The sequence below is a fragment of the Cupriavidus sp. FW306-1B-F12B genome (genome assembly GCF_058781795.1).
In genome coordinates, this window is record NZ_JBYSXC010000024.1 from 1 (window position 1) to 54,205 (window position 54,205).

Sequence of the window (54,205 nt, forward strand, 5' to 3'; positions counted from 1 at the left end):
ATTGCGGCTTGCGGTTTACAACTGCTTCGGCGGCTAACAATGAAAAATGCCGTTCAGTCTTAACTGAACGGCATTACACCCGAAGGTGCCTTTTGCCAGGAACTGCTGATCGGGTGTCGATCAGAAGATGTGGCGGATACCCAGTGCAGCGCCAGTCTGGTTGTTGCGGCCCGGCATTTCGGTGGTGGTGCCGCCCGAAACCTTGTTGAAGTCAACCGTGCCGTAGACCTGGGTGCGCTTGGACAGCGAGTACTCGGCCAGCAGCACGCCGGTGTAGCGGCGGCCGTTGTTGTCGTTCACGCCGTTCTTGTTCTCGACGTAGTCGCCGTAGAACACGCCGGTCAGCGCCAGGGCCGGGGTGGCCTGGTAGGTCAGGCCGATGTAGCCGATGGTGTCCTTGCGCGGGTTGCTGGCAGCGCCGGCGGTGACCACGGCCGGAGCAGGCGCGGCAGCCGAGTTGTTCAGGAAGCCGTTGTCGATCACGCCAGTGCGGTCCTTGCCGCCGACGTAGCCCACGAACAGCTTGGCCGGGCCAAAGGCGTATTTACCGGCCGCGCCCCACATTTGCTGCTTGTTGCCGTTGATGTCGCGGATTTCCTGGTACACGCCGCCGATGCCGAACGGACCGAACGAGTAAGCGGCACGGGTGCCCCAGTACTGGTTCTTGGTCATGCTGCCCGGCTGCTCGCCGAAGCCGTAGCTGGCGCCCACGTCCAGGCCGCCGAACTTGCCGGCGTAGCTGACCACGTTGTCGCTGCGGAACTGGGTCAGGAAGAACGGCCAGGCGTTGTTGGTGTAGTTGCCGATGGTCAGCGGATCGTAGTCGCCGAAGAAGTTAAAGCCTTCGGTGTACTGGCGGCCCAGCTTGATCGTGCCGAAGTCACCCGACAGGCCAACGTAAGCCTGACGACCGAACAGGCGGCCGTTCGGGTTGGTGGCGCTGGCCTGGTTGGAACGGCCGGTGTCCGGATCGAAGCCGCCTTCCAGCTGGAAGATTGCCTTCAGGTTGTTGCCGAGGGCTTCGCTGCCCTTCAGGCCCCAGCGGCTGTTGGTGACGGCGCCGTTGGTCAGTTCCCACAGATTGTCGTTGTTGGCGTTGGAGTTCGTCTGGAAGCGGATGCTCTGGTCAACGATACCGTACAGGGTAACGGACGATTGTGCGAACGCCGAACCTGCCAACAGGCTGCCGGCTGCGAGGACGATGGCCGATTTCTTCATGGTGCTCCTTTTCTGTCTTGTACTGTTCTCTCCGCCGGATCACGGCGTGGACGATTTTGTCTACGTTTCGTTGTAGACGCCGCGAAAATTTAACAAAACGTAAGCTACAAGGACACAAAACTCCGCCAAGCTGCGCTTTCAAGCAGGATTTTGGTGCAAATCCGTTGTCTCGCCGCTACAGAATTCCGAGTTGGGGCATTTTGGCAGCGCTGGCGAGCTGGCCTGCACACTGGGCTGGCGGGGAATCACGGCAGGGAGAAAGGGGGCCGGCCGATCGCGGCGCGCAAGCGGCGCCGCGGTCGGCGGAAAGACGGGAAGTGCGGGAAAACCGAAGGAGGAGGAACGAATCCGGCAGCGCCGGGATCCGTCCTCAGTTCTGCGGGATCTCGATCTTGACCTCGAGCACCTCGAGGTTGTCCTGGCGTTCCAGGCTGACGCGCAGGTCCTGGTCGCCGATCTTGACGTACTTGGAGATCACCGCCACCAGCTCGCGCTGCAGCGCGGGCAGGTAGTCGGCGGGCGCGGAATGGCCGGTGCGCTCGTGCGCCAGGATGATCTGCAGCCGCTCCTTGGCGACCGACGCGGACTTCTTCTTCTCTCCCAGCAGGAAGGAAAGGATCGACATGGGGTGAGCCCTCCTTGACCGTTACTTGTTGCCGAAGATGCGGGAGAGCAGCCCCGGCTTCTGGTAGTCGGTGAAACGCATCGGCTTGTCCTTGCCGAGGAAGCGGTCCACCACGTCGCCATAGGCGTCGGCCACGTCGCTGCCTTCCAGGTGGATGGCGGGCGTGCCCTGGTTCGAGGCGTGCAGCACGGCTTCCGACTCAGGCACCACGCCGATCAGCTTGATGCGCAGGATTTCCTGGATGTCGGTCAGCGACAGCATTTCGCCGCCATGCACGCGCTTGGGGTTGTAGCGCGTGATCAGCAGGTGTTCCTTGATCGGGTCGCCGCCTTCGCTGGCGCGCTTGGTCTTGGACGCCAGGATGCCCAGGATGCGGTCCGAATCGCGCACCGACGACACTTCCGGGTTGGTCACGATCAGCGCCTCGTCGGCGAAGTACATCGCCATCAGCGCGCCCGACTCGATGCCGGCGGGCGAGTCGCAGATGATGAATTCGAAATCCATCTCGATCAGGCCGTTGATGACCTTCTCGACGCCATCGCGCGTGAGCGCATCCTTGTCGCGCGTCTGCGAGGCCGGCAGGATGAACAGGTTCTCGCACTTCTTGTCCTTGATCAGCGCCTGGCGCAGGTTGGCTTCGCCCTGCACCACGTTGATCAGGTCGTACACCACGCGGCGCTCACAACCCATGATCAGGTCAAGGTTGCGCAGGCCGACGTCGAAGTCGATCACGGCAGTCTTGTGGCCGCGCAGGGCCAGGCCGGCGGCAAAGCTGGCGCTGGTGGTGGTCTTGCCGACGCCTCCCTTGCCGGAGGTCACAACGATGATTTTTGCCATGGCTCTTTGGTCCAGTAATAAGTTGAAGCTTGCGCTCTCTGCGATTCGGTCCCGGGGGCTGCCGCGGTTACTTGAGCCGCAGCGCTTCTAGGATCAGTTTTTCATCGGCCAGGCGCACCTGGGCGGTCTTGCCGAGCACATCGGCCGGAAGCGTCTGCTCCGCGGTCCGGTAGATGCCGGCGATGGAAATCAGTTCAGGCTCCATGCACGTGCTGAAGATGCGCGCGCCGGTGTTGCCCTTGACGCCCGCCAGCGCGCGTCCGCGCAGCGGGGCATAGACATGGATGTTGCCTTCGGCGATCACCTCGGCGCCGTAGCTGACCACGTCCAGGATGACCACGTCGCCCTGCGCGTAGACCTGCTGGCCCGAGCGCAGCGGCTTGTCGATCAGCATGGTCTGGGTCTGGCGGATGGCGGCGGCCACGGCGGCGTCGGTGCTGGCCTGCGCGGCGGCGCGGACGGATTCCTCGCGCGCGGCCTGTTCGGCGGCGGCCTGTTCCGCCGCGGCTGCGGCCTGGGCCTCGGCGGCGCGGTCGGCGCCACTGCCGCGGCGCGCCTGGCTGTCCAGCAGCGGCAGGCCGAAGCGCTCGGCCCACTCGCGCTGGGCAGGGCGGGCCACCACACCGATGGCGCGGGCCTTGAGCGTGGCCAGCGTGTCGATCACGGTGCCAAGCGCGACTTCGCTGTCATCTTCCAGCGCGCGCAGGTCCAGCGCGATCACGTCATTGGAAAAGAAGTCAGGGGTGGCTTCAAAGCGGGAGAGGAGGTCATCCCGCAGCGCAGCCATGTCGGCGGTCTGGAGGGCGAGAAGGAGGGCGTCTACGTTGCCACTGCGCAGCTCGAAGCGTGGCGATTTCTTCTGGGACATAGCCGGGTGACCGTGGAAATGCCACATTCTAACGTCGTATCTGTCGCGAACTGTAACAATTGGATCGATATGTACAGCAAGTGGCGCGTGGGTTCCATATGCGCGTGCACGGCACATCGTAGCGCCGGGCAAGTGCGGCCAGCGTGGTTTGCCGTGCGCGGCAACACGCATGGCGTCCGTCGCAGCGTAAAGGCTTGTTACGATTGCGCCATCTGATCAGCGGAGTTTCCATGGGCGCCATTGTCAATTGCGTGGCCTACCGGCAGGGCAAGCGGCTCAGCACGGTGGGCATGGAGGAGATTCCCACCGTGCTGGGCGTGCCGGGTACCTTTGTCTGGCTGGGCTTGCATGAGCCTGACCTCGCGCTGCTGCGCCAGGCCCAGCAGGCGTTCGGCCTGCACGACCTGGCGGTGGAAGATGCGCTTGATGCGCACCAGCGCCCCAAGCTCGAGGCCTACGGCGATTCGGTCTTCGTGGTGCTCAACACGGCGCAACTGGTGGAAGATGAAGTGGTGGTCGGCGAGACCCATCTCTTTGTCGGCCCCAACTACGTGGTTTCGGTGCGCCACGGTGCCAGCAGCACCTATGCGCCCGTGCGCGAGCGCTGCGAGCACGACCCGCACGGCCTGGCCAACGGCCCGGGCTATGTGTTGTACGCGCTGATGGACTTTGTCGTCGATCACTACATGCCCATCGTCACGCGCCTGGAAGACACCTTCGAGGCGCTGGAGCAGGGCATCTTCCGCGATGAGTTCGACCGCGCCGCGATCGAGCGCCTGTACCGGATCAAGCGCCAGGTGCTGCGCCTGCGCAATGCGGTCAGCCCGGTGGAGGACATGTGCGGCCAGCTGATCCGGCTGCACGAAGACCTGGTGCCGAAGGAGCTGCGCGCCTATTTCCGCGACATCGAAGACCACGCCAGCCGGCTGGTGCGCACGCTCGACGTGGTGCGCGAAATGCTGACCACCGCCGTGCAGGTCAACCTGGCGCTGGTCACCGTGGGCCAGAACGAGGTGGTCAAGCGCCTGGCCGGCTGGGGCGCGATCCTGGCGATCCCGACCGTGATCTTCAGCCTGTACGGCATGAACTTCGATTTCATGCCTGAGCTGAAAATCCCCTTCGCCTACCCGGCCGTGATCGGCGTGACCGCGGTCGCCTGCGGGGGACTGTGGCGGCGGCTGCATCGGGCCGGGTGGATCTGAAGACCTGGTATTATCTGTGCGAGGAATGATCGTGGCAGATATTATGGTCGATTGATTATTCGCATGGATATTCCGGCGATTCCGCGCCTGCCTACCGGCGCGGTGCCCTGACTCCTACACTTGAATCAGGAAGGCGCTGTGCCCGGAGTCCGCCATGTCGATTGCCCACCCCCCGATTGCCGCCTTGCTCGCCGGCGCCACCGCCGCATGGCTGTTGTGCACGCAGCCGGCGGCCTCCGCACCGCAGCCGCCTGCCCCCGCGCAGGCCCAGACCCGCGACGCGGTCACCGCATATGAAGCGGGCAACTTCGACCAGGCCCTGCGCGGCTTCGCCAATGCGGCCAGGCTGGGCAACCGCCTGGCCCAATTCAACTACGCAATGATGCTGCTGCGCGGCGAGGGCACTGCCGCCCGCCCGCAGGAGGCACTGGTCTGGCTGAAAAAAGCGGCCGACAACCAGATGACGCATGCCCAGTACACCTGGGGCGACCTCTATGAGCGCGGCGAACTGGTGCCGAAGTCACTGGAGGAAGCCAACCGCTGGTATGCGCTGGCGGCGCAGGGCGGGCATGTGCAGGCGCAGATGGCGCTGGCGACGAATTACTTCACTGGCCGGGGCGTGCCGCGCGACTACGGGCACGCGTTCACGTGGTACAGCCGCGCGGCCAGTGCCGGCGACGGCGGCGCGCAATACATCGTCGGCAGCTTCTATGAGCACGGCGAGCCCGGCGTGGTCGACCGGGATCTCGAGCAGGCCAAGATCTGGTATGCGCGCTCAGCCGCGCACGGGGATCCGGGCGCGCTGGCGAAGTTGCGGTCGTTGCTGGAGGAATCGGTGCGGGGAAGGGCGGCGAGGTAGAGCGGCGGGATGACTATGCCGGGAAGCGTCAACCATGTCTTCGCACACCTGTCACCTGTGTGCCCGGTCTGCACGGCGGGGGAGGGGCCAGACCGGCGCGGGATCATGGCTTCCCGCCGCTGCCACCTTCCTCATCATGCAGATGCTCGATGATCGCCGCCACCCGGTCCCCCAGGTATTTGTTGGCCGAGATCTCCAGCGCCCGCATCATCTCCGTCTCCGCCATCACCAGCGCCAGCGGGCGGATGCGCCACAGGATCTCCACCAGCCGCGGCACGTCCTGCGGCGGCGGCAGCTTGCCAATGCCAAAGCGGTCCAGCTCGCGCACCACGGTAGCGACGATATGGTCCGATACCGCCTGGAAATGCCCGCGCGACTGCGCGATGATCTCCAGCACGTCTTCCAGCGCAAAGCCCGCCTGGGCGATCTCCGCGCCCGCGGCCAGCGCGCGCGGGCTGCGTGCGAGATAGCCCAGCCCGTCCGGTTCCAGCAGCCCCAGCGAGATCGCCTTGGCCAGGGCCGGGCGCGAGATCGCGCGGCCGAACAGCCGCGCCAGCGCCAGGTAGGAGTAGTGCCGCGGCGTCTCGTTGGTCCACGGGCTGCTGATGGCGGTCTCCAGCCCCAGGATCGAGCGCAGGTCGTGCCCTTCGACGATGGCCTTGAGCAGCTCGGTGATATTGGCCAGCGTATAGCCGCGCGCCAGCAGGTGGTGGATCAGCTTGAGCCGCCCCAGGTGCGCCTGCGTGTAGATGCCCACGCGCCCGCGCCGCTGCGGCGGATCGATCAGGCCGCGGTCCTGGTAGGAGCGCACGTTGCGCACCGTGGTGCCGGCCACGCGCGCCAGCTCGTCGATGGTGTATTCCGGGGCGGGCGGCGTGGTGTCGGACGCCTGGCTGGTCGGGGACGAGGGAGGGCGGCGCCGGATCAGTGTCATGCGAAAAATTCTAACCGAGGAATGCGGCAGGCAAAGGTGGCGGCCGGTTTTGCCGATAATGAGGGCATTGCCGCCCCACCCTCAACGGTCCGCCTTCCATGCATATCCGCTGGCTCGAAGACTTCGTCTGCCTGGCCCAGGCCGGCAGCCTGGCGCGTGCCGCCGAGCTGCGCAACGTGACCCCGCCCGCGTTTGGCCGGCGCATGCAGGCGCTTGAGGTCTGGGCCGGCGCCCCGCTGATCGACCGCAGCGCGTTCCCGGTGCGGCTGACCGCCGAAGGGCGCCAGTTCCTGGAAGCCGCGCAGAGCGCCTTGCGCACGCTGGACGAGACCCGCGTGGCGCTGCGCGCCGCGCACCGCGCCGACGCCAGCACGGTCACCATTGCCACCGGCAAGACCCTGGCGCGCTCGATGGTGCCGGCGTGGCTGGCGGGCCTGCGCGAGGCGCTGCGGCACGACCCCGCGGCGGCCGGGTTCCGCACGCAGCTGTCGACCTTCCCGATGCATGACGCGCTGGCCATGTTTGCCGAGGGCGATGCCGATTTCCTGCTTTGCTACAGCCCGCCGGACCTGCCGGTGATGCTGGATGACGCGCGCTACCAGTTCCACCTGGCCGGCGTGGAGCGGCTGGTGTGCGTCAGCGCCGCCGACGAGCGCGGCGCGCCGCTGCACCGGTTGGCGACCGGCAAGGCTGCGGCGAAGCCGGTGCCCATGATCGCCTACGCCGAGACCCTGACACTCGGCCGCATGGTCAACCAGGAGATCGCGCGCCGCAAGCTGGCGCCGCGGCTGGACGTGATCGCGGTCAGCGACTTTGCCGAGTCGGTGCACGAGATGGTGCGCCAGCGCATGGGCCTGGCCTGGCTGCCGGCCCGCCTGATTGCCGACGACCTGCACGCCGGGCGCCTGGTGCGTGCCATCAGCGGCGCGCGCAGCGATGATGGCGGCGACCTGGCGCTCGATATCCGCCTGTACCGCCCGCGCGCGCCGATGCGCCCGCTGGCCGAGGCCTTCTGGCAGGCGGCGGTGCAGGCACCGCGCTGATGCGCCTTCGGCGACCATTGCCGAATCGGCAACCGCCCTTGCCAAAGCTGCACGCCGGGCCGCTTCCGCGCTCACTACCATCGCTCCACAACAACCATTCCGGGACCCCCAGAGCCAAGACCATGAAGACCATCCTGCGCGCGGCCGCTGCCGCACTCTGCCTTGCCGCTTCCGCCGGCGCCGTTGCCTCCGCCTGGCCCGCCAAGCCGATCACGCTGGTGGTGGGCTACACCGCCGGCGGCAGCGTCGACCTGGTGGCCCGCACCATCACCCCGGAACTGGGCAAGCGCCTGGGCCAGAGCGTGGTGATCGAGAACCTGGGTGGCGCCGGCGGCACCATCGGCGCGGCCAAGGTGGTCAAGGCCGAGGCCGACGGCTACACCCTGCTGATGGGCTCGGGCAGTGAAGTGTCGATTGCCCGTCTGACCAACCCCGCCGTGCGCTACGACGGCGAGAAGGACCTGGCGCCGGTGACCTTCGTCGGCACCCAGCCGATGGTGCTGGTCGGCAAGCCCGGGCTGGCGGCCAGGAACGCGGCCGAGCTGATCGCGCTGGCCAAGGCCCAGCCGGGCAAGCTGTCGTATGCCTCGTCGGGCGTGGGCACGCCGCTGAACCTGGCCGGCGAACTGATCAAGCAGCAGGGCAAGGTCAATATCACGCACGTGCCGTACAAGGGCGCGTCGGCCATGGCCACCGACCTGCTCGGCGGCCAGATCGACCTGGCGGTGATGGTGCTGTCGTCGGCGCTGCCGCATATCCAGGCCGGCCGCGTGCAGGCCTACGGCGTGACCAACGCCAAGCGCTCGCCGGTGGCGCCGAACGTGCCCGCGCTGGCCGAGACGCCCGCGCTCAAGGGCGTCGACATGGGCGTGTGGTTCGGCCTGATGGGCCCGGCCAAGCTGCCGCAAGCGGTGGTGGAGCGCCTGAACACCGAGATGCAGGCCGTGCTGGCCATGCCGGATGTGAAGAAGAAGCTGGCAGAAGCCGGCGTGGAAGTGGCGCCGGCCAATCCGGCGCAGTTCGGCAGCTTTATCAAGCGCGAGACGGGGCGCTATCGCACCATCGTGCAGACGGCTGGCATTCACGAGTAAGAGCTGGGGCGGGCGGCGCTGGCAAGGCCCCGCCGCCCATCCTCAACCTGATCCCAAGAACACGACCCGGCGGCACCGACCCGCCAGGCGCCCTGAACGCACCGATTCCCATGACCCAGTCCACCGCACCGATCGACGCCTACCCAGTCGATGTCGCGTTCCCCGACATCCGCGCCTACGCCGCCGGCAACACCGGCATCCCCTACCTGTACACCTTCGACAGCGGCCAGCCCGGCCCGCACGTGATGGTCAATGCGCTGACCCACGGCAACGAGGTCTGCGGCGCCATCGCCGTCAAGGCGTTGCTGGACCACGGACTGCGCCCGCGCCGCGGCCGGCTGACGCTGGCGTTTGCCAACGTCGACGCGTACCACAGCTTCGATGCCGCCAGGCCCGACGCATCGCGCTTTGTCGACCAGGATTTCAACCGCGTGTGGACCGCCAGGGTGCTCGATGATGCCAGCCTCGATTCATCCGAGCTGCGCCGCGCGCGTGCCATGCGCCCGGTGATCGACACCATCGACCTGCTGCTGGACCTGCATTCGATGCACGAGAAAAGCCGGCCGCTGATCGTCTCCGGCCCGCTCGACAAGGGCATCGCCCTGTCGCGCGCGCTGGGCGCGCCGGCCGACGTGATCGTCGACGAAGGCCACCCCGAAGGCCGCCGCATGCGCGACTACGATGGCTTTGGCGATGCCGCCAGCCCGCGCAACGCACTGCTGATCGAGTGCGGCCAGCACTGGGAGCCCGCCGCCGTGACCGTGGCGCAGGACAGCACCGCGCGCTTCCTGCTGCATGCCGGCGTGATCGATGAAAGCGATTTGCCCGCAGGCTGGCTGCAGCGGCTGCCCGCCACGCAGCGCGTGGTGCGCGTGACCGAGCCGGTGGTGGCCACCAGCATGGACTTCCGCTTTGCCGGCCCCTATACCGGGCTGGAGACCTTTACCGAGGCCGGGACCGTAATCGGCTGGCGCGACGGCGAGCCAGTGGTGACGCCGTATCCGGATTGCGTGCTGGTGATGCCGTCGCTGCGCCAGTTGCGCCCGGGCGTGACCGTGGTGCGCCTGGGGCGGCTGGAGCGCTGATCCGGGTACGCTGGGCCGGGCGCGGCTGCGCCCGGCAAGATGCTGCGCAGACAGGCATGGCCCGGCCCGCCGGTCGAGTGCGGACAGGCTAGGCCGCCGGGGCGGCCGTGCCCGCCGGCGGCTGGGGCGGCGGCAGCATGCCGGGGAACAGTTGCTCGACCAGCTCATCCAGCTTGGACGAAGGCTGCACGAAGTTGCTCAGGTTGAGCCCGCCCGCGCTGCGGTTGGCGTTATAGATGGCCTTGCCGACACGGTCGCCGTTGCGGAACACGGTGATGTCCGCGCTGTTCAGGTACGCAGTCCAGTACCAGGCGCTGCGCGCCGTGTACAGCGCCACCACCGGGCACGCCGCGATCGAGGTCTGCGCCTGCAGCACCTTCACCTCGAAATTGCGCCGCCGCAGCGATGAGAGAAAGTTCTCGACAAAGTCATTGCCCGTGACCGGGTTCACCACCACGCACAGCAGCGTGCCGTTGGCGCCGTAGTTGCCCAGCGGGCCGCCGCCAGCGGGCACCTGGAACGCGACAAGGGGATCGGTGCGGTCGGGCCGGTCGACCGGGGTCACTGCCTGGTAGGTCGAGCAACCGGTGATCAGCAGGCCAAGGCCTGCGGCCAGCAGAGCTTTGTACATGGATGTCCTGTGTGGCTGGGGCGGGCTGCCATGCAAGACACAGTGGCCACCGCATACCTTCACACTGTAGGCGCCGGCACGCAGATCCAATCGCCCAAACAGAAGCGCAAAACGGCCGCTTCTGCGCCGGCGTGGCGCCTCAGCCGCCCGCGCTGCCGCCTTGCGCCAGCCGGCCTACCAGGACCAGGCAAAGCCCGGCAAGGCAGACCCCGATGACGGCGACCTGCAGCCGCGTGACGGGTCTGCCGCCAAACAGCGTCTGGCTGAGCCAGGCGGGCGAGACCACGCCGACGATGGTGGCCACCATGATCAGGATGGCAAGGACGGACAGAACGGATTGCATGGCGGGACTCCGGAATCTTGAGACAAGCGCGATCAGTTGGCGCCGCCGCGCAGCAGGCAGTCGCGCAGCAGCGGTGCGCCATCGGCCAGCCCGGCGCCGTTGCATTCCAGCGCCACCTTCTGGCCGCGCCGCACCATGGTGGCGCGGGCCTCCACCTCGCACACCCGCCCTGCCGGGCCGCAGATCTGGCGTTGCAGCAGCAGTGCGCGCACATTCACGCCGGGATCGTTGGTGCGGATATCGACAAAGACCTGGTCGCCCTCGCGGCGAATGCCGCTGGCGACGCCTTCGACGATCAGGTACTGGCCCAGGTAGCGGGTGTCGGCTTCCTTGGGATTGCCGCGGTAGTCATTCAGCAGCGTGTCGGCCTGGAGCTGCGGCAGGCGGTCAGCGGGGCGCTCGGGGTCGATGCTGATCGGGTCGAGCGTGCCGTCGCGCGGCACCCCGCGCACGACGCTGGCCGGCACCGCGCTGGCTTCGGCCTGCGTTTCGGGCGCGGCACCGCCGACATCGTCGCGGCGGTCATTGCCGGCAAACCACAACATGCCAAGGACAGCCACGGCGACGATGGCAATAAGGATTTGCTGGGTACGGTTCAACATCGGAAGGTCCTGCGTCAGTGAATGCGAAAGGCGGAACGGGATTATGCGCCCTGCCTGCCGCAAAAGCGCTCAATCGCCGCCACGGCATGGTCGACGCCGCGTTCGGCGGCCATCGCGCGGCCCAGCCTGGCGGCCCGTTCGCGCGTGGCCGGTTGCTCGGTAAAGGCGATCATCGACGCCAGCCGCGGCGCGTCGATCTTGTGCCCGGCGACATGACGCGGCGCCACGCCCAGCGCCGCCAGCCGGCCCGCCCAGAAGAACTGGTCGCCCGCAAACGGCAGCACGATCGCCGGCACGCCCGCCGCCGCGGCCGCATGCGTGGTGCCCGCACCGCCGTGATGGATTGCCGCCGACACGCGCGGCAACAGCCAGTCATGCGGGGTGGCGCCCACCACGTGGAAGTTGGATGGCAACGCCGCCACGTCGATGCCGCTCCAGCCCGGATAGAACAGCGCGCGCCGGCCATCGGCCGCCTGCACCAGCGCCGTCACCACCTTGTGCCGGTCAAAGCCCGCCATGCTGCCAAAGCCGATATAGAGCGGCGCCTCGCCGGCCGCCAGGAAGTCGCGCAGCGGCGCGTCCGGTTGCCAGTCCGGCTGCGGCGGCATGGTCCACGCGCCGCTCACCAGCCAGTCGTCATGCCAGTCATGCGGACGCGGGACCAGTTGCGGCGAGATCGCGTACAGCGTCGGAAAGTCCGCCCACATCGCCTTGCGCGCCGACGCGCCGAACAGCCTGGAGCGCGCAGCATTGGTCGCGCTACGGAACATGCGCCACAGCACGAAGTTGATCACGTGGTGGCTGGCGCGATTGGCCCACCCCGGCATCCTGAACGGCGGCAGCAGCGCGGACGGAAAGGCCCGCGTCGGCGAGATCGGGAACATGCCTGCGCCGATCACCGGCTTGCCCAACTGCTCGCCCACCGACAGCGCCACATACGCCGTCAGCCCCGAGAACACGATGCCGTCGGCAGCGCGCGCGGCCTGCGCCAGTTGCGACATCCACGCCTCGGTGTTGTCCTCGGCAATGCGCCCGAATGCCCGCGTGGCCTCGGCGACGTTGCCGCCTTCGGTCATCAGCTTGTGCAGCGCGCCGCCCGGCGCCAGCGTCTGCTTGATGTCGCCTGCCATCGGTGCAAAGGCGAGGCCGTGCTCTGCCGCGAGCGTGGCTGCCGAGCGTTCGCCCAGCATCAGCACGTCATGGCCGGCGGCGCGCAGGCCGAGGCCCAGCGAGACGATGGGGCGGCAGTCGCCCTGGGTACCGAAGGTGATGAGGGTCAGACGCATGGCGGGAGAGGCGCCGACGGGCTGGCGCGGGCATGTCAGCGAGTGGCTTGCAGTTTACTTTCCGGTGTCTTTCCGCGCAGCGACATGGGGCTGCGCCTGCGGGTATCACTTGCCGATGCAGAACCGCGTAAAGATCGTCCCCAGCAGATCATCACTGGTGAACTCACCCGTAATGCTGTTCAGGCAATCCTGCGCCAGCCGCAGCTCTTCGGCAAACAGGTCCAGCGCCTGCGCCTGGTGCTCGGCCTGCTCGGCTGCGATATCCAGGTGCGATTGCGCATTCCGCAGCGCCGTCAGGTGCCGCTCGCGCGCCAGGAAGTTGCCTTCATTGCCTGACTGCCAGCCCACCAGCCGCAGCAGCTCGCGGCGCAGCAGTTCAATGCCGGCTCCGGTGCGCGCCGAGATCCAGATCTCGGTCGGGTTGGGGCCGTTGGCGGCGACCACGTGCGGGCGGTTGCCGCCGAAGATGACATCGCCGACCGCGGGCGCCTTGTCGATCTTGTTGACGATGCGCACGATCGGCGAGCCCGGCGGCAGCTGGCCGCTGAGCTGGTCGTCGATGGCGTCGTCAGTCTCCGACAGGCCATGGCGCAGGTAGTCGGTGGCGTCGACCAGGTGCAGCACGATGTCGGCGCGGCGGATGGCGTCCCAGGTGCGTTCGATGCCGATGCGCTCGACTTCGTCGGCGGCGTGCTCGCGCAGGCCGGCGGTGTCGATGATATGCAGCGGGATGCCGTCGATCTGGATGGTCTCGCGCACGCGGTCGCGCGTGGTGCCGGCGATGGGCGTGACGATGGCCAGCTCCGCGCCGGCCAGCGCGTTCAGCAGCGACGACTTGCCCACGTTGGGCTGGCCCGCCAGCACCACCGACAGGCCCTCGCGCAGCAGCGCGCCCTGGCGCGCCTGCGCCAGCACGCCGCCAAGTTCGGTGCGGATGGTGGCAAGCTGGCCGCGCGCGTCGGACTGCTCCAGGAAATCGATCTCTTCTTCGGGGAAGTCCAGCGTGGCTTCGACCAGCATGCGCAGGTGGATGACCTTATCCACAAGCTGGCGGATAGCGTTGGAGAATTCGCCCTCCATTGAACGCGCCGCCGAGCGCGCCGCGGCCTCGGTGCTGGCTTCGATCAGGTCGGCCACGGCCTCGGCCTGGGCCAGGTCGAGCTTGTCGTTGAGGAAGGCGCGCCGCGTGAACTCGCCGGGCTCTGCCAGGCGCAGGCCGATGCCGTCGCCCGCTTGCAGGCAGCGTGTCAGCAGCATCTGCATCACCACCGGGCCGCCGTGGCCCTGCAGCTCGAGCACTTCCTCGCCGGTATAGGAATTGGGCGCCGGGAAATACAGCGCCAGGCCGTGGTCGATGACCTTGCCATGGCCATCGAGGAACGGCAGGTAGGTGGCGTGGCGCGGCTTCAGCGCCTGGCCGCAGACGGCGCGCATCACCGGGCCGACATCGGGGCCCGACACACGCACCACGCCGATGCCGCCGCGTCCGGGCGCGGTGGCGATGGCGGCAATGGGAACCTGGGGAGCAGTCATGGCGGTATTGTCGCAGATCGGGTGCAGTTGGCGTGGCACGCGGTGGGCAGGCCGCCGTGGCGGGCGGGGTGGTCAGCCGGCGCCGGGCAGCGGCCGCGGCGCCTCGTCCGGCATTGCCTGCGCCTGCAGGCATTCGGCCAGCAGCCGGCGCGCGACGATGCCGTCGACAAAGCGGCCGAGCTTCGCCTGCCCTTTGACCAGCTTGCGATGCAGGTCCCTGGTGTAGCGGGAGGGCAGCACCGGCTCGAATGCCTCGATCACATAGCGCAGTCGCTTGCCGGCGATGCGCTGCTCATGCACCGCGCGGGGATCGCCGCGGCGTGCAGCCTTTGCCAGCGCGCGCAGGCGCTTGCGGCCGCGGCGCACGCGCTTGCGCGCAAGGGGCCCGAGGCGGCCACCGTCACTGCGGGCGCGGGCGGCCAGGTGGGCCAGGTGCGCCAGGTCGCGATGCAGCGCGGGCAGCGGCCAGTCACGGTAGCCGGCCAGGGCCGCCAGCATGGTTTGCCGCGCGGTGTCGCGGCGCTCCCGGGCGGTATCGGCGATGGCCGACAGCACGGTATCGTCAGGTTCCAGTTTGCGCGCCGGTGCAATGGTTTCGGCCAGGAATACATCCCAGTCGCGCACGTCGCTGGTGGCGCGCGCCAGCATGCGCAGGTCATGCTTCCAGCGATCGCGCTCCTGCCGCGGCAACGACGGCCCCAGCGCCCACAGCACCGCGCGCGCATGGCGCACCGCCACGCGCAGCGCGTGCAGGTCTTCGGGCTCGTCGCGGCGCAGCAACTGGGCCAGGCTCGCTTCGATGCGCGCCAGGCTTGCCTGCGTCAGCGCGGCAAAGGCCGCGGCGGGGCGCGTCTTGCGGCGCAGTGTGGGGGGATGGGTGTCGGCGATCATTGCGGGCTGCATGCGCTCAGGCGCGCACGCGGGTCGCGGATGCTTCCAGTGTAGGCGACAGCACGCCGGCCCGCTTCCGCGCGGCGTAACAGGCGCATGGATGGTTGACAGCCCCGCGCCTTCACGCTGCAATGCGCACATCCCGGTGATGCAGGGACCCGACAAGGAACAGCCATGACCACTGAACAGGAACGGCTTCTGCTGCGCGACACCATCGAGGCGGGCTTTCGCCAGGCCGCCTTTGTCAACGATGTCGGCATCACGCTGGCGGACTGCGGGCCCGGCTGGTGCGAATCCACGCTGGCCATTGCGCCGCGCCACCTGCAGCACGGCGGCATCGTCCATGCGGGCGTGCAGGCCACCATCGCGGATCACACCGCGGGCGCGGCGGCATCCACCATCCTGGAGGCAGGCCAGCACGTGGTCACCGCGGAGTTCAAGATCAACCTGCTCAGGGCCGTGCGCAGCGAACGGCTGCGCTGCCGTGCCGATGTGCTCAAGTCCGGCCGTTCGATCATCGTGGTGGAGGCGGATGTCTTTGCCGACCTCCACGGTGAATCGGTGCTGGTCAGCCGCCTGAACGCCACCATGAGCGTGCTGGACCTGGCCTGAGCCCCCTCCCACCGTTGAAAGGAAGCGACCCATGATCGACCACACCGGCGTAAGCGTCAGCGACTACGGCAAGAGCCGTGCCTTCTACCAGGCGGCGCTGGGCGCCATCGGCTATGTGCTGGACAAGGAATTCCCGGCCAGCGTCACCGGCAGCACCGATGTCGCAGGCTTCGGCCCGCCGGGGCAACCCGACTTCTGGATCCACCGCGGCACGCCCAACCAGCCGCCGCTGCACGTGGCCTTCCGCGTGGACAGCCGCGAGACCGTCGATGCCTTCCATCGCGCGGCGCTGGCCGCGGGCGGGCGCGACAACGGCGCGCCGGGCATCCGCGCGCACTACCACCCCAACTACTACGGCGCCTTCGTGCTGGACCCGGACGGGCACAACATCGAAGCGGTGTGCCACAAGCCGGCGCAGGGCCTCAGCGCGTCGCGACGATAAACAGGCGCGGGAACGGCAGCAGCACCGACCCGTCCGGCAGCGCCGGGTACGCCTTGGCAATCTCGGTCTGGTAGCGCGCCAGGTAGGCGGCGCGCTCGGCCTCGTCCAGCGGCTGCAGGAAGGGGCGCAGGCCGCTGCCCTTGAACCACTCCACCACCGCGGCCGGGCCGCCCGCCAGCGGATGGTGGTACGTGGTCAGCCATACGTCCACGCGCTGGCACAGCGGGCGCAGCAGCTCGTAGTACCACTGCGCCGGGGCGCGCTCGGCGCGGGCCTTGCTGGCGCCGGCGAGCTTTTCTGCCCACGGGCCTTCCGCCGCCACCTGGCGCATCAGCCGGTGCGCGGGTTCTTCCAGGTTGTCCGGCATCTGCACGGCCAGCGTGCCGCCGGGGGCGAGCCTGGATACCAGTGCCGGGAACAGGCTGGCGTGGTCAGGCAGCCACTGCAGCACGGCATTGGCCAGGATCACGTCATAGGGCCCGGCCTCGTCCCAGGTGCCGATGTCGGCCACGCGGAACTGCACCTCGGGCAGGCGCTTGCGCGCCGCGTCGACCATGTCCTGCGAGCTGTCCAGCCCGGTCACCGACGCCCCCGCATAGCGCGCCAGCAGCACCTCGGTGGAGTTGCCCGGCCCGCAGCCGATATCCACCGCGCTGCGCGCGATCTCATTGGGGATGGCAGCCACCAGGTCGCGGACCGGGCGGGTGCGTTCGTCTTCGAAGGCGACGTATTGATGGGCGGACCAGCTCATGGGGATCTCCTGACTTTTAGAGCAGGCCAGTAGGATACGCCTGCCGCAGCGGTTCGCTGGCCCTGTCAGCCAGCCCTTACCCCAGTTTTTTCTTCAGCAGCTCATTCACCTGCGCCGGATTGGCCTTGCCCTTGGTCGCCTTCATCGCCTGCCCGACCAGCGCATTGAACGCCTTCTCCTTGCCCGCGCGGAATTCCTCGACCGACTTGGCGTTGGCGGCCAGCACGTCGTCGATGATCTTCTCCAGCTCGCCGGTGTCGGACATCTGCTTCAGCCCCTTGGCCGCGATGATGGTGTCGGCATCGCCGCCGTGCTCGCCGGCCCACATCGCCGGGAACACGTCCTTCTTGGCGGTGTTGTTCGATACCGTGCCGTCGGCGATGCGCGCGAGCAGCCTGGCCAGTTGCGCCGGCGTGACCGGTGCGGCGTCGATGGCGATGCCTTCGCGGTTCAGCTGCGAGGCCACGTCGCCCATCAGCCAGTTGGCCGCGGGCTTGGCGTTGGCGGCGCCGGCGTCGGCCACCACGGCCTCGTAGTAGGCGGCGAAGGCCTTGGTCGCGGTCAGCGTGGTGGCGTCATAGGCCGACAGGCCGTACTGCGAGACAAAGCGCGCCTGCATCGCCGCCGGCAGTTCCGGCAGCTCGCCGCGCACGCGCTCGACCCAGCTCGCGTCGATTTCCAGCGGCATCAGGTCGGGGTCGGGGAAGTAGCGGTAATCGTGCGCGTCTTCCTTGGTGCGCATGGCGCGCGTTTCGCCCGTTTCCGGGTCGAACAGCACGGTGGCCTGCTGGATCTTGCGGCCGTCCTCGATCTCGGCGATCTGCCACTGCACTTCGTACTCGATGGCCTGCTGCAGGAAGCGGAACGAGTTCAGGTTCTTGATCTCGCGGCGGGTGCCGAATTCCTTCTGGCCGAGCGGGCGCACCGACACGTTGGCGTCGCAGCGGAAGCTGCCTTCCTGCATGTTGCCATCGCAGATGCCCAGCCACACCACCAGCGAGTGCAGCGCCTTGGCGTAGGCCACGGCTTCGGCGGCGCTGCGCATGTCGGGCTCGGTGACGATTTCCAGCAGCGGGGTGCCGGCGCGGTTCAGGTCGATGCCGGTCATGCCGGCAAAGTCTTCGTGCAGGGACTTGCCCGCGTCTTCTTCCAGGTGGGCGCGGGTCAGGTTGACGGTCTTTTCGTAGAACTCGCCCTTCTTGCCTTCGACCTGGATGGTGATGGTGCCGCCCTGTACCACCGGGATCTCATACTGGCTGATCTGGTAGCCCTTGGGCAGGTCGGGGTAGAAGTAGTTCTTGCGCGCAAAGACGCTGCGCGGCGCGATAGTGGCGCCGATCGCCAGGCCGAACTGGATGGCGCGCTCGACCGCGCCCTTGTTGAGCACCGGCAGCACGCCCGGCAGAGCCAGGTCCACCGGCGAGGCCTGCGTGTTGGCCTCGGCCCCGAAGGCGGTGGAGGTGCCGGAAAAAATCTTGGAGGCCGTCGAAAGCTGAGCGTGCGTTTCGAGGCCGATCACCACTTCCCATTGCATGGCGGTATTCCTGTTCGGTTCTTTCGGTTCTGTCTGTAGCGGTGGAGCGGCGCAGCCGCCCCGGGTTCAGTCTGGTCTTGCCCCGGCCGTCAGGGGTCGGGGCTGGCAAGCCATGAGTCGAGCTGGGCCAGCGCGGCCACGCGGGCCACCGCATCGCCGCCGACGGTGACGCCCTGGGTCTTGCGCATGCCCGCCGGCACGTCGCGGCGCATATGCAGCTCGCTGGTGCCGTCGAAGCCGTGATAGGCGCCCGGGTAGATCTCCAGCCGGAAGCGCGCGCCCGGCTGGCGCGCCAGCACCGCGCTCTGCAGCATGGCGCAGCGGGTGGCGGGGGTCCAGTCGTCGGCGCCGCCGATCATCAGCAGCATCGGCGCGCGCAGGCGGAAGTTGTGCTGCTGCACGGCGCGCTTGCAGCCCGGGTAGAACGCCACCGCGCGCTCCACCTGGGGCGTGCCGGCCGGCCACGGGCGGCTGGCATCGACGGTGGCCAGCACCGCCTGCGCGCCGTTGGACCAGCCCAGCAGCACGATGCGCGCGGTATCGACCGCCGGCTGCTGCGCCACCCAGCGCAGCGCGGCCAGCGCATCGGCGCGGCGCGTACGGTCGTCGATGCCGCGCGCGTCGATGGGTTCGGAGCAGATGCCGTGGGGCCTGCCGCGCGCGCTGAAGCTGTCGGGCATCAGCACGGCATAGCCGCGCTCGTTCAGCCAGTGCGCGTATTCGCGGTAGCGTTGCTGCAGCAGTCCGGAAACGTCCGCCTGGGCGGTTCCGGCGGCACCCGCCGCGCGCGCGGGGCGCGCGGATAGCAGGCCGCCGCAGCCGTGCAACGCCACCACCACCGGCAGCGCGCGCGGGGTGGCGCCCTCGCGCGGCAGGAACCAGTAGGCGGTGAGCGCGGGCGTGGCCGCATCGCCGCGCAGCTGGACACGCTGCGCCGGCATGGGTGCCGTGGCCGCGGATCCTGGCGCGGCCCGGCCCACCGCATTCGGCGCCAGCACGCCGGCGGGCGTCAGCGGCGCCGGCTGCGCCAGCGCGGGCGCGGGCAGTTCCGGTGTATGCGCGGATGCGCCGGCCAGCCATGCGCCCAGCCCCAGTGCCACCGCGGCGCGCAGCACCGCCACCGCCGGACGGGCGGTGCGCGGCGGGCGTTGCGGGGTGGCGGGTGCGTGGGTCATGGCCGGCTTCGGTGGCTTCAGCGCGTGCGGGCGCAGGCGCCGCTGCCTGGCTCGAACATCACGGGCCAGGCTTCTTCGTAGATGCCGGGGGTGCAGCGCTGCTGGCAGTTGGCGTGCGCCAGCGTAACGCGGCGCGGGTCCTGCCAGACCATCAGCTTGCAGCCGCTGCCGTCATTGGCGCGCAGCTCGATATGCGGCTTCTTCTGGACCTGGCGGAAGTCAGCGAGGTTGAAGCTGCACGAGCCGCGCTTGCCTACCCACAGCTTCCACGACAGCTGCTGCACGCTGTTGTCCGACACGCGCAGCTGGGCGTCTTCGCGGAAGCCGTCTTCCTCGGTGCGGCGGCAGTCGCCGGCCAGGTCGATGTCGCGGCTGGCGATTGGAGCGGGCCGGCCCAGCCCGCCCGGCAGCGGGATGCAGCCGGCCACCGCCGCGGCGAGCGCGGCCGCGGCCATCAGGCGCAGGGTCAGCGAGGAGCGCGCGGTCATGTTCATGCCTTGCCGGGACGGCGCAGGTGCCAGTCGGTCGCCTGCTGGAACGCGTGCGCGGTCTGCAGCAGGCGCGCCTCGTCGAAGTAGTTGCCGATCAGCTGCAGGCCCACCGGCATGCCGGCCTCGCCGAAGCCGCACGGCACGCTCATGCCGGGCAGGCCGGCCAGGCTGGTGGACAGCGTGAAGATGTCGGCCAGGTACATCTGCACCGGGTCCGAGGTCTTCTCGCCCAGCTTCCACGCCACCGTCGGCGCCACCGGCCCCATGATCACGTCGCACTGGGCGAAGGCGCGCTGGAAGTCGTCGGCGATGATGCGGCGGATCTTCTGCGCCTGCAGGTAGTAGGCGTCGTAGTAGCCATGCGACAGCACATAGGTGCCGACCATGATGCGGCGCTTGACCTCGGCGCCGAAGCCTTCGGCGCGGCTCTTCTTGTACATGTCGAGCAGGTCGCGGTATTCGGCCGCGCGGTGGCCATAGCGCACGCCGTCAAAGCGCGACAGGTTGGACGAGGCCTCGGCCGGCGCGATCACGTAGTACACCGGGATCGACAGCTCGGTCTTGGGCAGCGTCACCTCGACCAGCGTGGCGCCCAGCTTTTCATACTCGGCCAGCGCGGCGCGCACGGCCTGCTCGACGTCGGCCGACAGGCCCTTGCCGAAGTATTCCTTCGGCAGGCCGATGCGCAGGCCGGCGAGCGGGCGCTCGGCAGTGGCGCCGGCGCGCGGCTGGCCCAGCAGGCGGGTGTAGTCCTCGTCCACGCCGCCCTGCGCGGGTGTGATGCTGGTGGAGTCCCTGGGGTCGAAGCCGGCCATGGCGTTGAGCAGCAGCGCGCAGTCTTCGGCGCTATGGGCCATCGGGCCGGCCTGGTCCAGCGACGAGGCGAAGGCGATCATGCCGTAGCGCGACACGCGGCCATAGGTCGGCTTGATCCCGGTGATGCCGGAGAACGACGACGGCTGGCGGATCGAGCCGCCGGTGTCGGTGCCGGTGGCGGCGGGGGCCAGGCCGGCGGCCACGGCCGCGGCCGAGCCGCCCGACGAGCCGCCGGGCACGCGGCTGGTGTCCCAGGGGTTGCGCACCGGGCCGAAATGCGAGTTCTCGTTGGACGAGCCCATCGCGAACTCGTCCATATTGGTCTTGCCCAGCGTGACCATGCCGGCCGCGGCCATGCGCTCGACCACGGTGGCGTCGAACGGGCTTTCATAGTTGGCCAGCATCTTCGAGCCGGCGGTGGCACGCCAGCCGCGCGTGACGAACACATCCTTGTGCGCGATCGGCACGCCGGTCAGCGGCGCGGCCTCGCCGCGGGCGCGGCGCTCGTCGGCGGCGCGCGCCTGCGCCAGGGTCCGCTCGGCATCGACGTGGATAAACGCGTTGAGCGCGGCGGCCTGCTCGATGCGGGCCAGGTACTCGCGTGCGAGTTCCTCGGCGGAGACGGAGCGCGCGGCCAGCGCATCGGCTAGCTGGCGCAGGGAGGTCACGGAATCAGCGGAAAAGGGCATGACAGTCGGTTGGCATCAGGGGTGGCGTACTGGCGGGTGGCCGGCGCCGGACAGGATGCACGGGTGCGTCGGGTCCGGGCCGGGCGGCGGTCATTCGATGACCTTGGGCACCAGGTACAGGCCGTCTTCGGTGGCAGGCGCGGGGCGCTGGTAGTCGGCGCGGCGGTCGGATTCGGTGACCACGTCCTCGCGCAGGCGCTGGACCATGTCGCGCACGGCAGACAGCGGGTGGGCCAGCGGCTCGATGCCGGTGGTGTCGACCGCCTGCATCTGCTCGACCAGCGAGAAAAAGTTGTTCAGTTGCGCAAGCGTCTGGGCGGCCTCGTCATCGCTGGTTTCGATGCGGGCCAGGTGGGCGATGCGCTTGACGTCGGATAGAGCGAGGGCCATGGCGTGGTGGTTCGGATGCTCGGATGCGGGGGCACGGGCTGCGCCGGCGGCTGGCTCATGGGGCGGCTGCGTCGCACGGCCCATGGCCTGACCGGGGGCGCCGGAGTGGCGCCCCGGAGTCGTCGGAATTACAGGTATTTTCAGGCTGTAAACGCCCGAAGCAGCAGGAATTATAAGGTATCATTGCGAGCTACCGACCCTTGGCAACGCTTACGCCACATGGCCGCAAGCCGGCCGCTGGCAGGCGCGCCTGCGCCTGGCATCCTCAGGCGCCCGAAGGGCGGACCTGGGTCCTCTGATTAGGCCTCTGCAGCCGGCCAGCGCATGTCGCAGTGATTCGATATGGTGCGCCGGTGCCTGCACATTTCCGCGAACTTTTCCGCGGGGTCTAATCAAAGGTTCCCGTAGGGCCGGCGCGCGCGGTGCGCCGGCGATTGCCGTTCCCATTCCATCCCGGCCCGGGCAGCCCCGTGCCGGACGGCGGGCGGACCGGGAAGCCGGGAACCATTCCGTATTCAACACAACGTATTTCGTGGCCGGGCCGTTCGCGGTGCCGGCCGCTTCGCCTACCCGCGAACACCACCACAGACAGGATTCCTGATGTTCGGATTTCTCCGCAGCTACTTCTCCAACGACCTGGCGATCGACCTCGGCACCGCCAACACGCTGATCTACATGCGCGACAAGGGCATCGTGCTGGACGAGCCCTCGGTCGTCGCGATCCGCCAGGAAGGCGGCCCCAACGCCAAGAAGACCATCACGGCGGTGGGCAAGGAAGCCAAGCAGATGCTGGGCAAGGTGCCGGGCAATATCGAAGCGATCCGCCCGATGAAGGACGGCGTGATCGCCGACTTCACCGTCACCGAGCAGATGCTCAAGCAATTCATCAAGATGGTGCACGACAGCAAGCTGCTGCGCCCGAGCCCGCGCATCATCATCTGCGTGCCGTGCGGCTCGACCCAGGTCGAGCGCCGCGCCATCCGCGAATCGGCGCTGGGCGCCGGTGCCAGCCAGGTCTACCTGATCGAGGAGCCGATGTCGGCCGCGATCGGCGCCGGCCTGCCGGTGTCCGAGCCGTCGGGCTCGATGGTGGTGGATATCGGCGGCGGCACCACCGAGGTGGGGATCATCTCGCTGGGCGGCATGGTCTACAAGGGTTCGGTGCGCGTGGGCGGCGACAAGTTCGACGAGGCCATCGTCAACTACATCCGCCGCAACTACGGCATGCTGATCGGCGAACAGACCGCCGAAGCGATCAAGAAGGAAATCGGCTCGGCCTTCCCGGGCTCCGAAGTCCGCGAGATGGAAGTCAAGGGCCGCAACCTGTCCGAAGGCATCCCGCGCGCCTTCACCGTGTCGTCCAATGAAATCCTCGAAGCCCTGACCGATCCGCTGAACCAGATCGTGTCGGCGGTGAAGATCGCACTGGAACAGACCCCGCCCGAACTGGGCGCCGACATCGCCGAACGCGGCATGATGCTGACCGGCGGCGGTGCGCTGCTGCGCGACCTGGACCGCCTGCTGGCGGAAGAAACCGGCCTGCCGGTGCTGGTGGCCGAAGACCCGCTGACCTGCGTGGTGCGCGGCTCCGGCATGGCACTGGAACGCATGGACAAGCTCGGCAGCATCTTCTCCTACGAGTAAGAAGGACGCTCACGTGGCGATGCGCGGCCTGCCGGATCCAGCGATCAGGGCGGCGTCGCGGCGCCTCATCCGCCGGGGCCAGGCCCTGGCAGTTCCCGCCGCCCGGCCTTGCCGCTCCCGTCCCCGCAAGGGACCCGGGCGCGGCACGGCGGGCGGCGGGGCGTTTCCGCGTGGGCTTCGGCCTTTGTTCGGGTAAATGGATTACTCCCCTCCGCCGCTCTTCAAGCAAGGCACCTCGGCTGTCGCCAGGCTGGTCCTGTACGTGGGTATCGCGCTGGCGCTGCTGGTGGTCGATGCCCGTTTCGACGCGCTCAGCGTGGGCCGGCAGGTTGCCGCCACCGTGCTGATGCCGGTCGAACGCCTGGTGCTGACGCCGCGCGACGCGCTGCGCACGATGTTCGACTATGCGCAGTCGTCGGCGATGCTCGCCACCGAAAACCGCGAACTGCGCCAGAACGCCGTGCAGCAGGCCCAGGCCTCGGTGCGCCAGGCGCAGCTGGAGTCCGAGAACAACCAGCTGCGCAAGCTGCTCGGGCTGGCGCAGCAGTCGGCCACGCCGGTAACGGCCGCCGAGATCCTGTATGACGCGCGCGATCCCTACACCCAGCGCATCGTGATCGACAAGGGTAGCCAGCACGGCCTGCGCGCCGGCTACCCGGTGATCGACGAGCGCGGCGTGGTGGGGCAGGTCACGCGCGTGTCGCCGTTCCAGTCCGAGGTGACGCTGCTCACCGACAAGGACCAGGCCATCCCCGTGCAGGTGGTGCGCAACGGGCTGCGCAGCGTGGCCTTCGGCGGCGCGCGCGCGGGCCAGCTGGACCTGCGCTTCATGGCCGCCGCCGCCGACCTGCAGCAGGGCGACCTGCTGGTGACCTCGGGCCTGGACGGCACCTACCCGCCGGGCCTGCCGGTGGCAAAGATCGTCCATATCGAGCGCAAGGCCGATACCGCGTTCTCGCGCGTGTACTGCGAGCCGGTGGCCGGCGTGCGCGCGCACCGCCTGCTGCTGGTGGTGCGCTACGACGCGGCCATTCCCGCGCGGGAAACGGTCGAGGCCAAGCCGGAGGCGCCGGTCAAGGGCGCCAAGTCCGCTGCGGCACGCGCTGCCGCCGATAGCGCAGCGGCTGCCAAGGCCGCGCCCGCCAAGGAGGCACCACGGTGACCAATCCCCAATACCTGCTGCGGCCGGTCAATCCCGCCTTTATCGCCTTCAGCTTCGTGCTGGCGTTCCTGTTCAACCTGATGCCCTGGGGCACCACGCTGTGGGTCCCCGACATGGTGGCGCTGGTGCTGGTGTTCTGGAACATCCACCAGCCGCGCAAGGTGGGCATGGGCGTGGCCTTCCTGCTGGGCCTGCTGATGGACGTGCACGATGCCCGGCTGCTGGGCGAGCACGCGCTGGCCTACACCCTGCTGGCCTACTTCGCCATCACCATCCACCGCCGCGTGCTGTGGTTCACCGTCTATACCCAGGCGCTGCACGTGCTGCCGCTGCTGTTCATCGTGCACGCGGTGCCGGTGCTGATCCGGCTGGCCATGGGCGCGCCGCTGCCGGGCTGGCATCTGCTGCTGGCACCGGCGATCGAGGCGCTGCTGTGGCCGCTGGCCACCAGCCTGCTGCTGGCGCCGCAGCGCCGTTCGAGCGATGTCGACGAGACCCGTCCGATCTGACGCCGCACGCACCTGACCGCACCTAAACGCTCATCCCTGGCCAACGCAGTACCATGACCGAAATCCGCAACGTCGAACTGGAAATCGGCCGCTTCCGCATCCGCGTGGCGGCCGCGGCCCTGTTCACGGTGATCTGCTTTGGCCTGCTGTTCACGCGCTTCCTGTGGCTGCAGTGGTACAAGCATGACCAGTACTCGGCCAAGGCCGAGGACAACCGCATCTCGGTGGCGCCGATCGAGCCCAACCGCGGCATCATCATGGACCGCAACGGGATCGTGCTGGCGCGCAATTATTCCGCCTACACGCTGGAGATCACGCCGTCCAAGCTGGGCGATACGCTGGACAACACCATCGAAGGCCTGTCGGCGCTGGTGGATATCCAGCCGCGCGACCGGCGCCGCTTCAAGCGGCTGATGGAAGAGTCGCGCAGCTTTGAAAGCCTGCCGATCCGCAGCCAGCTGAGCGACGAGGAAGTGGCGCGCTTCTCAGCGCAGCGCTTCCGCTTCCCGGGCGTGGATGTGCGCGCGCGGCTGTTCCGGCAGTACCCGCTGGGCGAGTCGGCTTCGCACGTGATCGGCTACCTGGGCCGCATCTCGCAGCGCGACCAGGAACGCATCGAGGCCATGGACGAGGCCAACGATGCCGACGGCGCCAAATACGATCCGCGCAAGGACGCCGACAACTACAAGGGCACCAACTACATCGGCAAGATCGGCCTGGAGCAGAGCTACGAGAGCGAGCTGCACGGCCTGACCGGCTTCGAGGAAGTGGAAGTGAGCGCGGGCGGGCGCCCCATCCGCACGCTGTCGACCTCACCCGCCACGCCTGGCAACAACCTGATCCTGTCGCTGGACATCCGCCTGCAGCAGCTGGCCGAGGCGCTCTACGGCAACCGCCGCGGCGCACTGGTGGCGATCGAGCCGTCCACCGGCGACATCCTGGCCTTTGTCTCCAAGCCGACCTACGACCCCAACCTGTTCGTCGAAGGCATCGACACCAATACCTGGAACGAGCTCAACAACTCGCCCGACAAGCCACTGCTGAACCGCCCGCTGCGCGGCACCTACCCGCCGGGCTCGACCTACAAGCCGTTCATGGCGCTGGCCGCGCTGACCACCGGCAAGCGCACCGCGGCCTGGGGCATGTCCGACCCCGGCTTCTTCACGCTGGGCAACCATACCTTCCGTGACGACAAGCCGGGCGGCCATGGCTGGGTCGACATGCACAGCTCGATCGTGCACTCGTGCGACACCTACTACTACGCGCTGGCGCGCGACATGGGCGTCAACGGCATCCATGACTTCATGAAGCCGCTGGGCTTCGGCCAGATCACGGGCATCGACATCGAGGGCGAAAGCCGCGGCATCCTGCCGTCCACCGACTGGAAGCGCCGCGCCTACCGCAAGCCCGAGCAGCAGAGGTGGTACGACGGCGAGACCATCTCGCTGGGCATCGGCCAGGGCTACAACAGCTTCACCATCCTGCAGCTGGCGCAGGCCACCTCGGTCATCGTCAACGACGGCAAGGTGATGAAGCCCCACCTGGTCAAGGCCGTGGAGGACGCGGTCACGCGCAAGCGCACGCTGACCGTGCCCAAGGAAAGCTACACGATCCCGCTCAAGCAGGCCGACATCAACGTGATCAAGCGCGCCATGGTGGCGGTGACGCATTCCGGCACGGCCGCGCGCGTGTTCGCCGGCGCCGCCTATGAATCGGCGGGCAAGACCGGCACGGCGCAGACCTACAGCCTGGCCAAGGGCGAGAAGTACAACCACCATGCGCTCGAAGAGCGCAAGCGCGACCACTCGCTGTACACGGCCTTCGCGCCCGCGGACAACCCCAGGATCGCGATTGCGCTGATCGTCGAGAACGCCGGCTTCGGTGCGGCGGTGGCCGCGCCGATCGCGCGCAAGGTGATGGATTACTACCTGACCGGCAAATGGCCGGCGGAGCTGGAGGCGATCGCGCCGCCGGAAGCCGAGCGCATGGCGGGCCGCCCGCCGGTGGCTACGCCGAGCGTGTTCACCACCGGCCAGACCGCCAGCATTGCCAGCGCCACGGTGATGTCGAGCGGCAGCGCACCGGCCAGCGGCGCGGCCGCCAGCGCGGTCGCCGCGGCGTCGGGCGCGCGTGCCGGGGCGTCTGACGCGATCGCGGCGGCGCTGGACCCGGCCGCGATCGCACCGGCCTCGGCCGTGCAGACGCTGGATGAACGCATGCTGCAGGCGCTGGGCCACAGCAAGCCGAAGGTGCCGCCGCCGGCTTCCGCGCCGGTCGTGCCGGCCAAGGCGCCCGCGCCCAAACCACGCGTCAAGCCCGTGGCTGCCAAGGCAGCCAGCGGTGCCGACGCCACTCGCTGAAGGAGACGCGCATGGATCGACGCCGCGTCCTGTCCCTGATCAAGACCGCGCTGACCGGTTTTGACAAACCACTCTCGCTGATCGTCTTCCTGCTGTTCGCCACCGGCATCGTGGCGCTGTACTCGGCCGCCATTGACATGCCGGGCCGGGTCGAGGACCAGCTGCGCAATATCCTGCTGTCTTATGTGGTGATGATCGTGATCGCCTACCTGCCCACGCAGACGCTGATGCGGGTGGCGGTGCCGATCTACACGGTCGGGGTGGCGCTGCTGATCGCGGTGGCCATGTTCGGCCTGATCCGCAAGGGCGCGCGCCGCTGGCTCTATGTCGGCATGGTGATCCAGCCGTCCGAGATCATGAAGATCTCGATGCCGCTGATGCTGGCCTGGTATTTCCAGAAGCGCGAGGGCGTGATCAGGTGGTTCGACTTCGTGGTGGCGCTGGGGCTGCTGCTGATCCCGGTCGGCCTGATCGCCAAGCAGCCTGACCTGGGCACGGCACTGCTGGTGATGGCCGCGGGCGTGTACGTGATCTACTTCGCCGGCCTGTCGTGGCGGCTGATCCTGCCGCTGCTGGGGCTGCTGGTGGTAGCGATCACGCTGCTGATCACGTTCCAGAACGATATGTGCGCGCCGGGCGTGAACTGGCCGGTGCTGCACGACTACCAGCAGCACCGCGTCTGCACGCTGCTGGACCCCACCAGCGATCCGCTCGGCAAGGGCTTCCACACGATCCAGTCGATCATTGCCATCGGCTCCGGCGGGGTCGAAGGCAAGGGCTGGCTCAAGGGCACGCAGACGCACCTGGAATTCATCCCGGAAAAGCACACCGACTTTATCTTCGCGGTGTACTCGGAAGAGTTCGGCCTGATCGGCAATGCGGTGCTGCTGGTGCTGTACCTGCTGCTGATCTTCCGCGGCCTGTTTATCGCGGCCAATGCGCCGACGCTGTTCTCGCGGCTGCTGGCGGGATCGATCACGCTGATCTTCTTCACCTATGCCTTCGTCAACATGGGCATGGTCAGCGGCATCCTGCCAGTGGTGGGCGTGCCGCTGCCGCTGATGAGCTATGGCGGCACCGCGCTGGTGACGCTGGGCGCGGGCATCGGCATTCTGATGAGCATTTCGCGGCAGAAGCGGCTGATCCAGACCTAGTGTCCTGTTCTGCAAATACCTTGCCATGAAATTTTGGCAAGTTACTTGCGGAACAGGACACTAGCGCAGCCTGTAAAAAGGGGGCCGCGGCTGTGCCGCCGGTCCCCTTTGCTAAACTGCCACCCACTTTACCTCTACCGGTCCACGCCCCATGAACGCCCAAGACGTTGCCGCCTACCTGCAGAGCCACCCCGAATTCTTCGAAGAACACGCCGAGCTGCTGGCCGCGGTGCAGCTGACCAGCCCGCACAGCCACCGCGCCGTGTCGCTGCAGGAACGCCAGATGGAAATCCTGCGCGAGAAGAACAAGGGCCTGGAGCTGCGCCTGGCGGACCTGGTCCGCCACGGCCATGACAACGACCGCACCCAGCAGCGCATGCATGCCTGGCAGCTGCGCCTGCTGGCCGAGGCCGATTCGCACGCGCTGCCCTATGCGGTGCAGGACGGCCTGCAGCAGGTGTTCGATGTGCCGGCGGTGGCGCTCAGGCTGTGGGATGTGGCCGAGCAATACGTCCATATGGAAGTGGCGCAGGGCGCCAGCGAAGACCTGCGCATCTTTGCCGAAGGCCTGCGTGCGCCGTACTGCGGCAGCAACGGCGGCTTCGAGGCCGCGGGGCTGCTGGAGCGCGACGATATCACCTCGCTGGCGATGGTGACGCTGCGCGTGCCGGTGCGTGCCGGCGATGCCGAGGCCGGTGCCGACGTGCGCGGCGCAGCCTTTGGCCTGCTGGTGCTGGGCTCGCCCGATCCGCGCCGTTTCCACGAAGGCATGGGCACCGCCTACCTGTCGCAGATCGGCGAAGTCGCCGGCGCCGCGCTGCACCGGCTGCGCGACTGAGGCGCGGCGGCCCACGCCTGACGCCATGACTGCACGCCGGCCGCCCCGCAGCGTGGTTGCGGATATCGCTCCTGCCAGCGACGGCCCGCCGCCGGCACCCGAGCCGCTGGTCACGCGCTACCTGGACTGGCTGCGCGGCAGCCGCAAGCTGGCCGAGCACACGCTGACCAGCTACAGCCGCGACCTGCGCGTGCTGCAGGGGCACGCGGCGCGTTATGCGCCCGGCGTGGCCCTGCTGGCACTGCAGACCCACCATATCCGCAACTTTGCCGCGCGGCTGCATGGCGCCGGGCTGGTCGGCACCAGCATCGCGCGCACCTTGTCGGCCTGGCGCGGCTTCTTCCAGTGGGCGGCGCGCCACGGCCATGGCGTCACGGTGAACCCGGTCGACGGCGTGCGCGCGCCGCGCTCTGGCCACGCGCTGCCCAAGGCCCTGTCGGTCGAACATGCGGTGGCACTGGTCGCGCATCCTGCCGGCACGGATGCCCAGGCACTGCGCGACCATGCGGTCCATGAGCTGTTCTATTCAAGCGGGCTGCGGCTGTCCGAGCTGGTGCAGCTGGACCTGCGCTATGCCGATGCCGACGGCTACCGCTCCAGCGGCTGGCTCGACCTGGCCGGGGCGGAAGTCACCGTGACCGGCAAGGGTTCGCGCCAGCGCTCGGTGCCGGTCGGCAGCAAGGCCATCGAGGCGCTGCGCGCCTGGCTGGCGGTGCGCGACACGATGCTGCGCCCCGGCGCCTTGCCGGAAGATGCCCACGCCCTGTTCCTCGGTCCGCGCGGGCGGCGCCTGTCGATGCGCACCGTGCAGTTGCGGCTCAAGCAGCAGGCGCTGCGCGCCGGCGTGCCGGCCGATGTGCATCCGCATATGCTGCGGCATTCGTTTGCCACCCACGTGCTGCAGTCGTCGGGCGACCTGCGCGCGGTGCAGGAGATGCTGGGCCATGCCAGCATCTCGACCACGCAGGTCTATACCGCGCTCGATTTCCAGCATCTGGCGAAGGTCTACGACAAGGCCCATCCGCGGGCCGGCCGGGCGCGCGCCACGCCGGCGGCGGACGCAGCCGCCGATCCTGCTGACTCCGGCGAAGCGCCGGAAGACTAGTTCACTCCCACTGCGCCAGCACCTCGCGGAAGCGCTCGATCTCGGGCAGCAGCCAGCCGCGGAATGCCTGCACCTTGGGCAGGTTCAATGAGCCCGGCGCGCATACGAAGTACAGCAGCCATGGACAGGGGATGCTGACATCGAACAGCCGCACCACGCGCCCGGCCAGCAGGTCGTTGTAGGCCAGCGAGGAGCGGATCAGCGCAATGCCCTGGCCTTCGGACGCGGCCTGCAGCAGCAGCGAGGAATCTTCCAGCAGCAGGCCCTTGCGCGGCTCGGGCCAGCCCAGCCCGGCGGCCTCGAACCACGGCTTCCACGGATCGCCCTCGCCGCGCAGCAGCGGCAGCCCCGCCATGTCCTGCGGCCGCCCGGGCAGGCGGCCGCCATTGAAGCCGGGGCTGCAGACCGGGAAGAAGACATCGTCCAGCAGCCGTTCCACGTACAGGCCGGGATAGTCGCCGCTGCCCATGCGCAGCGCGATATCGACTTCCTCGTGCGCAAAGTTGACCAGCGTGTTCGACGACAGCAGCTCGACATCCAGCTCCGGGTGGCGCTCGATAAAGCTGCCGATGCGCGGCGTCAGCCAGCGCGCGGCAAACGACGGCATGGTGCTGATGGTGAGGCGCTTGTCGCGGTTGCCGGCCTGCAGCGCGCGCGTGGCATCGGCGATCTGCAGCAGCGCGTCACGCACGCGCTCGGCATAGAGGCGCCCCGACGGCGTCAGCGCGACGCGCTTGCCGTGGCGCTCGAACAGCGGCATGCCCAGTTCGTCTTCCAGCGCGCGGATCTGGTGGCTGACCGCGCCGTGCGTGACAAACAGCTCCGTGGCCGCGCGCGAAAAGCTCTCGTGCCGCGCCGCGGCCTCGAAGGCGCGCAGCGCGGTCAGCGCCGGCAGGCGCGGCAGCTCGCGGTGCCAGCCGCGCGGCAGGTCCTTTTCCCAGGCGCTTTTCCAGGCCATGGTGGTCTCCAGGCGGTCGTGTGTATGTGAGTTTGTCTAACAAGAACAAAGAAAATATATCGTTTTGATAGTGGTCGGGCAATCACTAATATTCCATCACCGGCCCCCGCAGTAGTCATTTACTTCACGGCGATATTCATAGGATTTAACTGGCCTGGTCCCCTTGCCGGGCCAGTTCCGGTGCCCCGCCGCGAATTCGTACTGTGTCTGGCGTATCCCCGCCGAGGCCGGCTGAACGGAGAACCACCATGAAAACCGTGCTCACAACGACCGTGTTCACCCTGAATCCTGGCGAAGTCACCACGCTGTCGGTGCATGCTGCCCAGCGCCTGCATGTCGAAGAGGCCCGCGGCACCGACGTATGGCTGACCCGCGAGAACGATTCGGAGGACTACTGGCTGCGTTGTGGCGGCAGCCTGCTGCTGCGCTCCGGTGACGAGGTGGTGCTGAGCGTTGACCCGCGTGCGCCGCAACCAGTGCGCCTCGCCCTGATCGCGGAAGCGCGTCGTCCGGCGCTGGCGCTGGCTGATGTGCCGCACCTGGTGTATCGCAGCCTGCGCCGTCTGGTTCGAGGCACCGAATGGACGCCTAACCAGGACCAGGTCACCGCATCCTGAGCCGAAGCCCGGCGGGGCATCGTCCGCATCACACCGCGGACGCGGGCATCTGCGCCTGGTCTGGTCGCGTGACGCATCGGACGATTCCCGCCGGACCACGCCCTGAGCGGGCAGCAGAAGTGACCGAGGCGGGGCCGGCGCAAGCCGGCCCTTTTCGTTACACTCTCGCCATGCATCCGATTCAAGTCATCGAACGCGGCCGCGAGGACTATCAGCCGTGTTTCGACGCGATGCGCGCCTTCACCGCCGCACGCACGCCCGAGACGCCCGACCAGGTCTGGCTGGTCGAGCATCCGCCGGTCTACACCCTGGGCCAGGCGGGCGACCCCGCGCACCTGCTCGCCCCGGACGACCAGATTCCCGTCGTGCAGATCGATCGTGGCGGGCAGATCACATATCACGGTCCCGGCCAGGTCGTGGCCTATTTGCTGCTCGATCTGCGCCGCCGCCGCCTGATGGTGCGCGAACTCGTGCACGGCATCGAGCAGGCGGTGCTGGACACTCTCGCGGCGTATAATCTCGCAGCCGAACGCAAGCCCGGCGCCCCCGGCATCTATTTGTCCAACGGGCCGCGCCAGGGCGCCAAGATTGCCGCGCTCGGCCTCAAGATCCGCAACGGCTGCAGCTACCACGGCGTCAGCCTCAACGTGCAGATGGACCTGTCGCCGTTCCTGCGCATCAATCCCTGCGGCTATGCCGGGCTGGAAACAGTCGACATGGCCAGCGCGGGCGCCACCTTCGCGGCGGCGGATGCCAACGGCGCCCCCTTGCCCGTGACCGCGGCACAACAACCGGAAATCGCACAGCGCCTGGCGGCAGCATTGTGCGAGGTGCTGGCAGCGCACGAAGCCCGTGCGCTGGCTGCCGAAGGAACTGCCGCCCCGGCTGAAGCGAAGCAGCCGGGTGAGACGGCCCCGGCCTCCTAGTCAAAAGCGAAATGCACGCTGAGCGCGTGCGGAGAAATGTATGAGCGACGCCCTGATCGCCACTTCCAGCGAAGCCCCGCAGTCCCCCGCGGAGCAGTATGACCCGACCCGCAAGCAGAAGTCGGCCGACAAGACCGCACGCATCCCCATCAAGATCGTGCCGGCCGAAAAGCTCAAGAAGCCGGACTGGATCCGCGTCAAGGCCGCCACTGGCAGCTCACGCTTCTACGAGATCAAGGACATCCTGCGTGCCAACAACCTGGTGACGGTGTGCGAGGAAGCGAGCTGCCCCAACATCGGTGAATGCTTTGGCAAGGGCACCGCCACCTTCATGATCATGGGCGACAAGTGCACGCGCCGCTGCCCGTTCTGCGACGTCGGCCACGGCCGTCCCGATCCGCTCGACGTGAACGAGCCGGGCAACCTGGCCCGCACCATCGCCCAGCTCAAGCTGAACTACGTGGTGATCACCAGCGTCGACCGCGACGACCTGCGCGACGGCGGCGCCCAGCACTATGTCGACTGCATCTCGCAGACGCGCGAGCTGTCGCCCGCCACCCGCATCGAAGTGCTGGTGCCCGACTTCCGCGGCCGCCTGGACAAGGCGCTGGACATCCTGCAGGCGTGCCCCCCGGACGTGATGAACCACAACATGGAAACCGTGCCGCGCCTGTACAAGCAGGCCCGCCCGGGCGCGGACTATGAGCACTCGCTCAAGCTGCTGCAGGAATTCAAGCGCCGCAACCCCAACGTGCCGACCAAGTCCGGCCTGATGGTGGGCCTGGGCGAGACCGACGAGGAAATCCTCGAAGTCATGCGCGACATGCGCGCCCACGATATCGACATGCTGACCATCGGCCAGTACCTGGCGCCGTCGAACCACCACCTGCCGGTGCTGCGCTACGTCCATCCCGACACCTTCAAGATGTTCGAGGAAGAGGCTTACAAGATGGGCTTCACCCACGCTGCGGTGGGGGCGATGGTGCGCAGTTCGTACCATGCTGACCAGCAGGCGCATCAGGCGGGGTTTGCCTGAACGACAGCGTTGCACACTGATCGAGCAGAGACGGCCGGGATTTCCCGGCCGTTTTTCTTTGGTGCCCGGCCATGGTGCAGCCGGTCGCAGTGGCCCTTGCGCCCCTAGGGTCAATCCTGACTGTTTCTCCTCGTCTCATTTCGATATGATGAATTCATCGATAAATTATCGATGAAATACAAGCACGTCACATTCCGGCTTGCCTGCCTAAACTGGTAGCAAGTGCGCTACCGGGAATCTCATGAACTGCACCGTCCACCGACTCGCCGAGCAGGCGCTGCTGTACAGCGTGGCTCCCCCCGCCTCGCTGGAAGTCCAGCGCCGGATCTGGGCGATGGCTGCCCGGGCCGAGGACTGGCGCGGGGTGGTGGACGTGGTGCCGGGCATGAACAACCTGACCGTGATCTTCGACGGCAGCGCCGATGTGGACGCGCTGGAGCGCAACCTGAAGCTCGCCTGGGCCTCCGGCGAGGCGCGCAATGCCACCGGCAAGCTGGTGGAGATCCCGGTGCGCTACGGCGGTGAGCATGGCCCGGACCTGGGCGATGTGGCGGCCCATACCGGGCTGACGCCGCGGGAAGTGGTGCGCCGCCACGCTGCCGGCGAGTACGTCGTCTACTTCCTGGGCTTCCAGCCGGGATTTGCCTATATGGGCGGGCTGGCGCCGGAGCTGGCCACGCCGCGCCGGCGTGAGCCGCGGGTGGCGGTGCCGGCCGGGTCGGTCGGCATTGGCGGCGAGCAGACCGGGATCTATCCGGCGGTGCTGCCGGGCGGCTGGCAGCTGATCGGGCGCACCGATGCCGAGCTCTTCGTGGCGGACCGGGATCCGCCGTCCCTGTTTGCGCCCGGCGATACCGTGCGCTTTGTTGCCGAGGAAATCATCGCGTGATCGAAATCATTCGTCCCGGTGCGCTCGCCTCGGTGCAGGACCTGGGCCGTACCGGCTTTCGCCGTTTTGGCGTGGGCCGTTGCGGGGCCATGGACATGCTGGCGGTGGAGGTGGGCAACCGCCTGCTCGGCAATGCGCCGGGCTGTGCCGCCATTGAATTCACGCTGGGCCGCGCCGCGCTGCGCTTCCATGCCGATATGCGCGTGGCGCTGGCCGGTGCCGAATGCGGCGCCAACCTGGACGGCGTGCCGGTGTGGTCGTGGCATGCCTTTGACGTGCACAAGGGCGAGACGCTGACGCTGCCGTCGACGCGCGGCGGCACGCGCGTGTACCTGTGCGTGGCGGGCGGCATCGAGGTCGAGCCGGTGATGGGCTCGCGCAGCACCGACCTGAAGTCAGGCTTTGGCGGGCTGGGCGGGCGCGCGCTGCAGGAAGGCGACCGCCTGGCGGCGGGGCGCCCGGGGCTGGCGGCCGAGACCGACTGGATCGGCGTGCAGGCGCCGGCGTGGGCGCTGCCCGCCAGCATCGCGGGCAAGGCCACGCCGGTCCGGATGCTGCCGGGGCCTGAATATGAAGACTTCGACGCGGCCTCGCAGGCCGCGCTGTGGCAGGCCGACTGGACCGTCACGCCCAACAGCAACCGCATGGGGCTGCGCCTGAACGGGCCCGCGCTGGCGCGGCGCGCCGAGCGCAGCGCCGACCTGCTCTCGCATGGCGTGGTGCCGGGCGTGATGCAGGTGCCGCCGGGCGGCCAGCCGATCGCGCTGATGGCCGATGCGCAGACCACCGGCGGCTATCCCAAGATCGGCGTGGTGATCGGCGCGGACCTGTGGCGGCTGGCGCAGGTGCCGCTGGGTGCGCCGGTGCGTTTCGTGCAGGTGACGCTGGCGCAGGCAGAGGCGGCGCAGGCCGAGCTGGAGCGCTACCTGCGCCAGATCGACCAGGCGCTGCGGTGGCAGGGCGATGGCATGCCCATCGCCGCGCGGCGGCGCGCACGCACGCGCGTGGCGGCATAGGCGCGCACGCGCAACATCAATCGGGCGACGCAGTGCGCCGCACAGGAGAATGGCAATGCAGATCGATTTGAACGCTGACCTTGGCGAAGGCTGTGCCAACGACGAGGCGCTGCTGGCGCTGATCAGTTCGGCCAATATCGCATGCGGCTGGCACGCGGGCGACGCGGCCACCATGCTGCAGACGGTGAAGTGGGCGCTGGAGCGCGGCGTGGCGATCGGGGCGCACCCGAGCTACCCGGACCGCGAGAACTTCGGCCGCACCGAGATGCAGCGCGACCCGGAACACGTCTACGCCGACGTGCTGTACCAGATCGGCGCGCTCGACGCGATCGTGCGCGCGCAGGGCGGCGAGCTGCATCACGTCAAGCCGCATGGCGCGCTGTACAACCAGGCCGTGCGCGACCCCGCGCTGGCCCGCGCCATCGTGCGCGCGGTGCGCGACTTCGATGCCGACCTGGTGTTCTTCGGCCTGGCCGGCAGCCAGATGATCGATATCGCCAAAGAGGCCGGCCTGCGCGTCAAGCAGGAGGTCTTTGCCGACCGCGGCTACAACCCCGACGGCACGCTGGTCAAGCGCGGCACGCCGGGCGCGCTGCATGAGGACGAGGAAGTCGCCCTGAACCAGACCCTGACCATGGTGCGCGAGAAACGCGTGCGCGCCATCGACGGCACCTGGGTACCGATTCAAGCCGAAACCGTGTGTCTGCACGGCGACGGCGCCCACGCGCTGGCCTTTGCGCGGCGCATCCGGGAACGGCTGGGCGCGGAAGGCATCGCGGTCCGCGCCGGCGACTGAGCACTCCGTCTCAACCGCCAGCATCCACTGCGGCCGGCGCCGTCGTGCGCTGACACGGCTGCCGTCCGCTCGCCTCCGTCACATTCGTTTGGTGTCTCTTATGGAACAGGCAGTCAATCTCTGGCCCCTTGTCGGGGTCGGCGTCATCATCATCGGCTTCGTGCTGCGCTTCAATCCCATGCTGGTGGTGGTGCTCGCCGCGCTGGCCACGGGGCTGGCCGCGCCGATGCCGCTGATGCAGATCTTCTCGGCGATCGGCACCGCCTTCGTCAAGGCGCGCAACCTGCCGCTGATCATCCTGCTGCCGCTGGCCGTGATCGGCCTGCTGGAGCGGCACGGGCTGCGCGAGCATGCGCAGGCATGGATCGCGCGCATTGCCTCGGCCACGGTTGGCCGCCTGCTGATCGTCTACCTGGGCGTGCGCGAGCTGACCGCCGCGATCGGCCTGACCAGCCTGGGCGGGCACCCGCAGATGGTGCGCCCGCTGCTGGCGCCGATGGCCGAGGGTGCGGCCGAGAACCGCTTCGGCCACCTGCCCGAGCCGGTGCGCCAGCGCGTGCTGGCGTTCTGCGCCGCCACCGACAATGTCGGCCTGTTCTTTGGCGAGGACATCTTCGTGGCCTTCGGCGCGATCGCGCTGATGCATACCTTCCTGCTGTCGTCGAACATCGACGTGGAGCCGCTGCATATTGCCGTGTGGGGCATCCCCACGGCGATCTGCGCCTTCCTGATCCACGCCGTGCGCCTGAAGCGCCTGGACCGCTGGCTCGAGCGCGAACTGGGCGGCAAGGCCGCCGCGGCCGCCGTGCCTGCCAAGAGCGCGGAGTAAGGAGCCCGCCATGATCGTTTCCATCGAATATCTCTACTGGCTCGCCGGCCTGGTGCTGGCGATCACCGCGCTGATGACCTTCGCCGACCGCGAGCATCCGCGCCGCCTCAGCACCGGCCTGTTCTGGCTGCTGTACGCGATCGTGTTCCTGATTGGCGACCGGCTGCCGCCGGCCGCGGTCGGCATCGGCGCGGTGGTGATGGCGCTGATTGCGGGCTTCGGCGGCGTCGGCCACGGCAAGCACCACAGCCTGCCCGAGGAAGAACGCCGCGCCAGTGCGCGCCGCCTGGGCAACAAGCTGTTCATCCCGGCGCTGCTGATCCCGCTGGTGACGGTGATCGGCACCATGCTGTTCAAGGACGTCAAGATCGCCGGCCTGCCGCTGCTCGATCCCAAGAACGTGACCTTTGTCTCGCTGGGGATCGGCTGCCTGATCTCGCTGGCGGTGGTGTGCTGGCTCACGCGCGACACCGTGGCGCAGGGCCTGCGCGAGTCGCGCCGGCTGACCGAGTCGCTGGGCTGGGCGCTGGTGCTGCCGCAGATGCTGGCGATGCTGGGCCTGGTGTTCGCCGACGCGGGCGTGGGCAAGGCCGTGGCGCACCTGTCCACCGCCTATATCAACATGGACTACAAGCTGGTGGCGGTGGCGGTCTATTGCGTCGGCATGGCGCTGTTCACCGTGATCATGGGCAACGGCTTCGCGGCCTTCCCGGTGATGACCGGCGGCGTGGGCGTGCCGATCCTGGTCGGCATGTTCGGCGGCAACCCGGCGGTGATGGCGGCGATCGGCATGTTCTCGGGCTATTGCGGTACGCTGATGACGCCGATGGCGGCCAACTTCAATATCGTGCCGGCGGCGCTGCTGGAACTCGACGACAAGAACGCCGTGATCCGCGCGCAGGTGCCGACCGCGCTGGCGATCCTGGTGGCCAATATCGCGCTGCTGTACTTCCTGATGTAACCGCGGAGCCCTGCCATGCGTACTGTGCTGCTGACCGGCTTCGAGCCGTTCGAGAATGAACCGATCAATCCCTCATGGGAGGCCGTGCGCGTGCTCGACGGCGAGCGCGTGGGCGACGCGGTGATCGTGGCGCGGCAGCTGCCGTGCGTGTTCGGCGCGGCGATCGATACCATCGGCGAGCTGGTCGACGTGCTGGGGCCCGCGCTGGTGATTGCCGTGGGCCAGGCCGGCGGGCGCGCCGAAATGTCGGTGGAGCGCGTGGCGATCAATGTCGACGATGCGCGCATTGCCGACAACGCCGGCGCCCAGCCGATCGATACCGCCATCGTCGCGGGCGGCCCGGCCGCCTACTTTGCCACGCTGCCGATCAAGGCGATGGTGCGCGACATGCGCGCGGCGGGCGTGCCGGCCTCGGTGTCGCAGACCGCCGGCACCTTCGTCTGCAACCATGTCTTCTATGGGCTGATGCACCGGCTGGCGCAGCAGCCGGATGGCGACGTGCGCGGTGGCTTTATCCATATCCCCTACCTGCCCGAGCAGGCGGCGCGCCATCCGGGCCAGCCCAGCCTGGCGCAGGAAACGCTGGTGAAGGGATTGCGCGCGGCGGTGGCGGCGGCGCTGTCGACCCGCGCCGATGTGCGCGAGCAAGGCGGGCAACTGCATTAGTGCCTATTCCTGCGTACCGGCCGCGGCCGCCTCACGGCGCGCCGCGGCTTTTTTCATGGCATGGCGGCGCAGGCTGACCTGTTCGAAGCGCCAGGTCACATAGCAGAACGCCAGGAATGGCCACAGCCAGCCCAGCCATTGCGCCAGGCTGTTGAAGTGGATGAAGCGGCCCATGCGCCAGCCTTGCTCCGAGATCCACGCATAGGGGTTGGATGGCAGCACATTGGTCAGCACCACCAGCACGATCAGCGCCACCATTGCCAGCACCGCGCGCAGCCAGCGCGGCAGGTACAGCAGCAGCGCCAGCACCAGCGAGCTGGTCAGCAGGGCAAAGCGGCCGCCCTCGGACAGCCAGACAAAGGCGCTCTCGGACGGAAACTGCAGTTCGGCCGCGGTGGCCTTGAGCAGCAGCGCCGCGGCCAGCAGGCCGGCCAGGATGCGCAGCATCGGCGCGCTGCGGCGCATCGCGATCGAGGCGAACAGGCCGGTGCCGACCCAGCTGCTGGCGGTCACCAGCGATTCCAGCAACTGCTGGCTCTGCATGTCCTCGGGCCGCAGGCCGATATGGTCCTGCCAGGCCTCAAGCTGCGGGAACACCATCTGCAGCGCCTGCATCGGCCAGGACTCCGGGTCGGTCAGCCATTCGCGCACGATGCCGCCCATGCCGAACAGGTGTTCTTGCGGAAACACCTGCGCAAACGGCCACAGCAGCAGCAGGATGATGGCAAAGCTGGCGTGCGGCTCGAACCACGCATGGCGCAGGCGGGTCAGGCGCCCGTCGTCGATCAGGGCCCGGGTGAACGGCGCCACCACCGCGCCTCCCAGCAGCGCGCCCAGCGCATTGGTGATCAGGTCGATATTGGAAGAGATGCGGCTTGGCAGCCAGGTCTGGAAGGCCTCCATGCAGGCCGCCAGCAGCGTCCCGGCCACCAGCGCCACCAGCGTGGCGCGCCCGCCCGACATGCGCGGATGCAGCGACAGCACCACCAGCGCGCCGAACGGGAAGTACCCCAGCACATTGGTCAGCAGATCGAAGTCGGTGATGTAGCGCGGCTTGGGCGCGCTCAGGAAGGCAAACGGCGAAACGCCGTTGTCGACCCAGCCCGAGAACGGGTACAGGCTGGCGTACACGACCAGCAGCGTGAAGCAAATCAGCCCCACCCGGGCCAGCGGCGAGTGCTGCGGGCCGGAGGCTTCCGGCGTTGACTGAGCCGCCGGGGGCGGCGCGGAGGGCGGCGGGGGAGCCGGCTCCATGGCATTTCTCCTTGCGTGTCTACTTTAGCTGCAGCGTGCCGATCCAGTCGAGCAGCGCCGCGATCACCGCGTCGCTGGCCTCGGCCAGGGCCTTGACGCCGCCGGCGCCATCGGCGCTGGCAGCGGGCCGGCGTGCCTCGAAGGTCTGCTGGCCGAGCATGCCATGCTGGAACACCGTGGCGCGCAGCCGCACCACGCCTTCGCTGGTGGTGGCGCTGTCGAACACCTGGTCGAACTCGATCAGGTCCACCTTCAGCGCCGGCACGCTGCTGTCGCCGAACCAGCTCAGCGTGCCGCGCGCGGCCACGGCCTCGCGCAGCCGCTCGTCGAACAGGCGCGTGGGCGACATCACCCAGCGCTGCGTGGCGTAGGCCTGCAGGCGCTGCGCCTGCGCATACTGCAGCCGGTAGAAGAGGGCGTTGCCATCCAGCCAGTTGGGCCCGTCGGTCTGCGCCACGCGCAGTTTGGGCAGCCGCGCCGGCGCAGGGTTCCCGTTGCCGGGTGGGGTGGCGGCCGGCGGGCCGAGGTCGTAGGTGACGGTGGGGTCGTTGCCGCGCGTCAGCGCGCAGCCTGACAGCGCCAGCCCCGCGGCGGCCAGCAGCAGGGCGGCCTGGAGGCGGGAGCGCGCGGATCGGAGCAAGCGTGGCATCTCGGTCGCAGGGTTCACGGCGGTATCTCGCGGTTGGCGGTATCGGGTGAGGGGCGGCATGCGGGCCGCGCTACGGTGCGCTGAAGCCCGGCTCGCCCGGACCCGGCGCGGGCGCGGGCGCGCCGAACAGCACGCTGCTCGGGCTTTCGTTGAACTGGCCGGCGGCGCGCTCGAAGGTGCGCGCGGTCTGGCGCGCGTCGCGGGCCAGGCCATTGAGCTGCGGCAGGGTCTCTTCGCTGAAGGTGCCCGCCGCGGACTGCACCGACGAGGCCGCGCCCTGCAGGTCGCGCCCGACGCTGTCGACGGTGCGCATCACCGTGCCGTTGGGGTTGGCCAGCTCCTGCGTCAGGCGCCGGGTCGATTCCAGCGTGGCGTTCAGGTTCTCGGTCACCTTCGGCAGCCGGTTGGCGGCCGGGCCCAGCGAATCGGACAGCCGCGAGTAGTCCTCGGCGGTCTTGCGCACCGAGCGGATCGCGGCCATCAGTTCGGCGCGGTTGGCGCCCTGGAACATGTCGTTGAGCGAGGCCATCAGCGTTTCAGTCTGGGTTAGCAGCGAATCGCCGCGCTTTTCCAGCTCTTCGAAGAAGCCGGGGCGCATGGCGATGCGCGCCACCGCCTTGGGCGAGGTCGGCAGCGGCGGCGAGGCCGTGGCGCCGTCGTGCGTAGCGCTGTCGTCCAGCTGCACGTAGGCGATTCCGGTCACGCCCTGGAAGCCCAGCGTGCCATAGGTGGTGCGCGTGATCGGCGTGTCCTTGTTGACGTTGACGCGCACAATGATCTGGCCCGGCACCTGCGGGTCGAACTTGATCGACTCGACCTTGCCCACCGCAAGCCCGCGGTATTTCACATCGCCCTGCGGCTGCAGACCGTTGACGGTGGAGCGTGTGATCAGGTCATACGGCACGCGCACCGCGTGGTCGGTGCTGAACCAGAAGATCGCGAACAGCACCAGCACGGCCAGGCCGATGGTGAACACGCCGGCAAGGAATGCGTGTGACTTGTTTTCCATCATGCTTCTCCAGGGGGCGGCGCATCCGGCTGCGCGTGCAGCTGCAGCGCCTGCATGGCGCGCTGGGCGCGCTCGCCCAGGAAATACTCGCGGATGAAGGGGTGGTCCACCTTCACCACTTCAGGGATCGGCGCCGCGGCGATCACCTTGTGGTCGGCCAGCACCGCGACGCGGTCGGACAACGCCACCAGCGTGTCCAGGTCGTGCGTGATCATCACCACGGTCAGGCCCAGTTCGCGGCGCAGTTCGCGGATCAGCGCCACGTAGTCGTCCGAGGCCATCGGGTCCAGCCCGGCGGTGGGCTCGTCCAGGAACAGCAGCTCGGGCTCCAGCGCCAGCGCGCGCGCCAGCGCCACGCGCTTGATCATGCCGCCGGACAGGTCCGACGGCATCTTGTCGGCATCGCGCGCCGACAGGCCCACCAACTGCAGCTTGAGCAGCGCGGCCTGGCAGATCAGGTTGTCGGGCAGCGCGCGCAGCTCACGCAGCGGCAGCGCGATATTGTCGATCACCGACAGCGCCGAGAACAGTGCGCCGCGCTGGAACTGCAGCCCCCAGCGGTTGCGCAGCGCCTGCAGCTGCGCCGGGCGCAGCCGGGTCGGGTCCTCGCCGAACACCTTGATGCTGCCCGAGGTGGGCCGCTCCAGCCCCACGATCTGGCGCAGCAGCACGGTCTTGCCGCTGCCGGACCCGCCCACGATCGACAGCACCTCGTCGCGGTAGACGTCCAGGTTCACGTGGTCATGCACCATGGCCTTGCCGAAGCGCTTGACCAGGTTGCGCACCTCGATGACCGGGGTGCGGTCCTTTTGGACCTTCCCGTCCTGGGTGGCGGTAGCTGGCGCGGCGCTCACAGGCCCACGTCCTTGAACAGGACGGCGAAGACCGCGTCGGCCAGGATCACGATGGTGATCGCGGTCACCACCGAGGCGGTGGTGCCTTCGCCCAGGCTTTGCGTATTGGGCTTGATGCGCAGCCCGAAGTGGCATGCGGTCAGGGCGATCAGGATGCCGAACACCACGCCCTTGCCCAGGCCCAGCCACAGGTTGGCTACCGGCACCGCATCGGGCAGCTCGCGCAGGAAGAAGGTGGCACTGATGCCCAACTGCATGCGCGCGGCCAGCATGCCACCGGCCAGCGCCATCACGTCGGTCCACGCCACCAGCAGCGGCATGGCGATGGCCAGCGCGATCACGCGCGGCATGATCAGCCGGAAGCCGTGCGAGATGCCCATCACGCGCATCGCGTCGAGCTCCTCGGTCACGCGCATCACGCCGATCTGCGCGGTGATGGCCGAACCCGAGCGCCCCGCGATCAGGATCGCCGCCAGCACCGGGCCCAGCTCGCGGATCACCGCCATGCCCAGGATGTTGACGATAAAGGTGCTGGCGCCGAAGGTGCGCAGCTGGTTGGCCGACAGGTAGGACAGCACGATGCCGATCAGGAAGCCGACCAGCGCGGTGATGCCCAGCGCCTTGTAGCCCACGTTGTAGATATTGGCCGAGATCTCGCGCCATGGGCCGCGCTGCGGCACGCCCGCAAAGCGCAGCAGGTCGAAAGCGAGCTGGCCCAGCATGGTGATGCCGCTGCGCAGCTGCGCGCCGAACGACAGCACGTTGGCGCCGAACAGCGTGACCGGGTTGAAGCGGTCCACCATGTGCTTCTTCCAGCCCTCGTCGTGTACCGCGGCGATGCGCTCGAACACGCGGCGCTGGCCGTCGGTGGCATCCAGCTGCTGCGGCAGCTGGCCGTTCCAGGCCTGCCACAGCAGATGCGCGCCGATGTGGTCCAGCCGCTCCACGTCTGCCAGCGACCACTGCGCGCCGTCCTGCGCCTGCGCCAGCTCGCGCAGTTGCGCGCGCAGCTGCCGCGCCTGGCGGCAGCCGGCCAGGGCGAGCGCGGTCCAGTCGCCACGCAGCGCTACGCTGACGGTTCCGTCCCCGCGCGTGATATGGAAGTCTGGCGTCGTCTGGCGTTCCAAGGGCATGCGATGTGATGGCCGAGTCTCGATTCTAAGCCACCCGCCCCGCTGGCGCGACCGCGCCGTGCCGAGGCGGCGGCGCGGCTACAATGCGGCATCTGCCGCAGGCAGCCGGGCCGCACCCCGTCCCCGCCTGTGTTTTCTACGATCGCCATCGATCCCAACCCTTTGCCGCGCATGTCCGCCGTTCCTCCGACTCCATCCGACCCTTCCGCCCCATCCGGCGCCAACTGGCGCATCGATGCCGGCGCGCTGCGCGGCATGCTGTCGCCCGCGCTGAGCGACTGGACGCTGGAGCTGGTGGAGCAAACCGGCTCCACCAATGCCGACCTGACCGCGGCCTGCCGCCAGGCGCCGTGGACCGACGCCGCCAGGCTGCGCCTGGCTTACCGCCAGACCGCCGGGCGCGGGCGCCAGGGCCGGCCGTGGCAGGGGCAGGCAGGCATGACCTTCTCGGTGGCACTGCCGCTGGCGCTGGCGCCGGCGCAACTGAGCGGCCTGAGCCTGGCCGTGGGCCTGGCGCTGGCCGAGGCCCTGGGCGATGTCGATGCGCGACTCGGCGCACGGATCGGGCTGAAATGGCCCAACGACCTCCAGATCGATGGCCGCAAGCTGGCCGGCATCCTGATCGAGTCGGTGCCCGCCGGGCCGCAGCGGGTCTGGGCTGTGATCGGCATCGGCCTGAACCTGGTGCGCGACGCGCAGATGGAGGCGGCGCTGGGCCGCGAGCTGGCTGGCGTGGCCGAGGCCATGCCCGGCTTCGACGCGCAGCGCGATGCCCCGCGCCTGCTGGCCGCGCTGCTGGAACGGCTGGCGGCCATGCGCACCGCGTTCCTGGCGCACGGTTTCGGGCCGATGGCGCGGCGCTGGTCCGCGGCCGATGCCTACCGCGACCAGCCGGTGCGGCTGCTGCACGAGGGCAAGGTGATCGCCGAAGGCATGGCGCGCGGCGTCGACGAGGCTGGCCACCTGCTGCTGGAAACGCCGGCGGGGCTCGAGCGCATCGCCAGCGGCGAGCTGTCGCTGCGGCCCGCGCCGGGGCAGGGAGACAGCGCATGAGCGCGCCGCGTCTGCTGATCGATATCGGCAATACCCGCCTCAAGTGGGCCTGGTGCGAAGCTGGTGCGGCGCTGCCCGCCACCGGCGCGCTGCCCACGCCGTGGCAGCACGGCGGCGCGGTTACCCATGCCGACGCCGGCGCACTGCAGGCGCTGGCCGCTGACCTGCGCGCGCTGCGTGGCAGCGGGCCGATGCCGTCGGTGTGGATCAGCAACGTCGCCGGGCCGGTGATCGCGGCCGCCGTGGATGCCGCGCTGGCCGACGCCTTCGGGGCCTGTGCGCCGGTGCAATGGGTGCGCAGCGCCGCCGCGCACGGCAACCTGGCCAACGGCTACCGCGAGCCCACGCAACTGGGCGTGGATCGCTGGGTCGGCGCCATCGGCGCGCACCGCTGGCTGCCGCACGACACGCTGCTAGTGGTGACCGCGGGCACGGCCACCACGCTGGATATCGTCACGGCCGCGGCGGATGGCAGCGCGCGCTTCGAGGGCGGCCTGATCCTGCCCGGGCTGGCGCTGATGCTGGGCACGCTGGCACGCAACACCGCGCAGCTGCCGGCGCTGGACGTGGACGATGCCGGCACCGTGGCCGGCGCGCACCTGCGCTGGGCCGACAATACGCACGACGCCATTGCCGCGGGCTGCCAGGCCGCGCAGGCCGGCGCCATCGAACGCACCTGGCGCGCGCTGGGCGAGCGCGGGCCGGCGCGTCGTGCCGTGCGCTGCCTGCTGTCCGGCGGTGCCCGCGGCGCGCTGGCAGGCGCGCTCGCCGTGCCGTTCGAGATGCACGATAATCTGGTGCTGCTCGGCCTGCACGCGATGGCATCGTCCGGCGACTAGCCGCAGCGCAACTTCCCACACGCCTCAATCCGCCCCGACCCATGACCGCCCCAGGCCAGCCCGCCCGGCCACGCTCGCCACGCATCGTCCCGCTGTTGCTGCTGCTCGCCAATGCCGTGCTGCTGGGAGCGGTGCTGGGGGTGTTCGGCGCGAACCCGCTGGCCGGCTGGTTTGAAACCCCGCGTGAACCGCAGCGGCTGCAGCAGCAAGTTCGTGGGGAGCGGATGCGGGTGCAGGCGCCGGCGTCGGCACCGGCGGCGGGTGCCGCACCGCGCAGCGCGCTGCCGTCGGCCACGCTGGCGGCAGCCTGCATCGAGATCGGTGGCTTCAGCGCCCAGGCGGCGCGCCGTGCCACTGAAGACCTGGCCGCCGCCGCGCTGCGCGTGGAAGCGTTCGCGCGGCAGGAACAGGTGCGCTGGTGGGTCCATCTGCCCGCGCAGCCCACGCGCGAGCATGCCGAGCGCAAGCTGGCCGAACTGCGCCGGCGTAATGTGACCGAGTACTCGCTCGTGACCGCCGGCACGCCCGAGACCGCCACCTATACGGTGTCGCTGGGACTCTTCCGCGAGCGCGAGCGTGCCGAGCAGTATCTCGATACCCTGCGCGGCCACGGCGTGCGTACCGCCATGCTGACCGAGGCCGCGCGGCCGCTCACGCGGCAGTGGCTGCGCGTGCGCGATGCCGACCACGCGGCGCGTGCCCGGCTCGAGGCCATGCGCCAGCGCTACGGCGCCGAGGACGTGCTGGCCTGCTCCTGAGCGCCCTGGGCTGCCTTAGCTGCCCTGGCGCACCCTGGTCAGCAGCTTGGTGGTCGAGCGGTCGTGCAGGAAGGGGATGGCGTAGGCCTGGCCGCCCCAGCTGCGCACCAGCCGGGTTTCTTCCAGCGTGTCGATATCGTAGTCGCCGCCCTTGACGTAGATGTCGGGGCGCACCAGGCGGATCAGCTCCACCGGGGTCTGCTCGCGGAACATCGCCACCAGGTCGACCGATTCCAGCGCGGCCAGCAGCGCCATGCGGTCCGATTCATGGTTCAGCGGGCGGTCGTCGCCCTTGCCCAGCATCTTTACGGAAGCATCGCTGTTGACGCCGACCACCAGGCTTGCGCCCAGTGCGCGCGCCTGTGCCAGGTAGGTGGCATGGCCGCGGTGCAGGATGTCGAAGACGCCATTGGTGAACACCAGCGGGCGCGGCAAGGCGGCGATGCGCGCGGCCAGCGCGGCGGGGGTGTCGGGCAGGGTCAGCTTGGATTCGAAAGCGGGTACGGACATGGGGTCGGCATCGGAAAGTGGAGGCCGGCCCCTGGTCGGAGCCGGCGTGCTTGCCCGAGATGGTACCCCTTCTTGGGGTCCCCGCCGGCGGCGGGGTCCTGGTTACCCCGTCACGCACAGCCTCATGGCCGCGTCGTTGGCGACATCCCTGGCTGCCGGATCGGAGACCGGCCGGGCCTGCTGCACCGGCGCGGTGGCAATGCCGCGCAAGGTGCCCTGCAGCGCCTGCCGCACGGCGTCGATATGCGCGGCCTGCGCGTTGCCGCCCCAAGTGCCGCGATGCCACCGGGTAAATGGCGCTGCGGAGAATTGCCAGCTGCGGCTGGCGCTAATTCCGATGCGAGGCATTACACCGCGAATTAAATGAATTCGTAATGCTGGATTTACATCGAATTGATGGCCAGGGTAATTGAAGCGTGATTTAAATATTCTATTTCCGGATATAAATCTATTCGATAAGCGGGCGCCAGGGATGGGTTTGCCGCCGCCGCGCGAGAGCGCGGCAGTGCGCGGGACGGGAATGGAGCAATGTAGTAACCGGCTACTACCTGCGTGGCAGCTGGCTCGTTTATCATGCCAGGCGCTTGAATTTCCAGGACAAGGAAATCAGCATTGCGGAATACCCGCCACAGCCGGACCAGGTCCGGTGCGCCGCGGCGGGTCGCATTTGTCGGGAATGCGTCAAGGCAAAAGAAGGGAAAAGAAAAGCCCCGCTTCGGCGGGGCTTTTTTTCGTGCCGTCGGACTGGCCGCTCAGGCTTGCGCCGGCTGGGCTCCGCCCGTGCCTTGCAGGCTGGCGTTCAGTTCCTTGCGGTAGCGGTTCAGGTCCTGCACGGTTTCGAAGGTGCGTTCGAACAGCAGCGACATGTTGTGCAGGATCCGTTCGATGACCTTCTTCTCCCAGCCTTCGTCAAAGCGGATCTGCTCGTCCAGCCAGTGCTCGAGCCAGTCCGGGTCCGGCAGGCGCGACTGCACCGTGTCGTTGGGGAACAGCGCCTTGTTGACGTGCAGGTTGGTCGGATGCAGCGGCTTCTCGGTGCGGCGGGCCGAGGCCATCAGCACGCCGATCTTGGCAAAGGCGGCGCGCGCGCTGTCGCCGAACTGCGCCAGGTACTTCTTCATGTAGCGCAGGTAGGCGCCGCCATGGCGGGCTTCATCCTGCGACAGGGTGCGGTAGATATGCTTGATCACCGGTTCCGTGTGCCATTCGGCGGCGCGGCGGTACCAGTGGTTCAGGCGGATCTCGCCGCAGAAATGCAGCATCAGGGTTTCCAGCGGCGGAGCCGGGTCGAACTCGAAGCGCACCGCGTGCAGTTCTTCCTCGGTCGGCACCAGGTCCGGGCGGAAGCGGCGCAGGTACTCCATCAGCACCAGCGAGTGCTTCTGTTCCTCGAAGAACCAGATGCTCATGAACGCCGAAAAATCAGAATCGTGGCGGTTGTCGCGCAGGAACATCTCGGTCGCGGGCAAGGCGGACCATTCCGTGATCGCGTTCATGCGAATGGTCTTGGCCTGGTCGTCCGTCAGCATGCTGGCGTCAAAGGAGTCCCAGGGGATGTCCTTGTCCATGTGCCAGCGGACGGCTTCCAACGATTTGAACAGTTCGGGGTAGAGCATGGTAAGCCTTTGAAATTACGGGCAGATTCTACCAGATGCGAATTATTCTCTTCTCCTTTTTTAGTCCGGATCGGGGCAAATGCAACGCTTTTTGACGCGGTTTGGCGCAGCGGGCTGCATATTGCGGGCGATCAGCGGAGCGCCGAGGGGCCAATGTGCCAGCCGCGGCGCCTGGCAGGACCCCATGTGCGGGCGGGTGCTCAGGGCGAAAGCGCGCGTTCGTCCACCGGCAGCGCGGCCGGTGGCGTGCCCGGGACGACGCCGAACAGGAACGCCGCCAGTTCGTCCGCCTGGGCCTCGGCATCGCGCTCGCCCAGTGCCATCAGGGCCTGGGTGAAGGCGGGTTCGAACAGCAGGTAGCTGGCGAAGGCGGCGCCGCGCGCCTCGGTGCCGCCCAGTGGCGCCAGCAGCGCGCGCACCGTGCGCGGCAGCTGCTTCTGGTGCTCGGCGGCAATGGCTTCGATCGGCTCGCTGGGGGAGATCGTCATCACCTGCACCGGGCGCCAGCCCTCGCGGTCGCCGGCCAGCTCCGGCATGCGCGCCAGCAGGCGGTTGATATGCAGCAGCCGTTCCAGGTCGGCGTTGAGGCCGTCCAGGAAGATGCTGGCCAGCGCCTGTCCGCCCACCTGCGCCAGCGACGGGTAGCCGCCGGCCGGCATGGTGTCGTACCAGCCCGAGCGCTGGCGCGAGGCTGCGCCGATCGCCAGCACGCGCGACGCGCCCAGGTGGATCGCCGGCGACAGCGGCGACATCTGCCGCATGGTGCCGTCGCCGAACCACTCATGGTGGCCGTCCAGCTCCAGCGGCATCGCCGGGAACAGGAACGGGATCGAAGCGGATGCCAGCAGGTGGTCCACCGTGATCTGCGCCGGGATCGCAATGCGCTGGCTGCGGTGCCACGGATGGATGCGGTGGTGCGACTGGTAGAAGGTCACGTGGCGCCCGGTGCTGTAGGACAGCGCAGTGACCGCGAAGGCCTGCAGCGCACCGCTGTCCAGGCTGGCCTGCACGCGCTCGGGCTCGAACAGCTCGCCCAGCATGCTGCCCAGCGGGGTGTTGTCGAACAGGGCGCGGGGCGCGCGCCGCTGCGTGGCCCAGCCCAGCGCCAGCGTCGACAGCCAGCGCGCACCCGACATGCCCACGCGCAGCACGTCGGTGCGGTAGACGTCGTCGGCATGGATGCTGTGCCACAGCGCCGCCAGGCTCTGCGTGGCGGCCTGGAAGTCCCCCGCCTGGATCGCCAGCCCGGCGCCGTTGATCGCCCCTGCCGAGGTTCCGGCGATGATGCCGAAGGGCATCGCGCCATGGCCCTTGCCGTGCCGCGCGGCAATGCGCGCCAGCCCGCTCAGCACGCCAGCCTGGTAGGCGGCGCGCGCGCCGCCGCCCATCATGATCAGCGCGGTGGCGGCGGGGTTGGGTCCGGATTGCAGCGCGCGGTGGGGGGGCGGGAAGGACTCGCGGTGCATTGCGTTGGTGTGGACGATTTGTCGGGTATCTGGCGGTCAGGCTGCGCTGCTGCCGTTGGCGCCGTTGCTGCCCCCGTTCTTGCCATTGTCATCGCCGTTGCCCGCGTCCTTGGCCGGCTTTGCCTTGGCCGCCTTCTTGGCCGGCGCCTTCTTTACCGGCGCTTTCCTGGCGGCAGGCTTGCCCGTGCCGGCGGAGGCGGCCTTGCCAGGCGCGTCCGTCTTCGGCTTTGCAGCCGCCGCTTGCGCTGCGGCGTCGGGGCCGGCTGCGGCGCCGAAGCCGCCCACGCCGCCCATGCCGAACGGGGCGATGCTGGCCGCGGCGGCGCTGCTGGCGATCTGGTTGAACTGCTGTTGCAGCAGGTCCCACCACAGTGCGGCATTGGGCGGCAAGGTGGAATCGGTGTCGCTTGCCGCAGCTTGCGGGTGCTCGGCGGCAGGCGGCTCCGGTTGCGCACCGCTGCCGGCATCCGCGCCGGCGGCGCGCTCCGGCGCAGCGGCGCTGGGCGTGTTGGCCGCGCGCGCGACGTTTTCCATGGCGGACTGCATGGCCTCGGGCGACAGCGCGTTGCCGAAGGTCTGCAGCGCCACCAGCGTGGCGCGCTGCACTTCCAGGCCCTGGATGGTGGTGCGCAGCAGGTTGGTGTTCAGTTGCAGCCAGCTCTCCACCGCCTTCAGGTCGGCAATGCGCTTGTCGAGGTCGTCGAGGTCCATCGGCGGCGTCATTGCCTGCAGGCCGGGCATCATGCCGGCGGGCATGCCGCTGCCGCTGCCCCACAGCCGGCGCATGAAGTCGAAGCCGTTGGTGAAATCGGGAATCTGTCCGAACATGGTCGAGCGCTCCGTGTGCGGCGCAGCCCCGGGATTGGCCAGGAGGGCCCGTCGGGCCGGCGGCTGCGTCGTCGTTACCTGAACTGTGGCGGCCGCTTCTGGCGCAGGCTCGCCACGCCTTCGTGCACGTCGGGGCCGGCAAAGCCCATGAATTCAAGCGCCAGCGAGGTATCGAAGGCGGGGCCGGCCATGCGCAGCCAGTTGTTGAGGGCGTACTTGGTCCAGCGGATCGCGGTCTGCGACCCGGCCGCCAGCCGGTTGGCCACCTCGAACGCGCGCGCCACCAGTTCGTCCTCTTCCACCGCCAGCGAGACCAGGCCGATCCGCTCGGCTTCCTCGCCGCTGACCGACTCGCACAGCATCAGATAGTACTTGGCCTTGGCCATTCCGCACAGCAGCGGCCACACGATCGCGGCATGGTCACCCGCGGCCACGCCCAGCCGGGTATGGCCGTCGACGATGCGCGCGCTCCTGGCCGCGATCGAGATATCGGCCAGCAGGCCCGCCACCAGCCCGGCGCCGACAGCGGGACCGTGCATGGCGGAGACCACCGGCTTGTCGCAGTTGATGACGTTGTAGACCAGGTCGCGCGCCTCGTGCCAGACGCGGGTGCGGGTCTCGAAGTCGTTGGCCATGTCCTCCACCAGCGCCAGGTCGCCGCCGGCGGAGAAGCCCTTGCCCTCGCCGCGGATCAGCGCCACGCGCACCTCGGGGTCGGCGGATACGTCGCGCCAGATCTCGGCCAGCTCGCGGTGCATGCTGGCGTCCGCCGTGGCCAGCTTCTGGTTGGCCGACTGGGCCGCGCCCATGATGATTTCGAGGATGGGGCCGTGGCGGCGCAGCGTCAGTGCGCGATAGCGCTCGTAGCGGGGGGAGAGGGGGGTGGAGTCAGCGGTGGGGGTAGTCATTGGGGGCCTGAGAGGAAGGGGTTAGCGGCGCGCCGCATGCATCGTTATTTGCCAACCGATCGGTCGGTTAATTATATGCACATCCGGCTCGCCACCGCACCCCGCGGCCCCAACGTGCGTCAGGCCGCTGCCACCAACTGGTCGATCGCGCCGAATACCGAATGGCCCTGTGCGTCGAACATCTCGATCTTGACCGCGTCGCCGAACTTCATGAACTCGGTCGCGGGCTCGCCCTCATCGATGGTTTCCAGCATGCGCTTCTCGGCAATGCAGCAGTAGCCCTTCTTGCGGTCGACGTTGGAGATCGTGCCCGAGCCCACGATGCTGCCGGCGCGCACATTGCGCGTCTTGCAGATATGCGCGATCAGCTGGCCGAAGTCGAACACCATGTCGGTGCCGCAGTCGGGCTGGCCCACCTTCTTGCTGTTCCAGTGCACGGTCATCGGCAGGTGCACCTTGCGCTCGCGCCAGGCCTCGCCGAGTTCGTCGGGGGTCACCGCCACCGGCGAGAACGCCGTGGCCGGCTTGCTCTGGAAGAAGCCGAAGCCCTTGCCCAGTTCGGCCGGAATCAGGTTGCGCAGCGAGACATCGTTGGCCAGCATCACCAGCCGGATGGCTTCGCCGGCCTGCTCGGGCGTGGCGCCCATCCTCACGTCGCCGGTGATCACGGCCACCTCGGCCTCGAAGTCGATGCCAAACGCCTCGCTGGCGCAGACGATATCGTCCTGCGGCCCGACGAAGTCGTCCGAGCCCCCCTGGTACATCAGCGGGTCGGTCCAGAACTCGGGCGGCATTTCGGCGCCGCGCGCCTTGCGCACCAGTTCAACGTGGTTGACGTAGGCCGAGCCGTCGGCCCACTGGTAGGCGCGCGGCAGCGGCGCCATGCAGTCCCTGGGGACGAACGCGAAGGGGTGGCGTGCGCGGCCGGCGTTGAGCGCGTCGTACAGGTCCTGCAGCTGGGGCGCGTAGAAATTCCAGTCGTCCAGCACGGTCTGCAGCTTGCCGGCGATGTCGGTGGCGTAGTGGGCTTGCTTCAGGTCGCGCGACACGACCACCAGCTGGCCGTCGCGCGAACCGTCCTTCAGGGTTGCGAGTTTCATGGGTGCGATGGGGTAGGGATCAGGGGCGCCTGCATCGCAGGCGCGGCGGCCGCTAGTCTACCGTGGCGCGCCCGCGCGCCAGTCAGTCGACGGTGATGCCCTTGGCCTTGATCAGCTTGCCCCAGCGCTCGCCCTCGGCGCGCGCGTAGCTGGCGAATTCCTCGGGCGTGCTGTAGACCGCCTCCACGCCCACGCCTTCCAGCTTCTTCTGCACCTCCGGCGTCTTCAGCGCCTTGACCAGTTCGGCGTTCAGGCGCGTGACCACGGCCTTGGGCGTGCCGGCCGGCGCCACCATGCCTTGCCAGGCGTAGGCCTCGAAGCCGGCCACGCCGCCCTCGGCCACGGTCGGCACGCTGGGCAGCACGGCAAGGCGCTTGGGCGTGGCCACGCCGAGCGCGCGCAGCTTGCCCGCCTGCACATTCTGCTGGCCCGAGGCCAGGTCCAGGAACATCAGGTCGACCTGGCCCGCGAGCAGGTCCTGCACCGCCGGCGCCGCGCCCTTGTAGGGCACGTGCGTCATCTTGACCCGGGTCTGGTCCATGAACAGTTCCATTGCCAGGTGGTGCGGGCTGCCCGCGCCAGGCGAGCCGAAATTGACCTTGCCCGGGTTCTTCTGCGCGTACTCGACCACTTCCTTGAGCGTGCGCGCCGGGAAATTGGGATTGGCCACCAGCACCAGCGGGAAGCGCGCAAGCTGGCCGATGTAGACGAAGTCCTTGTCCGGGTTGTACGGCAGCTTCTTGTACAGCGACGGATTGGCGGCCAGCGTGGCGGTGTCGGCGGTGAGCACGGTGTAGCCGTCGGGCTTGGCATG

The 54,205-nt window shown here is 68.8% G+C and carries 57 protein-coding genes (1 of these 57 cut by a window edge); 26 read left to right on the forward strand and 31 right to left on the reverse strand.

All coding sequences use genetic code 11. The features are described from left to right. Positions 1 to 120: 120 nt before the first annotated feature. From AC3WLE_RS28850 to minC, 4 genes are all read right to left on the reverse strand, one after another. Positions 121 to 1,218: a porin gene (locus AC3WLE_RS28850; protein ID WP_492320815.1), complete on the reverse strand. Its 1,098-nt coding sequence runs from the start codon at positions 1,216 to 1,218 to the stop codon at positions 121 to 123. 370 nt (positions 1,219 to 1,588) lie between these two features. Then, on the reverse strand, positions 1,589 to 1,843 hold the full coding sequence (minE, locus tag AC3WLE_RS28855; protein WP_010811451.1) for a cell division topological specificity factor MinE: 255 nt from the start codon (positions 1,841 to 1,843) through the stop codon (positions 1,589 to 1,591). Between the two features lie 21 nt (positions 1,844 to 1,864). Then, the gene (gene minD / locus AC3WLE_RS28860; protein ID WP_013955180.1) at positions 1,865 to 2,680 is read right to left on the reverse strand and encodes a septum site-determining protein MinD; all 816 of its coding nucleotides are present in this window, start codon (positions 2,678 to 2,680) and stop codon (positions 1,865 to 1,867) included. 67 nt (positions 2,681 to 2,747) lie between these two features. After that, on the reverse strand, positions 2,748 to 3,548 hold the full coding sequence (gene minC / locus AC3WLE_RS28865; protein ID WP_492320814.1) for a septum site-determining protein MinC: 801 nt from the start codon (positions 3,546 to 3,548) through the stop codon (positions 2,748 to 2,750). A gap of 230 nt (positions 3,549 to 3,778) precedes the next feature. On the opposite strand from minC, the gene AC3WLE_RS28870 reads away from it, so the two are divergent. Together AC3WLE_RS28870 and AC3WLE_RS28875 are read left to right on the forward strand one after the other, a co-directional pair. Beyond that, positions 3,779 to 4,750 (forward strand): magnesium and cobalt transport protein CorA, encoded by a 972-nt coding sequence (locus AC3WLE_RS28870; protein WP_492320813.1) that lies wholly within the window; start codon positions 3,779 to 3,781, stop codon positions 4,748 to 4,750. A gap of 154 nt (positions 4,751 to 4,904) precedes the next feature. After that, entirely contained in the window at positions 4,905 to 5,609 is a 705-nt protein-coding gene (locus AC3WLE_RS28875) for a tetratricopeptide repeat protein (protein ID WP_492320812.1), read from the forward strand. A 103-nt stretch (positions 5,610 to 5,712) separates the two neighbouring features. Here the strand turns inward: AC3WLE_RS28875 and AC3WLE_RS28880 are convergent, their stop codons facing one another. Further along, positions 5,713 to 6,543: a MerR family transcriptional regulator gene (locus tag AC3WLE_RS28880; RefSeq protein ID WP_492320811.1), complete on the reverse strand. Its 831-nt coding sequence runs from the start codon at positions 6,541 to 6,543 to the stop codon at positions 5,713 to 5,715. 98 nt (positions 6,544 to 6,641) lie between these two features. Here AC3WLE_RS28880 and AC3WLE_RS28885 point away from each other — a divergent pair, with 98 nt between their 5' ends. From AC3WLE_RS28885 to AC3WLE_RS28895, 3 genes are all read left to right on the forward strand, one after another. Beyond that, positions 6,642 to 7,586, forward strand: a complete 945-nt coding sequence (locus tag AC3WLE_RS28885) for a LysR family transcriptional regulator (RefSeq protein ID WP_492320810.1) — start codon at positions 6,642 to 6,644, stop codon at positions 7,584 to 7,586. Positions 7,587 to 7,708: 122 nt separating this feature from the next. Beyond that, positions 7,709 to 8,677: a Bug family tripartite tricarboxylate transporter substrate binding protein gene (locus AC3WLE_RS28890; RefSeq protein ID WP_492357218.1), complete on the forward strand. Its 969-nt coding sequence runs from the start codon at positions 7,709 to 7,711 to the stop codon at positions 8,675 to 8,677. A 110-nt stretch (positions 8,678 to 8,787) separates the two neighbouring features. Next, positions 8,788 to 9,762 carry a M14 family metallopeptidase gene (locus tag AC3WLE_RS28895; RefSeq protein WP_492320809.1) on the forward strand — a complete coding sequence of 325 codons (975 nt, stop codon included), beginning with the start codon at positions 8,788 to 8,790 and terminating at the stop codon, positions 9,760 to 9,762. A gap of 88 nt (positions 9,763 to 9,850) precedes the next feature. On the opposite strand, the gene AC3WLE_RS28900 is transcribed toward AC3WLE_RS28895, so the two are convergent. From AC3WLE_RS28900 to AC3WLE_RS28925, 6 genes are all read right to left on the reverse strand, one after another. After that, positions 9,851 to 10,393 (reverse strand): Sbal_3080 family lipoprotein, encoded by a 543-nt coding sequence (locus AC3WLE_RS28900; RefSeq protein WP_492320808.1) that lies wholly within the window; start codon positions 10,391 to 10,393, stop codon positions 9,851 to 9,853. A 139-nt stretch (positions 10,394 to 10,532) separates the two neighbouring features. Further along, the gene (locus AC3WLE_RS28905) at positions 10,533 to 10,736 is read right to left on the reverse strand and encodes a hypothetical protein (RefSeq protein WP_492320807.1); all 204 of its coding nucleotides are present in this window, start codon (positions 10,734 to 10,736) and stop codon (positions 10,533 to 10,535) included. A 32-nt stretch (positions 10,737 to 10,768) separates the two neighbouring features. Further along, on the reverse strand, positions 10,769 to 11,338 hold the full coding sequence (locus AC3WLE_RS28910; RefSeq protein ID WP_492320806.1) for an OB-fold putative lipoprotein: 570 nt from the start codon (positions 11,336 to 11,338) through the stop codon (positions 10,769 to 10,771). Between the two features lie 41 nt (positions 11,339 to 11,379). Then, positions 11,380 to 12,624: a glycosyltransferase gene (locus tag AC3WLE_RS28915; RefSeq protein WP_492320805.1), complete on the reverse strand. Its 1,245-nt coding sequence runs from the start codon at positions 12,622 to 12,624 to the stop codon at positions 11,380 to 11,382. Between the two features lie 105 nt (positions 12,625 to 12,729). Continuing rightward, positions 12,730 to 14,157 (reverse strand): tRNA uridine-5-carboxymethylaminomethyl(34) synthesis GTPase MnmE, encoded by a 1,428-nt coding sequence (gene mnmE / locus AC3WLE_RS28920; RefSeq protein ID WP_492320804.1) that lies wholly within the window; start codon positions 14,155 to 14,157, stop codon positions 12,730 to 12,732. Between the two features lie 72 nt (positions 14,158 to 14,229). Beyond that, a complete protein-coding gene (locus AC3WLE_RS28925) occupies positions 14,230 to 15,048 on the reverse strand; it encodes a CHAD domain-containing protein (RefSeq protein WP_492353002.1) in 819 nt (272 codons plus the stop codon). A 174-nt stretch (positions 15,049 to 15,222) separates the two neighbouring features. Here AC3WLE_RS28925 and AC3WLE_RS28930 point away from each other — a divergent pair, with 174 nt between their 5' ends. Together AC3WLE_RS28930 and AC3WLE_RS28935 are read left to right on the forward strand one after the other, a co-directional pair. After that, positions 15,223 to 15,660 carry a PaaI family thioesterase gene (locus AC3WLE_RS28930; RefSeq protein WP_492320802.1) on the forward strand — a complete coding sequence of 146 codons (438 nt, stop codon included), beginning with the start codon at positions 15,223 to 15,225 and terminating at the stop codon, positions 15,658 to 15,660. A gap of 31 nt (positions 15,661 to 15,691) precedes the next feature. After that, complete coding sequence (locus AC3WLE_RS28935) at positions 15,692 to 16,102, forward strand: VOC family protein (protein WP_492320801.1); 411 nt, start codon at positions 15,692 to 15,694, stop codon at positions 16,100 to 16,102. On the opposite strand, the gene tam is transcribed toward AC3WLE_RS28935, so the two are convergent. The 6 genes from tam to gatC form a co-directional block, all read right to left on the reverse strand. After that, positions 16,083 to 16,853 (reverse strand): trans-aconitate 2-methyltransferase, encoded by a 771-nt coding sequence (gene tam, locus AC3WLE_RS28940; protein WP_492320800.1) that lies wholly within the window; start codon positions 16,851 to 16,853, stop codon positions 16,083 to 16,085. The two genes, AC3WLE_RS28935 and tam, sit on opposite strands and share 20 nt — an antisense overlap. 76 nt (positions 16,854 to 16,929) lie before the next feature. Then, on the reverse strand, positions 16,930 to 18,387 hold the full coding sequence (gene gatB / locus AC3WLE_RS28945) for an Asp-tRNA(Asn)/Glu-tRNA(Gln) amidotransferase subunit GatB (RefSeq protein ID WP_492320799.1): 1,458 nt from the start codon (positions 18,385 to 18,387) through the stop codon (positions 16,930 to 16,932). A gap of 89 nt (positions 18,388 to 18,476) precedes the next feature. Then, positions 18,477 to 19,562 (reverse strand): dienelactone hydrolase family protein, encoded by a 1,086-nt coding sequence (locus AC3WLE_RS28950; RefSeq protein ID WP_492357219.1) that lies wholly within the window; start codon positions 19,560 to 19,562, stop codon positions 18,477 to 18,479. A 17-nt stretch (positions 19,563 to 19,579) separates the two neighbouring features. Beyond that, positions 19,580 to 20,056 (reverse strand): hypothetical protein, encoded by a 477-nt coding sequence (locus AC3WLE_RS28955; protein ID WP_035827481.1) that lies wholly within the window; start codon positions 20,054 to 20,056, stop codon positions 19,580 to 19,582. Then, a complete protein-coding gene (gatA, locus tag AC3WLE_RS28960) occupies positions 20,053 to 21,558 on the reverse strand; it encodes an Asp-tRNA(Asn)/Glu-tRNA(Gln) amidotransferase subunit GatA (protein ID WP_492353006.1) in 1,506 nt (501 codons plus the stop codon). Before gatA ends, AC3WLE_RS28955 begins: the two co-directional genes overlap by 4 nt. Positions 21,559 to 21,648: 90 nt before the next feature. Further along, positions 21,649 to 21,948, reverse strand: coding sequence for an Asp-tRNA(Asn)/Glu-tRNA(Gln) amidotransferase subunit GatC (gatC, locus tag AC3WLE_RS28965; protein ID WP_035819367.1), 300 nt, complete (start codon positions 21,946 to 21,948; stop codon positions 21,649 to 21,651). Between the two features lie 600 nt (positions 21,949 to 22,548). Here gatC and AC3WLE_RS28970 point away from each other — a divergent pair. From AC3WLE_RS28970 to AC3WLE_RS29000, 7 genes are all read left to right on the forward strand, one after another. Then, a complete protein-coding gene (locus AC3WLE_RS28970) occupies positions 22,549 to 23,592 on the forward strand; it encodes a rod shape-determining protein (protein ID WP_008648066.1) in 1,044 nt (347 codons plus the stop codon). A gap of 196 nt (positions 23,593 to 23,788) precedes the next feature. After that, on the forward strand, positions 23,789 to 24,754 hold the full coding sequence (gene mreC, locus AC3WLE_RS28975) for a rod shape-determining protein MreC (protein WP_010811480.1): 966 nt from the start codon (positions 23,789 to 23,791) through the stop codon (positions 24,752 to 24,754). Then, positions 24,751 to 25,263, forward strand: a complete 513-nt coding sequence (gene mreD, locus AC3WLE_RS28980) for a rod shape-determining protein MreD (RefSeq protein ID WP_492353007.1) — start codon at positions 24,751 to 24,753, stop codon at positions 25,261 to 25,263. Before mreC ends, mreD begins: the two co-directional genes overlap by 4 nt. Before the next feature lie 53 nt (positions 25,264 to 25,316). Further along, the gene (gene mrdA / locus AC3WLE_RS28985) at positions 25,317 to 27,623 is read left to right on the forward strand and encodes a penicillin-binding protein 2 (RefSeq protein WP_492320796.1); all 2,307 of its coding nucleotides are present in this window, start codon (positions 25,317 to 25,319) and stop codon (positions 27,621 to 27,623) included. 11 nt (positions 27,624 to 27,634) lie between these two features. Next, a complete protein-coding gene (rodA, locus tag AC3WLE_RS28990; protein ID WP_492320795.1) occupies positions 27,635 to 28,777 on the forward strand; it encodes a rod shape-determining protein RodA in 1,143 nt (380 codons plus the stop codon). Positions 28,778 to 28,928: 151 nt separating this feature from the next. Then, positions 28,929 to 29,615 (forward strand): DUF484 family protein, encoded by a 687-nt coding sequence (locus AC3WLE_RS28995; protein ID WP_010811484.1) that lies wholly within the window; start codon positions 28,929 to 28,931, stop codon positions 29,613 to 29,615. Between the two features lie 25 nt (positions 29,616 to 29,640). Then, complete coding sequence (locus AC3WLE_RS29000; protein ID WP_492320794.1) at positions 29,641 to 30,720, forward strand: tyrosine recombinase XerC; 1,080 nt, start codon at positions 29,641 to 29,643, stop codon at positions 30,718 to 30,720. Between the two features lies 1 nt (position 30,721). Here AC3WLE_RS29000 and AC3WLE_RS29005 read toward each other — a convergent pair whose 3' ends face one another. Then, a complete protein-coding gene (locus tag AC3WLE_RS29005; protein ID WP_492320793.1) occupies positions 30,722 to 31,678 on the reverse strand; it encodes a transcriptional regulator GcvA in 957 nt (318 codons plus the stop codon). Positions 31,679 to 31,926: 248 nt separating this feature from the next. On the opposite strand from AC3WLE_RS29005, the gene AC3WLE_RS29010 reads away from it, so the two are divergent. The 9 genes from AC3WLE_RS29010 to pcp all read left to right on the forward strand — a co-directional run bounded on the left by AC3WLE_RS29010 (position 31,927) and on the right by pcp (position 39,414). After that, the gene (locus AC3WLE_RS29010; protein ID WP_492320792.1) at positions 31,927 to 32,295 is read left to right on the forward strand and encodes a DUF2917 domain-containing protein; all 369 of its coding nucleotides are present in this window, start codon (positions 31,927 to 31,929) and stop codon (positions 32,293 to 32,295) included. Between the two features lie 170 nt (positions 32,296 to 32,465). Next, complete coding sequence (lipB, locus tag AC3WLE_RS29015; protein ID WP_492320817.1) at positions 32,466 to 33,221, forward strand: lipoyl(octanoyl) transferase LipB; 756 nt, start codon at positions 32,466 to 32,468, stop codon at positions 33,219 to 33,221. Between the two features lie 40 nt (positions 33,222 to 33,261). Next, positions 33,262 to 34,257, forward strand: a complete 996-nt coding sequence (gene lipA, locus AC3WLE_RS29020) for a lipoyl synthase (protein WP_010811489.1) — start codon at positions 33,262 to 33,264, stop codon at positions 34,255 to 34,257. A 241-nt stretch (positions 34,258 to 34,498) separates the two neighbouring features. Continuing rightward, positions 34,499 to 35,146, forward strand: a complete 648-nt coding sequence (gene pxpB / locus AC3WLE_RS29025; protein WP_010811490.1) for a 5-oxoprolinase subunit PxpB — start codon at positions 34,499 to 34,501, stop codon at positions 35,144 to 35,146. Beyond that, entirely contained in the window at positions 35,143 to 36,162 is a 1,020-nt protein-coding gene (locus tag AC3WLE_RS29030; protein WP_492320791.1) for a 5-oxoprolinase subunit C family protein, read from the forward strand. The genes pxpB and AC3WLE_RS29030 overlap by 4 nt, the downstream gene beginning before the upstream one ends. Before the next feature lie 55 nt (positions 36,163 to 36,217). After that, entirely contained in the window at positions 36,218 to 36,958 is a 741-nt protein-coding gene (gene pxpA, locus AC3WLE_RS29035; RefSeq protein WP_492320790.1) for a 5-oxoprolinase subunit PxpA, read from the forward strand. 100 nt (positions 36,959 to 37,058) lie between these two features. Beyond that, positions 37,059 to 37,787: a DUF969 domain-containing protein gene (locus tag AC3WLE_RS29040; protein ID WP_492320789.1), complete on the forward strand. Its 729-nt coding sequence runs from the start codon at positions 37,059 to 37,061 to the stop codon at positions 37,785 to 37,787. Positions 37,788 to 37,797: 10 nt separating this feature from the next. Continuing rightward, positions 37,798 to 38,748, forward strand: coding sequence for a DUF979 domain-containing protein (locus AC3WLE_RS29045; protein WP_492320788.1), 951 nt, complete (start codon positions 37,798 to 37,800; stop codon positions 38,746 to 38,748). A gap of 15 nt (positions 38,749 to 38,763) precedes the next feature. Next, a complete protein-coding gene (pcp, locus tag AC3WLE_RS29050; protein WP_492353298.1) occupies positions 38,764 to 39,414 on the forward strand; it encodes a pyroglutamyl-peptidase I in 651 nt (216 codons plus the stop codon). A gap of 3 nt (positions 39,415 to 39,417) precedes the next feature. On the opposite strand, the gene AC3WLE_RS29055 is transcribed toward pcp, so the two are convergent. The 5 genes from AC3WLE_RS29055 to AC3WLE_RS29075 form a co-directional block, all read right to left on the reverse strand. Next, the gene (locus AC3WLE_RS29055; protein ID WP_492320786.1) at positions 39,418 to 40,668 is read right to left on the reverse strand and encodes a VanZ family protein; all 1,251 of its coding nucleotides are present in this window, start codon (positions 40,666 to 40,668) and stop codon (positions 39,418 to 39,420) included. A gap of 19 nt (positions 40,669 to 40,687) precedes the next feature. Further along, on the reverse strand, positions 40,688 to 41,317 hold the full coding sequence (locus AC3WLE_RS29060) for an ABC-type transport auxiliary lipoprotein family protein (RefSeq protein ID WP_492320785.1): 630 nt from the start codon (positions 41,315 to 41,317) through the stop codon (positions 40,688 to 40,690). 70 nt (positions 41,318 to 41,387) lie between these two features. After that, positions 41,388 to 42,329: an MlaD family protein gene (locus AC3WLE_RS29065; protein ID WP_492320784.1), complete on the reverse strand. Its 942-nt coding sequence runs from the start codon at positions 42,327 to 42,329 to the stop codon at positions 41,388 to 41,390. Further along, complete coding sequence (locus AC3WLE_RS29070; protein WP_492353297.1) at positions 42,326 to 43,180, reverse strand: ABC transporter ATP-binding protein; 855 nt, start codon at positions 43,178 to 43,180, stop codon at positions 42,326 to 42,328. Before AC3WLE_RS29070 ends, AC3WLE_RS29065 begins: the two co-directional genes overlap by 4 nt. Continuing rightward, a complete protein-coding gene (locus tag AC3WLE_RS29075) occupies positions 43,177 to 44,313 on the reverse strand; it encodes an MlaE family ABC transporter permease (RefSeq protein WP_492357220.1) in 1,137 nt (378 codons plus the stop codon). Before AC3WLE_RS29075 ends, AC3WLE_RS29070 begins: the two co-directional genes overlap by 4 nt. Positions 44,314 to 44,484: 171 nt before the next feature. Between AC3WLE_RS29075 and AC3WLE_RS29080 the strand changes: the two genes are divergently transcribed. From AC3WLE_RS29080 to AC3WLE_RS29090, 3 genes are read left to right on the forward strand one after another with little or no spacing between them, the layout of a single operon-like run. Beyond that, complete coding sequence (locus AC3WLE_RS29080; RefSeq protein WP_492357221.1) at positions 44,485 to 45,366, forward strand: biotin--[acetyl-CoA-carboxylase] ligase; 882 nt, start codon at positions 44,485 to 44,487, stop codon at positions 45,364 to 45,366. Continuing rightward, complete coding sequence (locus AC3WLE_RS29085) at positions 45,363 to 46,205, forward strand: type III pantothenate kinase (RefSeq protein WP_492353295.1); 843 nt, start codon at positions 45,363 to 45,365, stop codon at positions 46,203 to 46,205. The genes AC3WLE_RS29080 and AC3WLE_RS29085 overlap by 4 nt, the downstream gene beginning before the upstream one ends. A gap of 41 nt (positions 46,206 to 46,246) precedes the next feature. Next, positions 46,247 to 46,963, forward strand: a complete 717-nt coding sequence (locus tag AC3WLE_RS29090) for an SPOR domain-containing protein (RefSeq protein ID WP_492320779.1) — start codon at positions 46,247 to 46,249, stop codon at positions 46,961 to 46,963. A 15-nt stretch (positions 46,964 to 46,978) separates the two neighbouring features. Here the strand turns inward: AC3WLE_RS29090 and rfaE2 are convergent, their stop codons facing one another. The 8 genes from rfaE2 to AC3WLE_RS29130 form a co-directional block, all read right to left on the reverse strand. Then, complete coding sequence (rfaE2, locus tag AC3WLE_RS29095) at positions 46,979 to 47,473, reverse strand: D-glycero-beta-D-manno-heptose 1-phosphate adenylyltransferase (protein WP_010811504.1); 495 nt, start codon at positions 47,471 to 47,473, stop codon at positions 46,979 to 46,981. Between the two features lie 102 nt (positions 47,474 to 47,575). After that, complete coding sequence (locus AC3WLE_RS29100; protein WP_492320778.1) at positions 47,576 to 47,821, reverse strand: hypothetical protein; 246 nt, start codon at positions 47,819 to 47,821, stop codon at positions 47,576 to 47,578. Positions 47,822 to 48,225: 404 nt separating this feature from the next. Then, complete coding sequence (locus AC3WLE_RS29105) at positions 48,226 to 49,089, reverse strand: ferritin family protein (RefSeq protein WP_340525810.1); 864 nt, start codon at positions 49,087 to 49,089, stop codon at positions 48,226 to 48,228. Between the two features lie 200 nt (positions 49,090 to 49,289). Next, positions 49,290 to 50,555: a patatin-like phospholipase family protein gene (locus AC3WLE_RS29110; protein ID WP_492320777.1), complete on the reverse strand. Its 1,266-nt coding sequence runs from the start codon at positions 50,553 to 50,555 to the stop codon at positions 49,290 to 49,292. A 36-nt stretch (positions 50,556 to 50,591) separates the two neighbouring features. After that, positions 50,592 to 51,383: a polyhydroxybutyrate granule multifunctional regulator PhaM gene (gene phaM / locus AC3WLE_RS29115; protein WP_492320776.1), complete on the reverse strand. Its 792-nt coding sequence runs from the start codon at positions 51,381 to 51,383 to the stop codon at positions 50,592 to 50,594. Between the two features lie 74 nt (positions 51,384 to 51,457). Continuing rightward, the gene (locus tag AC3WLE_RS29120) at positions 51,458 to 52,291 is read right to left on the reverse strand and encodes an enoyl-CoA hydratase/isomerase family protein (protein WP_492320775.1); all 834 of its coding nucleotides are present in this window, start codon (positions 52,289 to 52,291) and stop codon (positions 51,458 to 51,460) included. A 119-nt stretch (positions 52,292 to 52,410) separates the two neighbouring features. Further along, positions 52,411 to 53,391: a fumarylacetoacetate hydrolase family protein gene (locus tag AC3WLE_RS29125; protein WP_492320774.1), complete on the reverse strand. Its 981-nt coding sequence runs from the start codon at positions 53,389 to 53,391 to the stop codon at positions 52,411 to 52,413. Positions 53,392 to 53,473: 82 nt separating this feature from the next. Next, positions 53,474 to 54,205, reverse strand: partial view of a Bug family tripartite tricarboxylate transporter substrate binding protein gene (locus AC3WLE_RS29130; protein ID WP_492320773.1) — the 3' portion only. The gene runs 267 nt beyond the window's last position; only the last 732 of its 999 coding nucleotides appear in the window; its start codon lies off the right edge, out of view; its stop codon occupies positions 53,474 to 53,476.

Excerpts from the sequence above, each read along its gene's own strand:
- AC3WLE_RS28850 (WP_492320815.1), bottom strand. The coding sequence starts at position 1,218 with ATGAAGAAATCGGCCATCGTCCTCGCAGCCGGCAGCCTGTTGGCAGGT.
- minE (WP_010811451.1), bottom strand. The coding sequence starts at position 1,843 with ATGTCGATCCTTTCCTTCCTGCTGGGAGAGAAGAAGAAGTCCGCGTCG.
- minD (WP_013955180.1), bottom strand. The coding sequence starts at position 2,680 with ATGGCAAAAATCATCGTTGTGACCTCCGGCAAGGGAGGCGTCGGCAAG.
- minC (WP_492320814.1), bottom strand. The coding sequence starts at position 3,548 with ATGTCCCAGAAGAAATCGCCACGCTTCGAGCTGCGCAGTGGCAACGTA.
- AC3WLE_RS28870 (WP_492320813.1), top strand. The coding sequence starts at position 3,779 with ATGGGCGCCATTGTCAATTGCGTGGCCTACCGGCAGGGCAAGCGGCTC.
- AC3WLE_RS28875 (WP_492320812.1), top strand. The coding sequence starts at position 4,905 with ATGTCGATTGCCCACCCCCCGATTGCCGCCTTGCTCGCCGGCGCCACC.
- AC3WLE_RS28880 (WP_492320811.1), bottom strand. The coding sequence starts at position 6,543 with ATGACACTGATCCGGCGCCGCCCTCCCTCGTCCCCGACCAGCCAGGCG.
- AC3WLE_RS28885 (WP_492320810.1), top strand. The coding sequence starts at position 6,642 with ATGCATATCCGCTGGCTCGAAGACTTCGTCTGCCTGGCCCAGGCCGGC.
- AC3WLE_RS28890 (WP_492357218.1), top strand. The coding sequence starts at position 7,709 with ATGAAGACCATCCTGCGCGCGGCCGCTGCCGCACTCTGCCTTGCCGCT.
- AC3WLE_RS28895 (WP_492320809.1), top strand. The coding sequence starts at position 8,788 with ATGACCCAGTCCACCGCACCGATCGACGCCTACCCAGTCGATGTCGCG.
- AC3WLE_RS28900 (WP_492320808.1), bottom strand. The coding sequence starts at position 10,393 with ATGTACAAAGCTCTGCTGGCCGCAGGCCTTGGCCTGCTGATCACCGGT.
- AC3WLE_RS28905 (WP_492320807.1), bottom strand. The coding sequence starts at position 10,736 with ATGCAATCCGTTCTGTCCGTCCTTGCCATCCTGATCATGGTGGCCACC.
- AC3WLE_RS28910 (WP_492320806.1), bottom strand. The coding sequence starts at position 11,338 with ATGTTGAACCGTACCCAGCAAATCCTTATTGCCATCGTCGCCGTGGCT.
- AC3WLE_RS28915 (WP_492320805.1), bottom strand. The coding sequence starts at position 12,624 with ATGCGTCTGACCCTCATCACCTTCGGTACCCAGGGCGACTGCCGCCCC.
- mnmE (WP_492320804.1), bottom strand. The coding sequence starts at position 14,157 with ATGACTGCTCCCCAGGTTCCCATTGCCGCCATCGCCACCGCGCCCGGA.
- AC3WLE_RS28925 (WP_492353002.1), bottom strand. The coding sequence starts at position 15,048 with ATGATCGCCGACACCCATCCCCCCACACTGCGCCGCAAGACGCGCCCC.
- AC3WLE_RS28930 (WP_492320802.1), top strand. The coding sequence starts at position 15,223 with ATGACCACTGAACAGGAACGGCTTCTGCTGCGCGACACCATCGAGGCG.
- AC3WLE_RS28935 (WP_492320801.1), top strand. The coding sequence starts at position 15,692 with ATGATCGACCACACCGGCGTAAGCGTCAGCGACTACGGCAAGAGCCGT.
- tam (WP_492320800.1), bottom strand. The coding sequence starts at position 16,853 with ATGAGCTGGTCCGCCCATCAATACGTCGCCTTCGAAGACGAACGCACC.
- gatB (WP_492320799.1), bottom strand. The coding sequence starts at position 18,387 with ATGCAATGGGAAGTGGTGATCGGCCTCGAAACGCACGCTCAGCTTTCG.
- AC3WLE_RS28950 (WP_492357219.1), bottom strand. The coding sequence starts at position 19,562 with ATGACCCACGCACCCGCCACCCCGCAACGCCCGCCGCGCACCGCCCGT.
- AC3WLE_RS28955 (WP_035827481.1), bottom strand. The coding sequence starts at position 20,056 with ATGAACATGACCGCGCGCTCCTCGCTGACCCTGCGCCTGATGGCCGCG.
- gatA (WP_492353006.1), bottom strand. The coding sequence starts at position 21,558 with ATGCCCTTTTCCGCTGATTCCGTGACCTCCCTGCGCCAGCTAGCCGAT.
- gatC (WP_035819367.1), bottom strand. The coding sequence starts at position 21,948 with ATGGCCCTCGCTCTATCCGACGTCAAGCGCATCGCCCACCTGGCCCGC.
- AC3WLE_RS28970 (WP_008648066.1), top strand. The coding sequence starts at position 22,549 with ATGTTCGGATTTCTCCGCAGCTACTTCTCCAACGACCTGGCGATCGAC.
- mreC (WP_010811480.1), top strand. The coding sequence starts at position 23,789 with ATGGATTACTCCCCTCCGCCGCTCTTCAAGCAAGGCACCTCGGCTGTC.
- mrdA (WP_492320796.1), top strand. The coding sequence starts at position 25,317 with ATGACCGAAATCCGCAACGTCGAACTGGAAATCGGCCGCTTCCGCATC.
- rodA (WP_492320795.1), top strand. The coding sequence starts at position 27,635 with ATGGATCGACGCCGCGTCCTGTCCCTGATCAAGACCGCGCTGACCGGT.
- AC3WLE_RS28995 (WP_010811484.1), top strand. The coding sequence starts at position 28,929 with ATGAACGCCCAAGACGTTGCCGCCTACCTGCAGAGCCACCCCGAATTC.
- AC3WLE_RS29000 (WP_492320794.1), top strand. The coding sequence starts at position 29,641 with ATGACTGCACGCCGGCCGCCCCGCAGCGTGGTTGCGGATATCGCTCCT.
- AC3WLE_RS29005 (WP_492320793.1), bottom strand. The coding sequence starts at position 31,678 with ATGGCCTGGAAAAGCGCCTGGGAAAAGGACCTGCCGCGCGGCTGGCAC.
- AC3WLE_RS29010 (WP_492320792.1), top strand. The coding sequence starts at position 31,927 with ATGAAAACCGTGCTCACAACGACCGTGTTCACCCTGAATCCTGGCGAA.
- lipB (WP_492320817.1), top strand. The coding sequence starts at position 32,466 with ATGCATCCGATTCAAGTCATCGAACGCGGCCGCGAGGACTATCAGCCG.
- lipA (WP_010811489.1), top strand. The coding sequence starts at position 33,262 with ATGAGCGACGCCCTGATCGCCACTTCCAGCGAAGCCCCGCAGTCCCCC.
- pxpB (WP_010811490.1), top strand. The coding sequence starts at position 34,499 with ATGAACTGCACCGTCCACCGACTCGCCGAGCAGGCGCTGCTGTACAGC.
- pxpA (WP_492320790.1), top strand. The coding sequence starts at position 36,218 with ATGCAGATCGATTTGAACGCTGACCTTGGCGAAGGCTGTGCCAACGAC.
- AC3WLE_RS29040 (WP_492320789.1), top strand. The coding sequence starts at position 37,059 with ATGGAACAGGCAGTCAATCTCTGGCCCCTTGTCGGGGTCGGCGTCATC.
- AC3WLE_RS29045 (WP_492320788.1), top strand. The coding sequence starts at position 37,798 with ATGATCGTTTCCATCGAATATCTCTACTGGCTCGCCGGCCTGGTGCTG.
- pcp (WP_492353298.1), top strand. The coding sequence starts at position 38,764 with ATGCGTACTGTGCTGCTGACCGGCTTCGAGCCGTTCGAGAATGAACCG.
- AC3WLE_RS29055 (WP_492320786.1), bottom strand. The coding sequence starts at position 40,668 with ATGGAGCCGGCTCCCCCGCCGCCCTCCGCGCCGCCCCCGGCGGCTCAG.
- AC3WLE_RS29060 (WP_492320785.1), bottom strand. The coding sequence starts at position 41,317 with ATGCCACGCTTGCTCCGATCCGCGCGCTCCCGCCTCCAGGCCGCCCTG.
- AC3WLE_RS29065 (WP_492320784.1), bottom strand. The coding sequence starts at position 42,329 with ATGATGGAAAACAAGTCACACGCATTCCTTGCCGGCGTGTTCACCATC.
- AC3WLE_RS29075 (WP_492357220.1), bottom strand. The coding sequence starts at position 44,313 with ATGCCCTTGGAACGCCAGACGACGCCAGACTTCCATATCACGCGCGGG.
- AC3WLE_RS29080 (WP_492357221.1), top strand. The coding sequence starts at position 44,485 with ATGTCCGCCGTTCCTCCGACTCCATCCGACCCTTCCGCCCCATCCGGC.
- AC3WLE_RS29085 (WP_492353295.1), top strand. The coding sequence starts at position 45,363 with ATGAGCGCGCCGCGTCTGCTGATCGATATCGGCAATACCCGCCTCAAG.
- AC3WLE_RS29090 (WP_492320779.1), top strand. The coding sequence starts at position 46,247 with ATGACCGCCCCAGGCCAGCCCGCCCGGCCACGCTCGCCACGCATCGTC.
- rfaE2 (WP_010811504.1), bottom strand. The coding sequence starts at position 47,473 with ATGTCCGTACCCGCTTTCGAATCCAAGCTGACCCTGCCCGACACCCCC.
- AC3WLE_RS29100 (WP_492320778.1), bottom strand. The coding sequence starts at position 47,821 with ATGCCTCGCATCGGAATTAGCGCCAGCCGCAGCTGGCAATTCTCCGCA.
- AC3WLE_RS29105 (WP_340525810.1), bottom strand. The coding sequence starts at position 49,089 with ATGCTCTACCCCGAACTGTTCAAATCGTTGGAAGCCGTCCGCTGGCAC.
- AC3WLE_RS29110 (WP_492320777.1), bottom strand. The coding sequence starts at position 50,555 with ATGCACCGCGAGTCCTTCCCGCCCCCCCACCGCGCGCTGCAATCCGGA.
- phaM (WP_492320776.1), bottom strand. The coding sequence starts at position 51,383 with ATGTTCGGACAGATTCCCGATTTCACCAACGGCTTCGACTTCATGCGC.
- AC3WLE_RS29120 (WP_492320775.1), bottom strand. The coding sequence starts at position 52,291 with ATGACTACCCCCACCGCTGACTCCACCCCCCTCTCCCCCCGCTACGAG.
- AC3WLE_RS29125 (WP_492320774.1), bottom strand. The coding sequence starts at position 53,391 with ATGAAACTCGCAACCCTGAAGGACGGTTCGCGCGACGGCCAGCTGGTG.